Consider the following 57,671-nt stretch of genomic DNA (forward strand, 5'->3'; position numbering starts at 1 on the left):
AAGGTACCAGAAAGAGGGATGTCTAGTTCCACCGGATATGCTTTGCTTAAGTTGGCAAGGTTGATTGTACCATCAAAGTTAGCCTTAGCAGTAAAGTTCTCCATTAGGTTTTGCATATAAGCATTTGCTTTAAAGGTGTCTGTATCTATTTTAAACGAAAAGTTTTTTACGTCTACTATAATATCATTCATATTACCAGTAGTGTTGGTAATAGAGGCGTTGATATCAATATTTTCTACCGATTTAGGTAATGCAGGGTATTTAAATTTAGCATTGTTAGATACAATATTGATAGATAATGTAGGCATGTCATGCTCCTCGTCTATCACTCCAGATGCTTTACCGTTAATGCTAAAGGCACCTTCTGTTTCAACACCTTCGATATCTTTAGAATATGCTTCCGGAATTAAAGCCAATAAGTTTTTAAAGTCGGTAGATGGCGTTTTAAAAGTTAGATCAACCATTTGTCCTTCGTCTAGTAACTGTACATATCCGTCAAATACTAGGGGTAATTTGTTTACCAGTAATTTGTTGTCTAAGAACGAATATTTGTTGTTTGCAAGGTCAACACCAAAAATAGCATCTAATGAAATGCTGTTTTTGTTTAAGTACTTTGTACTGTCCATTACAAAACTAACATTTGCAGTTGTTTTAGTAGTTAGCTCAGAAGTTTCTAAAGAAAGATCTCCACTCCCAGAGTGATTAAGGTTGGCAACTAATACTTCCATTCCTAAGCTTTTGTCTATATAAACAACCTCTGCGTTGGTTAATTCATACCCTTTTACGTTTAATTGAAAGCCAGATGTAGATTCTTCGGTGGTTTCTTTATTGGTAGTTTCTTCTTCTTCAGTTTCTGTAGAAGCTTTGGCAATGTCGTAATTAGCTTCTCCTGTTTCGTTTACCAATACTTTTACTTTAGCACCATCTATGGCAAAATAATCCAATGATAAGGGTTCGTCTCCGCTAGCGATTAATTGCGAAAGCGACATTTTTAAATCAATAGAATTAACCTTTACTAAAGTGTCTCCTAAAAAAGGGGCGTAGTTTACCAAACTTAAATCGGTAATTTGCACAGAAGCATCAGGGAAATTACGAAGTAAGCTTATATCGGTGTCAGCAAACTCTAGTTTTGCATTTAGATTGTCGTTAATACTATCTTTAATTAATTGTTCAATTTTACCTTTAAAGATGATAGGAATAGTTACCAGAGCTACTATAAATATCAGAATAACAATACCGGTAACCTTTAAGAACTTTTTTAGTTTCATGGTTCTGTGTTAAATTTTTGAAATGGAAAATACAGTATTTAACTGTTAAATTGTGTTTAATCTATGTTAATTTCTTCCCCGGTTTTTAACTTAAACCTAACTTTAAATAAATAGGTAAACAAGTATAAAAACGGAGTGTCTATAAGCGCAATTAGTAGTTTAAATATGAAGCCGCTTATAACTAAACCTTTAAACATACTCCAAGGAAATACCTTAAAAACACATAGTAGCAAAATTACAGTAACAGTGTCAATAAATTGAGAAGCAATCGTAGAAAAATTATTACGTAACCATAAATGCTTGCCGCTGGTTTGTTTTTTCCAGAAATGATAGATTCTAATATCTATAAACTGAGCTATAAGATAAGCACTCATAGAAGCCAGCAAAGCAATGGGAGATAGTCCAAAAACAGCAGTGAAGGTTGCATCGTCTATACCTGAGTACGAAGTTGCTGGAACAAGATCGGCAATTAAAATAATTCCCATAGAAAATAGGGATGCTAATATACCAGTGGCAACTACCTGATTCGCTTTTTTCTTTCCGTAGATTTCAGAAATCAAATCGGTAATTAAAAAAGTAATAGGGTAGGGTAATAATCCTACTGATATTACGAATAGTGGCGTGCCAAATACAGTAACATCACCAAAAGGGTACCAGTAAAAGAACTTTTGGAATATGAGGTTAGACACAACGAGCGATGTTATAAACATGGCTCCTAAATATAAATAAATTTGAAATGCTAACTTCTTCTCCTTTTCTTTCATAGGCACTTACTGTATCTCTATTTCGAAAGGTAATCTTGCTTGTATACCTTTAGCTTGTTGTAAGGTATTCAATTTTTTTAATATTTCATAAGTTTCTGTACCAAGCTCTTTTTTAAGTTGTTCTTCAGTAGATAAGCTTAGACTAGCACTTTCGTTGGAAAAACGTCTAATTAAATCGTTGATATCGCCATCGTATTCAGGGTAGGTTACAATACTATAATCTGTAATATTCTTGTCTGTAGCTAATGCTTCAATAGTTTCTTTTAGCCCACCAATTTCATCTACTAATCCTTTTTTAAGAGCATCATTTCCGCTCCATACTCTACCTCTTGCTACTGCATCTACTTCATCAAATGTCATGTGTCTGCCTTCGGCAACTTTAGATACAAAGTTGTTGTAAAAAGTTTCAATACCTTCTTTTACTTCGGCTCTTTTGTTTTCAGTTAAACCATTGAAAAGGCTATATCCGTTAGACGCTTTATGGGTGCCTATCTGCTCAGAATGGATTCCCCATTTGTTAGCAAGTTCTTTAATGTTTGGTAAAATGCCAAAAACACCTATAGATCCTGTAATCGTATTAGGTTCAGCAAATATTTTTTCGGCACTACAAGAAATATAATAACCTCCTGAAGCAGCATAATTTCCCATAGAAACATAAACCGGTTTTACATTTTCTGTTAGTTCTACTTCTCTCCAAATAATGTCAGATGCCAGTGCACTACCTCCAGGAGAATTTACTCTTAAAATAACACCTTCAATATCGTCATCTTCTCTCGCTTCTTTTAAGGCCTTAATCATTATATCTTGTCCAATAATGGTATTAGAACCTTCACCGTACATGATTTCGCCTTGCGCAAAAATAATGGCTATTTTTCCCGGGTTGGGATTTAAAAATAATTTGGTAGCTACCTGATCTGCATAGTCATAAATGTTTACATATTCTAAATCATCATCTGTACTTGTTTCAGTAACCTTTTTAAGGAGGTCTATATATTGATCATGATAATATGCGTTGTCAATAATATGATTTTTTACAGCTAGAGTAGCAGTTCTGGCAGCTAAATTATCGGTAATAGTATTTAAGTTTTCTAAAGCAATATTTCTAGAATTTGCAATGTCTTCAGAAATAGTAGTCCATACAGAATTTAGTAGCTCCGTCATTTGTTCACGGTTAGCATCACTCATCGAGTTTTGTAAATATGGCTCTACAGCACTTTTATATTTTCCATGACGTATTACTTCTAGTTTAATACCAGTTTGATCCTGAAAATCTTTGTAAAATAAAATTTCAGCCCCTAGTCCTTTAAGTTCTAGATTTCCAACAGGATTTAAAAAAACAGAATCGGCAACAGAGCTTAGGTAATATTCTTTTTGCGTATAATTATCTCCATAGCTGTAAATAAATTTCCCGTTACTTTTAAAGTCGGCTAAGGCATCTCTTATGGCTTTGGTAGTAGCTATGCCCCCTTGTAAATCTTTAGAGTTTTTAATACTGATTCCTTTAATTTTATCATCAGTTTTGGCATATTCAATGGCATTAAGAATGTCATAAAGACCAGAGTGATCATCGTAATTAAAATATTCCATTCCCGGAAAATTATAGGTGCCACCATGATCGTTAATCGGTTTGGTAAGGTCTAATTCCAATATGCTATTGTCTTTTACAATAAGCGTCTCTTTTTCGCTGCTAGCGCTTGTAAAAGAGATGATTATAAGGAAAAATAAAAAAACAAAACCAGATGCTATAAAGAATCCTAATATAGATGCTAATAAATTTCTTAAAAATGCCATGTGAAATCTGTTATTAAAAATACGGGCAAAGATAAAATTTTGTCCTTAGTTTTTGTTTATTTTTGCCTTTGATTATGAAAAAGCGTTCAAAGGTTTACATTGCTATAGGTAGCAATATTGGGAATAAGTTACAGTATTTACAAAATTCTTTAAGTCGTATATCAGCCGAAATAGGTACTGTTGTATCGGTTTCTCCGGTTTTTGAAACACCGGCTTGGGGATTTGATGGTAATGATTTCTACAATGCTTGTATTTCTGTAGAAACTTTTGAGTTGCCCGAAACAGTTTTGGCAAAGCTTTTGGCTATTGAAAGTTGTTTAGGTCGCATGCGTAACGGTGCTGAAGGTTACCAAAGCAGAACAATAGATTTAGATATAATCTTTTATGAAGATGAGGTAATTACCACCGAAACACTTCAGGTGCCGCATCCGCAAATGCAGTTGCGTAAGTTTGTTTTGGCTCCCTTAGCAGCTATGGCTCCAGGTAAAATTCATCCTGTATTTAATAAAACCACACAAGAGCTTTTATATCAGTGTGAAGATAAAAGTGACTGCATAAATGTGGGGAACTTATTGCAATTGCCTAGCCGTAAAGAGCTTTTTTCTAAGTACAATTATATTGCTGTAGAAGGAAATATTGGGGCTGGTAAAACTACGTTGGCTACTAAAATATCGGACGATTTTAATGGTAAACTTATTTTAGAACGTTTTGCCGATAATCCGTTTTTACCTAAGTTTTATGAAGATAATGCACGCTATGCGTTTCCTCTTGAAATGTCTTTTTTGGCAGATAGGTATCAGCAAATTTCAGACGACTTGGCGCAGTACGATTTGTTTAAAGATTTTGTGGTGTCTGATTATGATGTGTTTAAATCGTTAATTTTTGCTAAGGTTACTTTACAAAAAGAGGAGTTTAGTCTGTATCGTAAGTTATTTACCATTATGCACAAGGAAATGATAAAGCCAGATTTATACATTTACTTGCATCAGAATACTCAAGGGCTTTTAGCGAATATTAAAAAGCGTGGCAGAATGTACGAACAGAAAATACCTGCCAGTTATCTTGAAAAGATAAATGAAGGGTATGCTGAGTTTATGCGTTCGCAAAACAACTTAAATGTTCTTGTGATAGATGTATCGGATAAGGACTTTGTGGAAAATCCTGAAGATTACGAGTTTATCCTAGATGAAATAGCTAAGTACTAAAGCAGTTTAACAGGAAGCTTAGTTTCTTCTTATGATTTTATTTTAGAAAATAAGTCCCAAAGTACAACACCAGCACTCACCGAAATATTTAAGGAATGCTTGGTTCCAAATTGAGGGATTTCTATAACGCTATCACAGGCAGATACTACTGGTTGTGCTACACCTTTAACTTCGTTCCCGAAAACTACCGCATATTTTTTATGAGCCTCTGGTGTAAACGTATCTAACATTGTAGCATTTTCTGCTTGCTCAATGGCGAGTGTAATAACGCCTTCTTGTTTCAAGGCTTCAATCAGTTCAAGGGTATCTTCTTTATGTTCCCATGCTACACTGTCTGTAGCGCCCAAAGCAGTTTTATGAATGTCTTTGTTAGGTGGCGTAGCGGTAATGCCACATAAGTAAATCTTTTCTATTAAAAAGGCATCTGAAGTTCTAAAAACAGAACCAATATTATTTAAACTTCTAATGTTGTCTAACACTACTATAAGAGGCGTCTTATTACTTTCTTTAAAAGTTTGAACATCAATACGGTTTAACTCACTGTTTTTTAATTTTCTCATAGAAATAGATATTGTTGTTATATGGTATTCATAAAAAAAACTTCCTCTTACTAGTAAGAGGAAGTTTTTTTAAAGTAGTGGTCTACTTTTAATTATCTTTTTTGTTCCGCAGTTGGAGCAGGAGCATTCGGATCTGGTTTAACAGTTCCTGTAATTCTAACTTTTTTAATGTTATTGTCTACTGCATTAGAAGTAACAGTAACAATTTTAGTAAAATGCCCTGGTCTGTTAGTAGCATACTTAACAGAAATTACACCAGACTCACCAGGAGCAAAAGGCTTGTTTAATGGAGCTGTAGGAACAGTACATCCACAAGAACCTTTAACTTTAGTAAGAACTAAAGGAGAATTACCTGTATTTGTAAACTTAAATTCTCTAACTCCGTCACCTTTGTACTCAACAGTTCCATAATCAATAGTTTCTTTGTCAAAAGTGATTTTTGGCCCGTCTTGAGGTACAGCTGCTTCTTTAGTGGCAGGTGTCTCTTTTGCTGTTTGAGCGTAAGTAGCTGTTAAGCTAAAAAATGCAACGCTACAAAGTAATATTAATTTTTTCATATCAATAGTATTGAGTTTGTTGGTCAAATATATAAAATACCGTGCCAAAGAATAAATTTTGCAAGTATTATTTTATTTTTTTTAACAGTTCTACCAGCAATTTTAATTCATTAACTTCGCATTTTTAGGTTAATTTATAAAAAAGAGAAGATTTGTCGGCAAAATCCAGTGCAAAAAAGGAGACCCCTTTAATGAAGCAATATAATCAGATTAAAACAAAATATCCTGATGCAATGTTGCTTTTTCGCGTAGGCGATTTCTATGAAACCTTTGGAGCAGATGCAGTAAAGGCATCTGCCATTCTAGGAATTGTATTAACTAGTAGGAATAACGGAAGTGAGCGTTCTGAGCTGGCAGGTTTTCCGCATCATTCCTTAAATACGTATTTGCCTAAACTGGTAAAGGCTGGGCAACGTGTTGCTATCTGCGATCAGTTAGAAGATCCTAAGCAAACTAAAACCATTGTAAAAAGAGGGGTGACCGAGTTGGTAACTCCCGGGGTAGCGCTAAACGATGATATTTTACATGCTAAAACCAATAACTTTTTAGGAGCTGTATCGTTTGGGAAAACATTTACCGGGGTTGCTTTTTTAGATGTGTCTACCGGGGAGTTTTTAACGGCTCAGGGAAACAATGAGTATATAGATAAGTTGTTACAAAACTTTTTGCCTAGCGAATTATTAGTTTCTAAGAAACATAAAAAGCAGTTTGCAGAAACCTTCGGAACCGATTTTCATACCTATTTTCAGGAAGATTGGATTTATCAGGAAGATTATGCGAAGGAAACGCTTACAGGGCATTTTAAAACCAATTCGCTTAAAGGGTTTGGAGTGGCACATTTAAATGAGGGTGTTTTAGCTTCTGGTGCCGTACTACATTATTTAGGCGAAACGCAGCATAATCAATTACAGCATATTACGGCATTAACACGTATTGCGGAAGATGAGTATGTGTGGATGGATCGCTTTACCATTCGTAACTTAGAGCTGTATAATGCCAATGCTTCTAATGCGGTTACCTTGTTAGATGTTATAGATAAAACAATCTCTGCTATGGGAGGGCGTATGCTAAAACGTTGGTTGGCGTTGCCGCTTAAAAATTCCGATAGAATAATCGAGCGTCATGAGGTGGTGAAGTTTCTGCTAGAAAATCCGCCACTACTGCAAAAAATACAACACCAAATAAAACAAATAGCCGATTTAGAACGCTTGATTTCTAAAGTGGCTACCGGAAGAATATCGCCACGCGAGGTGGTGCAGTTAAAAAATAGTTTAGAGGCAGTGATACCTGTTAAGTCTATTGCCTTACAAGCCAGTGATGAAGCGTTGAAGGTTATTGGGGATAAACTACACGACTGTGAGTTGCTTCGTGGCAAGATTAAGGAGATGATTAATGAGGAGGCTCCAGTGAATATTTTAAAAGGAAATACGATTGCTGAAGGTTTTTCTGAAGAGCTGGACGAATACAGAAGACTTGCCTTTTCAGGCAAAGATTATTTGGATCAGATGTTGCAACGCGAAACGGAACGTACGGGGATTCCATCTTTAAAAATTGCCAGTAACAATGTTTTTGGGTATTACATAGAGGTTAGAAATACGCATAAAGATAAAGTGCCGGAAGAATGGACGCGTAAGCAAACTTTAGTAAATGCCGAACGCTATATAACAGAAGAATTAAAGGAATACGAAGCTAAAATATTAGGGGCTGAAGAAAAAATTGGGGTGTTAGAGCAACAACTATTTCAGAAACTAGTAGAGTGGTTGCAAGGTTACATTTCGCAGGTACAAACCAATGCAGTACTTATTGCACAGTTAGATTGTTTGTGTGGTTTTGCGCAATTAGCAAAAGAAAACAAGTATACACAACCACTATTAGACGATTCCTTTACGCTAAATATTAAAAATGGACGTCACCCAGTGATTGAAAAACAATTGCCTATTGGTGAGCCCTATATTGCCAACGATGTGTATTTAGATCGTGAGCAGCAGCAAATAATTATGATTACGGGGCCCAACATGAGTGGTAAGTCGGCAATATTACGTCAGACTGCTTTAATTGTGTTGTTGGCACAGATAGGATCCTTTGTGCCCGCAGATGAGGTAGCTATGGGCTTGGTAGATAAAATATTTACCAGAGTAGGTGCTAGTGATAATATTTCTATGGGAGAGTCTACCTTTATGGTAGAGATGAACGAAACGGCTTCTATTTTAAATAATATGTCAGAACGTAGTTTGGTATTGTTAGATGAGATTGGTAGAGGTACCAGTACGTATGATGGTATTTCTATAGCCTGGGCTATCTCTGAGTATTTGCATGAGCACCCTGCTAAAGCAAAAACTTTGTTTGCTACGCACTATCATGAGTTAAATGAAATGACCAATACGTTTAACCGTATTCGTAATTTTAATGTAGCTGTAAAAGAAACTAAAGACAATGTATTGTTTTTACGTAAATTGGTAGCGGGAGGAAGTGAGCATAGTTTTGGTATTCATGTAGCTAAAATGGCCGGAATGCCACAACAGGTAATTAAACGTGCTAATAAAATATTAAAGCAGTTAGAGAAATCGCACGCAGGAGAACAAACCAAAGAAACCATTGCCAGATTGGAAGATGAAATGCAGTTGAGCATTTTTAATTTAGACGATCCGTTATTAATGGAGATAAAAGAAGAAATATTACATACCGATATAGATACGTTAACCCCTGTAGAAGCTTTAATGAAGCTGAATGAAATTAAGCGAATGTTGGTAAAGAAAACCAAGTGATTTATTGATTTTTAAGGGGTTGTGAAAAAATATATTTTTTTTGCTACAAAAAACTTTGACGTTGCTATAAATGTATTATATTTGCATCCGCAATCAAGAATTGCAAACGCTCTTAAAAATATGCGAAAATAGCTCAGCTGGTAGAGCGCAACCTTGCCAAGGTTGAGGTCGCGGGTTCGAACCCCGTTTTTCGCTCATGTAATGTATAACGCTCGAGTGGTGGAATTGGTAGACACGCTGGACTTAAAATCCAGTGATCAGTAATGGTCGTGCGGGTTCAAGTCCCGCCTCGAGTACAAAAAAGCCTTGTCGGTTTTGACGAGGCTTTTTTTCTATTTTAAAGCAGCTTTTTAAAAGAGGTTATACATTTATATATACAATATTCGCTCGAGTGGTGGAATTGGTAGACACGCTGGACTTAAAATCCAGTGATCAGTAATGGTCGTGCGGGTTCAAGTCCCGCCTCGAGTACAAAAGCCTTATCATTTTTTTGATAAGGTTTTTTTGTTTTCTTTCTCCTTACGTATTTATATGTTTAGAATACTGTTAAATAGGTATTTATGATTATACCCCGTATAGGGTATGTATTCGTTTTAATAAAATTGGAATTTTGAGAAGTACGTAATTCACAATCGATTTTGTAGCTACAGTGAATTGTTTACAAAGGTGTTTCCGAAAAGCCTTAAATAGAGTAGGACTCAATTTTCTAAAACTTTTTATTATGACAGATGTAATGGTATGAGCGTATACTCCTTATACTTCCGATATTTCAAGTGAGGCATCAGCGGCCTTTAAAACAGCATTAAAAGATTTTGTAGGGGTAACCTATACTCCGGTAGCGGTATCATCGCAAGTGGTTCATGGTGTTAATTACAAGTTTTTCTGTAATACGTCAACTCCTGAGTTTGTGATGGGAGAAGGGGCTGCCATTGTAAGCATTTTTGCTTTAAACGGTTCGGCGCATATTACTCATATTCAAACGCTTTAAACTGAATTATTATGCAAGGAATCCCGATTGCCGTTAAGAACGTTACGGTCTATGCGTATTTTAATCCGTTAGAGCCGTTAGAAGAAGTGATTCTTACAGGAGCCACAGGAACGTATACCGTTGGAACTTTAATGACCAGCGTATTTTACAATTTAGACTTGAATGCCGATGGGAAGTTTCAGAATCCTTTAAGTATTCACGGTGCCTATTATGCGGTATGTGAAACAGCTGATGGAAAAACCATAAAAACAGAATGGATGTATTGTATAGATAATTCTTTAGCAGCAAAATTCGGTCGTACCGTTACATTAGGAAAACCTGCTACTGAAGATGTGCTGCATACCAGTATAGGATTAGGTATGATAGACCCATCTGATTATATCAGATTAACTCCGTTAGCAGGTATCACCGTAAGTCAGAGATTTCCTGGGATAACTCCATTATCCAGAACTATTATTATGAATGGCGAGGGGTATGTTATCACTACTCGTTTTGGAACACCGCATTTAATGGGTATTGAGGTAGATAGTGGAGATCGTGTTTCCAGCTTAGTGCTAGGGGCGCAAAATATTTCTATAACGGCAAAAACACCTTCAGGAGATACTCATACGCAGTTTGGTTTAACAACCATTTCGGCAGGCGAACCGGCTATCTTTTTAAAATTACTTGAGGCTTGATTTAAAATGCATTTAATAATAACTTGTTAAAGTTAACCTCGGCATTGTTTGTGGCGGGGTTAATTTTTTTGAATTATTGTTGTCTATTATTTTTATTGTCTTCGTGATTACTCTCCTAAGTATTGCTCTAATAATATCTGTAACTTTTCAAAAATAACTGGCTTCGTAAGGAAGTCATCCAAACCTTCGGTAAAGGCAAGTTTTCGGTCTTCTTCAAAAGCAGAGGCAGTTACCGCTATAATAGGAATAGGGGTGTCTTTGTATTTTTGGGTAGCTTTAATTTGTTTAGTAGCTTCAATACCATTTAATAAGGGCATTTGAATATCCATAAGCATAAGCTCATAATCGTTACTTAGATATTCATCTAAAGCTTCTTTCCCATTATGGGTAATAGTATATGCTACCTGTAGCTTGGATAGCATACGTTGCAATACCATTTGATTTATTTTGTTATCCTCGGCTATTAAAATACGATTGCCTTTCAGTTTGTCTAATTTGGTATTGTTAGCTGTTGTATGTGTCAGGGAAGTAGGTATATGGGCCACCTCAAAGCTTAGTTCAAAGTAAAACTTGGTTCCTTGGTTAGGGGTGCTTTCTAAGTGTAATGTACCTCCCATAAGTTGTACTAGCTCATTACTAATGGTAAGTCCTAATCCGGTACCACCATATTTTCTAGTGGTAGAAATATCGTTTTGTACAAAGGCTTCAAAAAGGCGCTTTTGCTGATCTTTTTCTATTCCAATACCGGTGTCTTTTACTGTAAATCGTACTACCGTATGGGTGTCTGTTTTCGCTACCTTTTTAACTACAAGACTTACACTACCTATGTGGGTAAATTTAATGGCATTACTTACAATGTTTAGCAATACCTGTTGTAAACGCAACACATCTCCTTTAAGTTGTTTTGGGATGCTTTTATCTATTTTGGTTTTAAAAGCGATGTTTTTTTCCTTAACCTGATGTTTAAAAATACCTTCAATGTTTTTAAATACACTATTTAGTTGAAAGGTATTGTTTTCAATAGTCATTTTACCTTCTTCCAGTTTGGAGTAATCCAGAATCATGTTCACCAGTTCTAGCAGGTGGTTAGCAGAGTAATTGGCTAGTTGAATGTTTTTCTTTTGTTCATCGCTTAAAGGTTCCATTTCAATAATCTGCAACATACCAATAATACCATTAAGAGGGGTGCGTATTTCATGACTCATATTGGCTAAAAATCGAGCTTTGTAGTGAACGTTTCGATCTGCTTTTTCCTTTTCTTCATTAAGCCTTACAATGGTTTTATTTAAGGTTTCCTTCATAAGTTGAAAATTAGAGAACAGTCTCCGTATTTCAATTGCCGAAAGCTTAAATTTAGGTGCCGGAAGCGAGTTATTAGGATTGTTTAGAAAGTCATTTTGAATGTAATACCTAAATCGATCATTAATAAGTTTAATATCGTGGGTAAGTGTTTTTACTAAATAAGTGCTGGCAAAAATAGCGATGATTCCAATAAAAATGGTTTGAATTATCAGGTAGTTGGAGTTGGTTTTATTCAACTGCATCATTTTGTCGGCCGTGATGCTTTTAATGTTTACCAAGTTATTGTTAATCTGGTCGTGCAGTTTTTTTACATCATTAATAAGTCCTGTTTCATTGTAAAACCCTAACAGATTGCTTTTTTCTACGTACTCATTAAAGGTAGTGTGGTAGGTGTTTAACAGTTCTAGTGTTTGAGCGTCGTTTTTAAACTGTTTCTCAATTTCAGTAATAAGAAAGTTGAATCTTTCTTGATAAATATGTTCGCCACGAAGCATAAAATCTTTTTCATGTCTTCTTAGCTGTAGTATAACATCTTTTGGTATTACGTCAAGGCGCTCTATTTTATGAGCAGCTTCTCGCATGCTCCCTTCAGTACCATAATCTTTAAAGCCTCTTAGTTGTATTGCTTTTCTGGTGTCCCAGGCTAAGGTAATTAACTTCTGGTAGTTATTGTTTGCTGTTTTAATAGAATCTTGAATAGCAATACTCAGATTTTTAGAATCTCCTTTTAAATAGGACAATGCTTTTTGATTTATCTGGAGATTATTAAGGTAGGTATCTATGTTAGGTTGTGTATTACGAGTGTAAAAAGAAGGATCTTTATACCCTGCTAAAATAAAGTTCTGATAGTTGATGAAATTTTCTGAAAATCGGTTTTGTGTCTTAGATAGCTTAATAGAAAATACAGAAACCTTATTAGTTTCTTTATCGGTACGTAAATACAAAAATAACCATAAGGCAAGAATTAATGCCAAATAAATAAAAGACTGCCAGATCTGAAAGGCTAAGTTTTTAGTATGTATTTTCAAAATATTGGGGGCTATCAGAAATTGAAATTACGGCTATAGGCTTAAATGTACGTTAGTTCATTATAAAAAAAAGGTTAAGATATTAAACGCTCTAAATTTATCTCGAAATAGACATATAATTCTTAATAAAGGCATCGTGAACTTACTCTATTACTTTACTAAAAATTTTGTTTTCACATAATAAGAGGATACAAAATAGTACCCTATACAGGTTATTAGTACAAAGGTTAGTAACGAGAGCTCTAACCAAAATTCCATTGGATGTATCCAAATTTCTTTAAATACATTCCATCGTCCTAAAATTTCTACAAAGTTCCAGAATATGATTACTGTAGGAACTGCATATCTAATAGCATAATCAAACTTTTTAATCTTTACCAAGGTTCTTATTAAATAGGCAGACCAAAGTAAAGAGCCAAATGCGGTGATATACGTTACAGGGTGTTTGTCTCCTGCAATATCAGAATCGTACACTGTTAATAGCACCAGATAAAAAGTCCATAATATCATAATGGTTTCTATAAAGGTAACCAAAGCAATCGGTTTGCTTTTCTCTTTTGATTTTAAGCTTTTTTTAATGCCAATTTGTTTTTGTATCCAATTAAAAAATTGGCATTTGTTATATGAAAATACGTAGAACAAGAAAAATGTACCCAGCAATCCCAAACTTGAAGGCATTATAAGATATTCGGGTTTAGTAACTACGGTTCCGTTTTCTGTTAGCGGAAGTGTACCAATTTTTTCTGCAATCCATACAAATGAAAATTCAATCCACCCGGTCCAAACTAAAATGCCTGCTAGTAACCCTAGTAAAGTAGCGGTCGACTTTTTTTTATCTACCGAAAAACCTGATCTAAGAGCAATGACTCCTAAAAGCCCAATACAAAAGGCTCCTGTGTATTTATAGTCTAGAAGTAATTGTTGGTTTAACACCATAAGGGCGTGACCTATAGGCATAAACAATAACACAATTATAAAAGAAAATATGCCTGTTTTGTATTGTTGAAGTCTCATATTATTATTTAGATTTATTCTAAACAAAAATATACAGAAATAGCTTAGTTTTCAATAAACACTATCGAGTGTTTAACTACCAATGATATTTGTCAGGTGTATAAAAAAACTATACCGAAAACTAATGATGTATAGCTTCTTACGAATTTCTTTTGTCTTGCATTAGTTTAGTAACCGCTTCTTCCAAAGATCCGGCAGGTTCTACCTGTTTGTTGTTAATAAAGAAAATCTCATCGGCACTTTCAATGGTGTTTAAACGATGTGCAATAATAATGAGGGTGGTCTCTTTAGGAAGTTTTTTTAAGATTTTATCTAATAGCTGTTCTGTTACCGTATCAATATTTGCGGTGGCTTCGTCTAGTATTAGTAAATTGGGGTTGCGCAATACAGCACGCATAAAGGCAATTACTTGCTTTTGCCCTAAGCTGATACTGCTATCATCTTCAACTTCGGTTTGTAAGCCCTTGTTGAATAAGCTTAACAGTTCCTCTAATCCTGAGTTATGCAATAGTTTAATAAGCTCTTCATCAGAAGTATTTTCATAAGATGAATTTCCATAAAGAATATTATCTTTTACTGTACCACTAAACAGAAAAGGTTCTTGTAAAATAAATCCGATTTTATGAGTGCGTTCTTTTGTGGTGTAGCTTTTTAAATTTTTTCCATTTAGATAAATAGTACCCGATGTTGGGTCAAACAATCGGGCAATTAATGACGCTGTAGTTGTTTTACCTCCACCGGTAGGCCCCACCAGCGCATAGGTTTTTCCTTTTTCAAGATTAAAGTTAATATCGTGTAACACCTCTTTACCTTCAGGGTATGAAAAATGTACTTTCTCAAAACTCAATACAGCGTTTTTATGTTGAGGTGTATTGGTGATTTCTACTATGGCAAGGTCACTCTCCAGATTTAAAATTTGAGAAATACGATCCCAGCCAGCCATAGCCAGTTGAAAGTTGGTCCATAAGGCAGCTATTTGCTGTAAAGGATTATAGAAGCTTTGTGCGTAGGCTATGTAGCTCACTAAGAGTCCAACCGTGAAATTGCCTGCTATTATTAAACTAATACCATACACCAACACAATAAGCTGTGCAAAATTGGCACCTAATCCGTATACCGGAACAAACAGATTGTTAGCAAGTCCGGCCTTGATAGAGGCATCATAATTTTCGTTATTTACTTTCGAAAAACGTGATCTGAAATAATCTCTTCTATTGAAAGCAATAACTACTTTAAAGTTGCTAAGACTTTCTTGTACTTCAGCACTTAAATTTCCGGTAGTTTTTAAACTAATGGCGTTTCGTTTTTTAATCCATGGCGAAACAATTAGCGTAAAAGCAAATATACACACCCCAGGAATAAGGGTAGCAGCCCCCAACTGAATATGAATTACCAGTAAACATACTCCGGCACCAATCATAATAGCCATATTGCCTATAAACTGCATTAATGATTGCGAGAAGAACTGGTTAATTTTATCGGTATCGTTATTTACACGAGAGATAATATCTCCTGTTTTATTCTGATTAAAGAACCCAATAGGAAGTTCTTGTAGTTTGTTAAATAAAGCGTTACGTAAGGTGTATAGCATGCGTTGCCCAATAGAACCCATTACTTTAGTTTGGAAGTACTGCGTACCACTGGCTACCAAATACGTGGCTAAAACCGCAGCAGCATAATACAATAAACTTTTATAATCTCCGGTAGTAACGGCATTATCTACTGCATATCCTACTAATAAAGGAGCTATTAATTTAGAAGCAGCGTTGATAATAATGATAAAGAATGCCCACCACAAATTTTTCTTTTCATGCGGAATAAGCTTGAATAATTTATTTAAAGCACGGACATTAGAAGTCTTTTTCTGTTGCTCAAAAAGCTGATCTAAATTATAGTTCATACGTACTGGTGCTTTGTTGTGAATTAAATATTTGTACATATTCCGGACTGCTATGTAGTAGCTCTTCGTGTGTTCCGGTGGCTAATAATTCGCCTTCCATTAGCAGAATGATACGGTCATAATCTAACACCGCATTAATTTTCTGGGTAACCGATACTAAGGTAATCTCAGGATAATTAACCCTTAGGTTGTGCCAAATTCGTTGTTCGGTTTGTGTATCTACACGTGCTGTAAAATCATCTAAAAATAAAATCTTAGGATTCTGAGCCAAGGCTCTAGCTAGCATAATTCGTTGCTTTTGTCCGCCTGATAACGTTGTACCGCGTTCGGCAATATTGGTGTCTAATCCGTCTGGTAGTTCTTTAATAAAGTCGGCCAGTTCTGCAGTGTCTATCGCCTTTTGTAAATCGGTATCCTTTACTGTATTGCTAAATGCAATGTTTTCTCTAATGGTCATATTAAACAATACACTGTCCTGAAATACCAATCCAATTTGCATGTAGAATTTAGTAGACTTGTAGGTTTCTATAGTATCACCATCATATAAAACAGTTCCCGAATTTTGTGAAAGCAAGCCGGTAAGTATATTTAGTAATTGCGTTTTTCCGGCAGCAGTAGGCCCAATAATAGCGACTCTTTCTGCTGGTTGTATGGTAAAACCAACATTTTTTAATATGGGTTTTTGGTCATACGTTAGGTTAAGATTACTCACGGTAATACGTCCGGTTAAAGGACTCGTTTTACTGCCTTTATATTCGGTGTCTTCGGCATCTAATACCTCTTTGATGCGAATATATGAAGCTGTTGCCTGTGCAATAATATTACTTGTAAACCCAATCACCAAAATAGGGAATATTAACAGGGCTAAATAACTTCTAAAAGCAGCAAAATCTCCTAGAGTCATATCACCTTCAATAACATAATGTCCACCCAAAACCAAGATAACCAAATTTGCCATATTGGCTACAAAGATGATAATTGGGATAAGGGCTGCAAACAATCGTAAAATAGAAAGACCCAAATCACGTGCGCGTGCATTCACCTCCATAAATTTATGATACTCCTGCTGTTGCGAGTTTACCACGCGTATTAATGCCGCGCCAATAATACTCTCGTTAATAGTTTTATTTAGACGATCTATTACCGATCGACTCTCGGTATACAATACTTTTACTTTTTTAAGTACCAGAAAAAAGGCAACTCCAATCACCGGGATAATAGCGATAACGGTTAGCGCCAGTTTCCAATCGATACTTAACAATAAAATGCTCCCTCCAATAATTACAAAAACCGAAGAAAACATAGATACCACGGCTTGAGAAACAAATAGTTTAATGGCATCGATATCTGAAGTAAAGTTGGTTAATAGTTTAGACGGGTTCGCCTTTTGTACAAATGCATGACTCTGCCTAGATATTTTATCGGATAACTGATTGCGTAAATCACGGGCTACTTTTTCAGACGTAAAGGTTTGTAAAACACTTTGTAAATAAGTGAACACAAAAATAACCCCTGCAACCCAACCAAAGGTTTTTATAATGGTATTGGCAGAAAAGGTGTTGTTGCTAAAAGAATCGATACCGTCTCCAATAATCTTCGGGATCCATAAATTTAATCCGTTACTTAATAAGGCAAACAGAATGAGCAGTATAACCAAACCTCTATACGGTTTTAATATTTTAAAAATATTAGGCTTTTTGGTTTTTGGCGTTGTTGGTTTCACTTTACTAATTTAAAAAGGGAGGTATATTAAATAAACTGCTAAGATATAAATCTGTAAGGTTACTTTAAATATAATTAGCATCTTTATAACATAAGTAGAAAGAATACTTAGTAGTAAGTATTTTAATCGCATAAAAATTTGGTAAATTTATAGGCTATAACCACTATAATTACTCTACCATGAAATCCTTTAGACCCAATGATTTATTTGAAGTAAAGCTAGGAGAGTCTACAAGGGGGTATGATGTTATTTTTGTACCTATAGACGGAAAAGGATCATTGGGGCAGTTGAATAGATTCGTGTTGAAATCTAAAGGATTGAATGAATCTATAACTGGCCAACTTAATTTATTAAAAGGATTTGATGTTTATTCAGGGAAAGGTTTCTTAATTGTTTTTATTGTAACAATAGATTATTCAAGGAACAACTTACCAATAGAATTATTAAAAATTAATTTACTTAATGCCTTAAAAGAATTAAGCGGTTTTATTATCAAAAAAAATATTTGGATTCCATTAATGGGTACAGGTGTAGCTGGATTATCTTATTCTGAGAGTTATAAAATTCAATATGAGATTATAACGGATTATCAGTTGGATGTGCCTTTTAATGTAGTGTTTTCTATTCCAGATGATAGTGAAGGAGTAAAGCTATTTGAAGAGATGAATATGGCTACTAGTTTGGAATATTTGAAGGAAGATGATTTCATGAAGTTAGAAGCTTATATTTTAAAAAATAGTATTAAGTTCTATATAGTTGGGACTATCTGGGATCGTGGTGAAATGGCTGATGCTTTTTATAAAGAAGGGTATTGGGAAAATGGTTATGGAAGTAGTAATGAAAAGTTTGCTACGATAGTAGACAATGTAAAGCCGGGTGATTTTTTGGTGCATAAGTCGACCTATGCCAAAAAGGGAGATAGTATTTTAAGGATAAAAGGGTTTGGTGTGGTAACCCAAAATCCTAAAAATGGAACTAAATTAGAGGTAGATTGGTTAGTTAAAGACATTCAATTTGATGTATCAGGATTAGGGCATTATCGAGAAACGATTCAGGAAGCTAGTCTAGATCATGTAAACAAAATTATAAGTGGTATTACCGCTACTAGTGTTAGGGAGAATATAATTCATCAGATACAATCGTATCAACTTAAACCTACTACAGAAATTAGTACATGGCAAGAACAATTAGCCAATATTTCTTCAGATTCAGATAGAGGAGCTGATAGTTTAAATATAATGGAGGACGTAAAGGCTTTTGCTAGAGTTATTGCCGCAGATAGTTTTACGCCACCATTAGCAATAGCCCTTTTTGGAGAGTGGGGAAGCGGAAAGAGTTTTTTTATGAAACAATTGAAAGGGACCATTGAAGGGGTTTCTAATAATCCGAAAAAGGTGTACTGCACGGGCATTGCCCATATAGAGTTTAATGCTTGGTCGTATATGGATGCCAATTTATGGGCTAGTTTAACCTCTAAAATATTTCAAGGACTCAATGCGTATATTAAAGATCATAGTGTAGATGATGAAGCAAAGAGGAAGATAGAAAAAAAGCTAACTAAAGATCTGAACATTACCAAGGTAGAGCTATTGCAACTAGAAGAGAAAGAGCAAGTTTTAAAGAGTGAACTAAAGGTATTAGATGATAAAAAAGTAAAGCTTGCCAGTGAATTGAAAGGGAAAATTAAGCAATTAAGAAGGAGTTCTGTGGTAGATGTTCTTGAGGGAGTAAAAAAACAATATAAGTACAAAGAAAAATTAGCGGAGCTTCAAAAACTTTCATCTAAGGATTTTGCGAATTTTGTCCCTGAAGATTATCAGGATGATCCTGAGAAAGTGTATGAACATTTAAACACAATAACAACCTATATGCGAATGCTTTTTTCAATAAAGGATTGGTGGAAACATATTTTACTGATCTTATTTATTGGGGGGGCTATCTATTTAGGACCTATGTTAGGAGAGCAATTGGATAAGATGAAAGTTCATCTATCGGATATCTTCATACAGATAGTGCCTGTTGCATCTATGGTATTAGCAAGATTGTATAAATTAAAAGAAAAATTTGATAGTTATATAGCTCCTTTTTGGAAACTTAAAAAAGAGTATAATGATAAAAAAGAAGCAGCTTTATATAAACTTGAACAATGGGAAAAGGCGCTAAAGTTTGAGATAGAGAAGAAAGAAAAGGAAATTCTATTAGTTGAAGGTAATGTTATTGGGCATAAGAAGATACAATCTGAAATACAGTATAAAATAGAGCATGCATTATCAACTGAGGCGTTAATGAATTTTATAGATAAGCGTGCGGGAGGTTCTGATTATAAACAACATTTAGGTATTATTTCAACGGTACGTCAGGATTTGGAAACGTTAAATACTTTATTGGCAGGACATCGGGAAGAACAATCGGTTGCAGATAAAGAATTTAAAAAACTATTTAAAAATCAAAAAAGTTTACAGCGAATTATATTGTATGTGGATGATTTAGATAGGTGTCCTGAGCAAAAAGTAGTAGAGGTTTTGGAGGCTGTAAATCTTTTAATGGCCTACCCTTTATTTGTAGTAGTGGTTGGTGTAGACCCAAGGTGGGTAAAGAATGCATTGTATAAACAGCATTTTGCTCAGTTTTCTCATGTAGAAGCAGATATAGGAATTATAGAGCCTTTGGAAGTTTCTAATTATTTAGAGAAAATATTTCAGGTACCATATAATCTTAAAAAACCAGAGGAGAAGGATATTAATACAATGATTTCAAATATCGCTAATGTTCAAGCTCTTCCTTTGCGTGAAGAAATAAATAAGGAAGATGGTATGCTAATAGGATATCAAGGGGAAAATGAACCTGAACGAGGTACACCTGAACCAAGTAAACCCGAGATCATTGTAGATACTAAGTCGGAAGAAGATTTAGTGAAAGAACTCATTCTTACAAAGAAAGAAGTAGAGAGTTTGCAATATTTCAGTGTCTTAATAGGAGGTAGTCCTAGGTTAGTAAAGAGGTATTTAAATGTTTATCGTATTTTAAAAACGCATAAAGATTTGATTTATAAGGAAGAGGAGGGTGCTATTGATGACGCTTTATTGGTGTTGATTTTTATGTTGGCACTTTCTATAGGTCCCTATAAAAATAATCTGTCTTTGTTCAAAGAGGCGTTTGATAATGGAGATTTAAAAGATACAACCCTTCAAGAATTTCTTAAGACAGCCGAAGCCGAAGTTCTTCCTAAGGATATTAAAATACTTTTGGAAGGTAATGACCAAATAAAAGTCATTACCTTATCTGGTTTCAGCATAAATTATGAATTATTGAAGCGTTTTACCATAAACGGTTTTTAAATCTTCACCTTATAAATGGTAAATTCCATATCGTTTATAGTGCCTTTTACCTCATTAATTCGGGAGTTGGTGTAATACAAATAGCCGTTAAATATACTAAAGCTATCGGCCCATTTTACCTGTGCTCCGCTTAGTAAGGTTTTTAATTCACCTTTTGGAGTAAGATAATCTATCGCATCTTTTTCTAAATTGGCTAAGTATAAGTTTCCTTGTTGGTCGAAAATCATTCCGTCTGGTGCTCCGGTTGTAGCTACTTTGGTAACACTTTTTTCTATACCTGTTTCCGAACCATTTATCAACGAGTCAACAGGTACCGAGAAAAGACTATACCCTGTAAGGGCGTGATAATAAAGCCTGTCGTTTTTTAAGGCAATACCGTCTGAATGTACTGTGCGTTTTTGTTTCTCTCCGTGGAAGGTAAGAAAATCGACTTCTGATGAGGTGGAAAAATGACCATCTAACACACGTTTACTTTCCTTGGTCTTTAAATTGTAAACCACCAAACCCGGTTGCGCACTATCGGTAAAATAGATCATGTTATTTTTAGTGTCTATTCGCAAATCGTTGATATATGATTTGGGTTTATAGCTACCCTCGGTAAGGATAAGGATATCACGAAGTGAATTGTTATGCAGGTTAAAAACAAAAACTCGCGGGGCGTCTATAACACTTTTAAACAGCGGGTTTCTAGTGTCTAAAACATACAGCATACTGTCTTTAGCCACCACCGATTGAACCGCTACAAAGGTAGAATCTGATACGGGGTTTCCTATTTCCCAAGTATTCCATTCAGCGGATGGGTAGGGCTTTGGGATATCGTTTTCAAATACCTCTATAACTGAATTATTCACTCCTGTACGCCACCTTGGGAAGTTTGCGAAAATTCTACCGGCATCGGTAACCGTTACTCCGGTTACTTGTTGTCCTTTAAAATGCGCTATTTCAATGGCTGTAGTTACTGAATCAGCTATAGGTTTACTAGTGGCTTTTTTCTCAGGTTTATCGCCACATGAGATAAGGCTAAAAATTCCTACAATAGCAAGAGTTATAAATTTTAGTTGGTACATAGTGCTTTTTAATTTAAAGTAAAGAAAGTTGGATGATTTATCCAACTTCTTTAACGTTTTTACAGAATAAATGAGTTTAACGTGATTGGGTTTTATGAATGTATGAACAAAAATACGTTTGCAAATGATTTACGTATTCATCTTTTAATTGATTGATACGTTCAGTTCCTCCGTTTTTTTCAATATCATAAAAATGCATACTTGGAATGTTCTGTAAAGAAATAAATTCGTTCATTCTATGAAAACCAAATAAAATACCGTCATCTACACTAGTTTCTTTAAAGAACTCTTCAGGTAAAGTAAAGGCAGTTTCAGGAGCGTTCCAACTGGTAGTAACCATATATTTTCCTATAAGCAAACCTCCTTTACCATAGTTAATGTCGGGGTTTTCCATTTTACGGCCATCACTGTAATACATTCCTTTTCTATGTCCGGCGGTAAACACCAAATCTATATATTCTTTGAGGGCATATGGCATGGCAAACCACCAGATAGGAAAATGGTAGATGATTGCATCTGCCCACAGAAAGTTCGCTACTTCCTCTTCTGGGTTATAGGGTTCGTTAATATCTGTGGTTCGCAGTTCAAAACCGTTTTCAGGGGTAAAATAGTGTTTGTCTAATTCTAGTAAAGTATGGTTAAATTGACCAGGGGAATGGGCAAATTTATATCCGCCGTTAATAGCAAAAACTTTTGTCATATCAATATTCTTTTATAATTACATGACAAACTTAAAGCGGTTTTATTACTAATAAAAATAATGTAAATTTGACCTTTGTATAAGTAAAGTTATAGATGTATGCGGTCAAATTTAGAATGGTTTAGAACTTTTAAGGAGATATATGAAACAGGTACCATGAGTGGAGCAGCAAAGCAATTGTATATTTCACAGCCTGGAGTAGGGTTACATTTAAATGCTTTAGAGTTATATACAGGGTTTCCTTTGTTTGACAGAACTCCTAGAAAAATGATCCCAACCGAGAAAGGACATTTATTATATCAGCAAATTAATGTGTCTTTACAAAATTTAGAAGACATTGAAATGCGTTTTAAAAAGAAGTCGGGTGAAGAGCGTGCAACGGTTAGCGTAGGGATGTGTGTTGAAACATTTCAGCAGGCCTTAGAAAAGTATATTCCTAATCTGGGTTTTAACCTGATTATGCAATTCGATTCTAATGTAAAGCTTACTCAGGCGTTAGAAAACGGAGCAATAGATTTAATTTTAACCTCGGAAGTAAGTACTAATAAGTCATTGGTTTTTACTCCGTATACCAATGAACGTTTAATTTTGATAGCGGGTAGGAAGATGGATTTGTCGGGTTTAAAAACCATAGATAAAGCAGATAAAGAGCAATTTAAAGATTGGTTGCGAAAGCAAATTTGGTACAATACTGCATCTGATATGAAGATGTTGAATACATTTTGGGAAAACAATTTTAACGAGTTACCCGACTTTTTACCAAATTATATTGTACCCAATAAGTATTCTATAATTCGATGTTTATCGGAAGGGGAAGGACTGGCTATTTTACCAGATTTTTTATCTAAAAAAGCGGTTACAGATGGTTGTGTTTATACTATATGGGAAGGGTATACACCGGTGGAAACTACCTTATTTTTCGGGAGAAGAAAACAGTCTTTAGTAATGAATGAAATAGCACAAATAGAACAGATGCTGAGAGAAGAATTCGGTTGTTATTTTATAGCGTAAACTATACATAAATGCTCTCACCTTTTCCCTAATTAAACCTAGAGTTTTTGGGTAAATAAACAGTTTAATTAGGGCCAGCTTACACAATGTTATAAACATTACCATAACGGTAACACATGTTTTTCTTGTGCATTAATTTTTTGGTGGTTAACGTTTTTACTCAATAATTGAGATTAAATGCTCAGAGACTTGCCCCGAAGTAGTTTGCTACTTTTTTGTACCACTCTTTACTAGTGAGATAATAAATAACACTAAGAATACAAAGAATGAAATTTTAGCAATAAATGCAGCAGTACCTGCAATGGCTCCAAAACCTAATACAGCGGCTATTAGAGCGATAACGATAAATGTGATTGACCATCTTAACATAATTTACTTTCTTTTTAATTATTGTACTGTAAATTTAAAGCCGATAGGATGGGGAGATCTAATTTTAAAAGTATTTAACATCTTTCTTAAAATAAATGTTAAACCATTATCAATGTGCTAATTATTTGTTGAAAATTTGGATTTAAGTTTTAAAATGTTATAATAGGTATTGAATTAAAAATTGAAATATACCATGGGACTGATAGGCGTTCAAAGAAGAACGAAACAGGAAAAAAGGTTTTCAGATGAAATGGGTATGTTTAATGCAAAAGTGACCTACATACAAAAAACTTTTGCAAGCATACCATACAAAACTTTACATAAGTATAGAGAAACATACTATGGTAAGGTTAAAGATTGTAGTGATTGCGTTATAAGTCATTAAAATAAAAAATGCCCTTCATTCATAATGAAGGGCATTTTTTATATGATTTAAAAAGTTGTTATTCTGCTGGTATTTCAGCTGAAGCAACTACTGATTGTTTGTTTATTTTCTTCACAAGACCTTGAAGTACTTTTCCTGGTCCTACTTCTGTAAATAAGGTAGCACCATCTGCAATCATTTGCTCAACACTTTGTGTCCATTTTACTGGGGCTGTTAATTGAGCGATTAAGTTTTTCTTAATCTCTGTAGGGTCGGTAACAGCAGTTGTAGTTACATTTTGGTATATTGGGCATGTTGGCGTAACAAATTTAGTAGCCTCAATAGCAGCAGCTAACTCTTCTCGTGCAGGTTCCATTAATGGAGAATGGAAAGCACCACCAACAGGTAGCACTAATGCTCTTCTTGCTCCAGCTTCTTTCATTTTTTCACAAGCAGTGTTAATAGCTTCAACCTCACCAGAGATAACTAATTGTCCTGGGCAGTTATAGTTTGCAGCAACTACAATACCTTCAGTTTCTTCACAAAGTCTTTCTACATCAGCATCGGCTAAGCCCAATACAGCAGCCATGGTGCTTGGTGTAACCTCACATGCTTTTTGCATGGCTAAAGCTCTTTTAGAAACTAGGGTTAAAGCATCTTCAAATGGTAATGCTCCGTTAGCAACTAAAGCAGAAAATTCACCTAAAGAATGACCTGCAACCATATTTGGTTTAAAACTATCCCCTAAAACTTTGCTTAAGATTACGGAATGTAAAAATATAGCCGGTTGGGTAACTTTGGTTTGCTTTAAATCTTCAGGAGTTCCTTCAAACATAATGTCTGTTATATGAAATCCTAAAATGTTGTTCGCTTTTTCAAAAAGTTCTTGCGCTATAGGAGACTTTTCATAAAGGTCTAATCCCATACCTACAAATTGCGCTCCCTGACCGGGAAATACATATGCATTCATAATTTCTTATTTAGTGACGGCAAATTTAACAAATTCTTATTTATTAAGCTTCTAGCCTTTAACATGATTAACTATATTGTCTTATAATAGTAGCAACTGAACCTAAATAACTGCTACCAAAAAGGTTTAGGTGTACCAGTAAATAATACAATTGCCAAAGGCTAAGCCTTTTTTTCCAGTCTTTTTGTAGCGGATAAACAGTATTGTAATATTGAAATAATTCTTCTGAAAAACCACCAAACAAATGCATCATGGCAATATCCATTTCCCTTGGGGCATACGCTACTGCCGGATCTATCACACAAGGATGCCCATCTTCACCAACCAAGAAATTGCCGCTCCACAAATCTCCATGAATAAGGGCTGGTGGTTCATTTGGTATCAGTTCTTTTATATAATTGTAGAATCGCTCTAAACGCTGAAACGTATATCCGTTTTTAGCAGCCATTTGAAACTGAGGCTTCAGTCGATTTTCTATATAAAAGTCGGCCGAATTGTCAATAGTTACTTTGTTATATTGAGGTAGACTGCCTATATAGTTGTCTTTATCTAACCCAAATGTAGCATTACTTTGTTGGTGTAGTTTAGCTAATTGTTCCCCAAAAAGTTGCCAGAAATTAGCCGTTTTTTTTCCTGCACTCACGTACTCCATAATTAAATACGAAGTCTCTTCTATAGCCCCTGTAGCATATATTTGCGGAATTCTTATGGTTTTAGTATTTCGCAACAGTTGTAGCCCATATGCTTCTGCATCAAACATAGTAGGGAACGCATTGGCGCTATTCAGTTTTAGAGCTCTTGTACCTAAATTGGTTTCAAGAAGAAAGGTTTCATTAATATCGCCACCCACTAAAGGTTTGTATGATAGTAACTGAAAACCGTCTTGTTCGGAAATACGATGTAATATATGAGTGCTGATTCCGATTATTTTTTTCTTTTATAGGTTTGGTACGTGAATGAGTATGCGTGTTTTACATCTTTGTCATGAAACACAGAATCTACTATTTTCCAGTTTTTAGATGAAATTTCAGGAAAAAAAGTATCAGCTTCAAATTCGCCATGTACTCTAGTTAGTTCTATACAATCGGCAACCTCAATCGCCATTTTATATATTTCGCCACCACCTATAATGTAAGGTGTATCATCATTAGTAACCGTAGCTATGGCTTCTTCTAGAGAGTGCACTACAATACAACCTTCCGGTTTATAGTCGGTTTTGCGAGTTATTACAATATGTGTTCTGTTAGGTAATGGCTTAGGGAAGCTTTCAAACGTTTTTCTGCCCATAATTATATGATGCCCCGTTGTAAGTTCTTTAAAACGTTTAAAGTCGTCAGGTAAATGCCATACCAAATCATTGTCTTTACCTAAAGCGTTATTTTCTGCCGCAGCGGCAATGATTGTAATCATCTTCTATTTATTGGTTTTTTGAAATTAAAGGGTATTCTTTCTCTACCTCTTGCTGTAGTTTGGCAATTCGTTTCTTTTGTATAGTAACCAGTTTTTCTTTTTGTGCACGTTGCCATTCTTGGCCTAAAAACCGATTGATAATAAATACGTTTATAGTGTGTATACACACTAAAAAAGCCCAAGCCGTCATTACCCAAACCGACCAGTTAGTGTTTGGATAGTAGCCCAGTACTTTATTAAAAATGAGCAAAAATATACTTCCTATTAAAAATAAAATACAATGAATGTATACTATTCTTTTTTGTTTCATTCGTTTTTTGGCAGTCTCTATAAGGTCATGTTGAGAGGCTTCCAAGGTATCTTCAGATTTACTTTTTTGACTCATAACAGTGTTTTTTATAAAGATACAATTTTATTCAGGGTGTTAAATATAGGTTTTAATAAATGTCAGTTAAAATAAAAGCCGAGTTTTTAAAAAATGTTAATCTCTGTAGTACCTTTGTGGTATGCCTAAAATTGTTTTAGAAACAAATATAACCTCAGATATTGTAACTGTTTTTAATTTGAGTAGGAGTGTAGCACTGCATGAGTTGTCTACTTCTAAAACAAATGAAAAGGCAGTTGATGGTGTTACTAACGGACTATTAGGTCTAGGAGATGTGGTAACCTGGCGGGCAAGACATTTAGGGGTGTATCAGTATCTAACTGTAGAAATATCAAAATTTAAAGCGCCTTATTTTTTTGAAGATAGGATGGTGAAAGGTGTTTTTAAATCTATGAATCATCAGCACTATTTTTATATGAAAGAGAACAGGGTGTGTATGAATGATATTTTTGAATACAAAGCACCCTTAGGGATTTTAGGGAAATTGGCGGACGTGTTATTTTTAGAGCGATATATGCACAGATTTTTAGAAAAACGAAATAAGGTAATTAAAGAGATTGCAGAAGACCCTAAAAAGGTGACTCAATTTTTAAAACCAAATTAATGATATGAAACAAGTACAGAAGGATTTTCCTGTAGCACAAAATTATACCTATGTAAATACGGCAGCCAGTGGGTTGCTTTCTGAAGATATGTTAGATTACCGCCAAGAGCAAGATTTGGATTTTCTAATAGGTGGAAGTATATACCGTGAAAAGCAGGTGTCTTTTTTTAATAATGTTAGAAAATCTGTAGCCAACTTTTTTGATGGCAAGGCTACTAATGTTTCGTTAGTGCCTAATTTTAGTTGGGGGATGAATGCTTTAATAGAAGGTTTAAAACCAACTGAGAAAGTATTGTTGTTAGATGTAGATTATCCATCTATTAACTGGTCTGTAGAGAGCAGAGGGCTTAAGGTAGTTACTTTGCCTATTACAGCTAATTTAGAAGAGGTTATTTTAGAAAAAGTAAAAGAAGAAAAACCAACCGTATTTGCGTTTAGTATAGTGCAGTTTATTAACGGGGTTAAGATAGACCTTGCTTTTATAAAGAAATTGAAAGCTGAGTTTCCGGAGTTGTTGTTAATAGCAGATGGTACACAGTACTTTGGAACAGAACCATTTAGTTTTAAAGATTCAGGAATTGATGTAATTGGTGCGAGTGCTTACAAATGGATGTTAGGTGGTTATGGTTGTGGCTTTTTTATGTTTACAGATGCAGTAATGTCTCGTTTTGATGTGAAGACTACCGGAATGGCATCGGCAGATGGTAATATGGAGGCTACTGATATTTCATTAGTTAGGAAATTAGACCCCGGACATTTAGATATGTTCAACTTTGGCAGTATGCAGTTTGGGCTGGAGTATTTAACAGATCTTAATTTAACTGATATTTCAGATTATTTAACGGGGTTATCTGTAAAAGCTTATAAAGGGTTTAAAGAATTAGGGTTGTTAGATGACGCAGTAGAAAATAGACCTAATCAGTTATCTACTATTTTTAGTTTAAAGCTAGAGGAAAAGTACCTTGGGGTTTTAAGAGAACAATCTATTATTGCATCGTACAGAGCAAACCGATTACGCGTGAGTTTTCATATTTACAATACAGAGAAAGATGTAAATAAGTTGTTGTTGGCGCTACGTAAAATTTTAAATAACTAAAATAGTAAACTACTTTACAGTAGTTTACTTAAGGCGTAAATGGCTTCGTTATAAAAGCTGTTTACGCTTTTTATGGTAATGTTATCGGTAAAGTTGGCGGGTAATATAATACCTTTAAAGTCTTCGGTTAACTGCCATGTGCCAACGGTTAGTGTTACTTTAGTAGTGTAATTAACAGTACGTTTGTTATCTACTACATAGCCAAAAAAGTACGGTACTTCACAAATGTCATTAGACGGGCTATAGCCGCAACAAATGTATTTAGAAAAACTGTTGTCTAATGATTTGTCTATGGTTACTTTACTATGTAAGGTTTTTGGGCATACTATAATAGTACTGGCTTTTTGAGAGGTGTTTAGCGCTAATTCTTCCAAACATTTTTGTGCAATATTTCGATGTTCAATGGCGGTGTATATAGCCATTTCTTCCTCGTTATCTACCGATGTAAAACCATCAAATGGGGTTTCTAAGTTGTAAGTAGTAGAAGTATTGTATAGCTCAGGAGAAAGATTAAAATCTTCTAGATTTTCTACAATCCAGTTTTTTATAATAGCTTCATTAACACCAAGTAAGTCTAATTCGTAGATAGTATCATTTTGCACTATTCGTAGCATAATGTCTTTATAGCTCAGTTCTAATTGAGTATTGTTTGTTTTTTGACTTAGTAAGGCACTTTTTGCGATATCCCAATGGAGTACTAGGTGGCTGTTGTTTTCCTCTTTTGGAAGAAAGCTATTTCCAAAAGCACTTAAAAATTGTGCTAAGTGCAAGAATTTGTGCTGAACAGCATTAAGAATAACCATAATTATGAGCTATTTAGAGTTATAGTGTTACAACATAAAAAAAAGGATAATTCATTGCACATGAATTATCCTTGAAGATACAGTTATTTATTTTAAAATTTATGATAACAAAGGTTAAATGCTCGTTAACCAATAAATTTATATAGCAACAGCCGCTTTAATATGTGGGTGCGGATTGTAATTGTCTAATACGAAGTCTTCAAATTTAAAATCGAATATACTTTTAACCTCAGGATTTAGTGTCATTGTGGGTAATGCTCTTGGTTCGCGACTTAATTGAAGTTGTACTTGTTCAAGGTGATTGTTATATATATGTACATCACCAAAGGTATGTACAAAGTCTCCGGCTTCGTAACCACATACTTGTGCTACCATCATAGTTAACAGTGCATAGGAAGCAATGTTAAATGGAACACCTAAAAATACATCGGCACTACGTTGGTATAATTGGCAAGAAAGTTTTCCATTAGACACATAGAACTGAAAAAAAGCATGACAAGGAGGTAAGGCTGCTTTACCGTTAGCTACATTTTCTGCAAAAGTAACCGAGGTGTTAGGCATAACACTAGGGTTCCAGGCAGACACTAACATTCGTCTGCTATCCGGGTTTTTCTTAATGGTCTCTATAATATCCTTAATCTGGTCAATTTCTTCTCCATTCCAATTACGCCACTGATGACCGTATATAGGACCGAGATCACCATCTTCATTAGCCCACTCATTCCAGATACGAACTCCGTTATCAGTAAGGTATTTAATATTGGTGTCTCCGTTTAAAAACCATAAAAGCTCATAAATAATAGATTTCAGGTGTAACTTTTTAGTAGTTACCATAGGAAACCCTTCACTTAGGTTAAAGCGCATCTGATACCCAAAAATACTTTTTGTTCCAGTTCCGGTTCGGTCTTCTTTTGTGTGGCCAAACTCTAAAATGTGATTTAGAAGGTCATGATATTGTTTCATTTGAGACTAAATTTTCTAATAATAATCAAAGTACAAAAAATTAATTTATTTCAAAAATCTACACATGTAAATGTAAAATTCTTACTAATTGACGTTTAAAAAGTAAATATTCATAAATCAGTAAAAAATTTCTGTCCTAAATAATGATAATAATCATGTATTAGGCATAAAGTTCGAGGTAGTTTTGAACTGTAAAATTAAAACAAATAAAAATGAAAAGATTGGTTTTAACTCTTGTAATTACAGTTTTAGGGATAAGTTTAGGAGCCTCTCAAAACTATATAGCAAAATCATCAACTTCTGAGTTGTCTGTAAGTGGTACTTCAAGCCTTCACGATTGGGAGTGTTCAGTAAAAGATTTTACCGGAGAGATTGATGCTGTTATAACAGACGGAGCGGTAAGTGCAATTAACAATTATAACTTCACTTTTAAAGTAAAGTCTTTAGAAAGTGGTAAAGGAGGTATGAACAAAAAAATGTATGAAGCTTTAAAAGAAGAAGATTACCCCGTAATTACCTATAAAGGTTCAGAAGTTGTTTTTATAAATGGACAGGCTAAGTTTAAAGGAAAAATGACAATGGCGGGAGTAACCAAGTATTTTGAAACTATGATAGATGTTACCTACGAAGGAGGAAATATAAAATTAGAAGGAAGTAAGGCATTCAAATTGGCCGACTTTAGTATAAAACCACCAACAGCAATGTTTGGAACCATTAAAACAGGAGAAGAAGTAAGTATTCATTACAACATTCTTTTGTTAACTAAGTAAATTTTTTTTAACTCAACAATTATTAAATCATGAAACAGCAATTAAATTGGTTATTAGTACTATTGGTAGTGGTATTTGTAACAGGAACTGGGTTAGCACAGGAAACACAAATAGGTTATTATAATAAACCAGGAAAAGAAAGTCTTAATAAGTTTGAAACATCGAAAGTAGATAGCGCAGCTTTTAAAGATGTTAAGGTACGAGTAGGTGGAGCATTTGCGTTACAATTTCAAGGCATAGAGCATTCAAATGATTCTGGTGTAGCTTTGGCTGATATAGGAAATGAATTTAACTTGGCTACTGCGAATTTGAATTTTGATGTTCAGTTAGCAGAAGGTGTGCGTATGAACTTAGTTACATACCTTTCTTCAAGACACCACGAAGATACTTGGGTAAAAGGTGGATATATTCAATTTGATAAATTACCTTTTTTAAATAGCGAAGTATTGAATAAATTAATGGAAGATGTGACTATTAAAATAGGGCATATGGAAATTAACTATGGGGATGCTCACTTTAGACGTACTGACAACGGTAATGCAATTTACAACCCATTTGTAGGTAACTTGTTAATGGATGCTTTTGCAACAGAGATAGGTGGTGAGGTATATTATCAAAAGAATGGATTCTTAGCAATGGTTGGTGCTTCTAATGGAGAAATAAAGGGAGATGTTACCAATCACGGATCAACTGATCCTTCTATCTACTTTAAAGTAGGATATGATAAGCAAGTAAACGATGCTTTAAGAACAAGATTAACAGCTTCTTATTATTCAACTAATAAATCTGCTAACAATACGCTATATGCAGGAGACAGAGGTGGATCTAGATATTATTATGTAATGGAACCAGAAGAAGCTGCAGGAGATTTTTCTTCTTACTTCCGTTCAGGTAGATTTAATCCTGGGTTTAACTATGAAGTGCATGCTCTTATGATTAACCCTTTTGTTAAGTATAATGGTTTAGAATTCTTTGGGACTGCCGAGTTTACTAGTGGTAGAAAAGCTTCTGAGATAGATAATAGAAATGCAACTCAACTTGCTGGAGAATTGTTATATAGATTTGGAGCAAATGAGAACTTTTATGTAGGAGGTAGATATGCTACAGTTACTTCAGAAATGAATGGATATGAAGACGATGTAACTGTTAATAGAGTGCAAGCTGGTGCAGGTTGGTTTTTAACTAACAATGTTTTAGCAAAATTAGAGTATGTTAATCAACAGTATAAAGATTATCCTGCCGGAAGTATTTATGAAGGAGGAGAGTTTAAAGGATTTATGTTTGAAGCTGTAATTTCCTTCTAATTGTAAATTCAGTTAATTGATTAACACAAAAATAGAAGTTTAAGAGTAGTTGGAAAGCAGTACACATTTTTTACTAAATTGTACTGCTTTCTTTATTTAACCACTAATGTAAAGCACTAATGCGTAATATAATAACCATACTAGTAAGTGTTTTTTTAGGAATATTTTGTTGTGCTGTTAAAGCACAGGGTAAGATTAGTGTAAAGATAACTACTAATGTTAATAGCTTTAGTTGCGATTGTAAAGAGAATGATTTTATTTATGCCAATAAAACAATATCTACGGCTAAAGATAATACTACGATTCTGTTTCCGTTAGTTTCTTTTAATTGTCCTAAAAAGTTAATGGAAAGAGATCTTCAGGAGTTATTTAAATCAGAAGTATATCCTTATGCAAAATTATCTATATTAGAAAAGGATATAAATAAAAACACAGGCGATACCACTATTAAATTTAGCTTAACCCTTAAGGATGTTACTAAAACATACGAGGTCTTATTAGCAAATGTAAAACGTGGGGATAAGAATTATTTAAGTGGTGATCAAATGATTCAGTTAACCAATTTTAACGTAGAGCCGCCTACCAAAATGCTTGGCGTTATACGCGTTAGAAATGAGGTGAATATAGCTTTTTTAATACCTCAGGATCAAATATTAGCCTATTAAAATTCCGGCAAGCGTAGCGGAAAGTAAAGAAGCAAGCATACCACCAATCATAGCTTTTAAGCCATACTTAGAAAGTAATGCCCTTTTACCTGGTGCTAAAGAACCAATACCGCCAATTTGAATACCGATTGAAGCAATATTTGCAAAACCAGATAACATAAAGGTAGAGATAACAATAGATTTCATTTCTACAAAGGCACCAGCATTTTTAAGGTTGTTTAAGCTATTGTAGGCAATAAATTCAGAAGCGATTAACTTTTCTCCTAATAGACGACCTACTAAGCTCGCATCTTCCCAGTTAACACCAACCCCGTAAGCTAAAGGTGAAAATATAGTACCCAAGATATATTGAAGAGATAAAGAATCGTATTTATGATTGGTATAAGAAGCTATAGCTGTGTTTAGGGAAGTGAGATCTCCTACCCAGCCTAACAAACCATTTACCATAGCAATAAAGGCAACAAATACCAATAACATAGCTCCTACATTAGCTGCTAATTTTAAACCTTCTGTAGTACCTACAGCAATAGCATCTAAAAAGTTAGACCCAATTTTATCTGAAGAGACTTTAACCGAAGTATCTATAGGTTCTGTTTGTGGTACTAACATTTTAGCAATAACAATGGCTCCCGGAGCAGCCATAATAGAAGCCATTAATAATTGTTTGGCAAATAATAATCGCATGAGTTCGTCTCCACTTCCTAGTAAGTCAATATAGGCAGCTAAAACACCGCCGGCTAGGGTAGCCATACCACCTACCATTACCAAGAATATTTCTGACTTATTCATTCGCTCTAAATAGGCCTTAATCATTAAAGGAGCTTCTGTTTGTCCTAAGAAAATATTACCGGCTACAGCTAAACTTTCTGCGCCCGATATTTTTAATGCTTTGGTCATAACCCAAGCCAATCCTTTTACTATAATTTGTAATACTCCTAAATAAAAGAATAGAGAAGTAAGAGCAGAGAAAAAGATAACTGTAGGTAGTATTTGGAAAATAAATACAAAACCAAACGATTGTGTATCCATTAATTTATCTCCTAATAGGAAGGTACTTCCAGCACGTGTAAAGTCTAGTATTGTTACAAATGCACTACTTACCTGGTCAAAAATCCATTGAATTGCCGGTACGTAGATAATACCAATAGCCATAACTATTTGTGCTGTGATACCGAACCCGACAAGTTTCCAAGGGATGTTTTTTTTATCAGAGCTAAATAAATAAGCAATGGCTAAAATTAATAGGATACCTATAGCGCCTCTCCATAAATTATCGAAGGAAAATCCTTTACTTTCAAGTTTAGCAATTTCCGTTATTTTAGCAACCTTTGTGATAGGGGTAGCTTTAGTGGTAAAAGTATAAGTTGTTGCTTTATTATTAAAAACTAAAGTAGAATCAGTAAGTTCATTTATTCTGTAAGTAGCAGTAGAATCAGATTTCGAATAATAAAGTAATAAAAGATTATTCTGATTTATATAATCTCCTTCTAATGTATATTGACTAAATTTTTGTTTAAAAGCTCCAGCACTAAATTCGATATAATTTTGGTTGGCATCCACCCATTTTTTTTCAAGTTTTTTCTGGGCATTTACAGTTATTACGGTACAAAAAAGGACAATAATAAAGCACAAAAATTTATTCATACAAGGGGCGTTTATTGGTTATTTTGTTTCTCTTTTTGAGATTTCGTCACGGATACGCGCTGCTTTTTCGTAGTCTTCATTATTTACAGCAGTTTCCAACATTTTGTGAAGTTCACTTAAAGAGTAGGTTTTATACGATTCTTTTGAAGTAGTAGGAGCATCGGCTTCTGGTTCAATGATATCGTTTACAAGAATTTCTTCCTTGTCTTCAGCGTCTTCATTACCATCGAAGTTAAGGTGTATGCCTGCCTTGTCAAGAATGCTTTTATATGTAAAAATTGGAGCGTTAAATCGCAGTGCTAAAGCAATAGCATCACTGGTTCTGGCATCAATAATTTCTTCTATCCGATCTCTTTCGCAGATAATACTTGAATAGAAAACCCCATCTACAAGTTTGTGTATAATTACTTGTTTTACAATAATTTCAAACCTGTCGGCAAAGTTCTTGAACAAGTCATGTGTAAGGGGTCTTGGCGGTTTTATTTCTTTCTCAAGCGCAATTGCTATAGATTGCGCTTCAAAAGCACCTATAACTATTGGTAATTTTCTATCGCCATCTACTTCGTTAAGGATTAAAGCATAAGCGCCATTTTGAGTTTGGCTGTAAGATATTCCTTTAATATTAAGTTTCACTAGACTCATAAACACATAGCTTCATAAAAAAAATAGGCTGTCTAAATAGGCTTTGTATTTAGACAGCCTTTTTGAGTGGCACAAGTTAAAAAAATTATGTATTATTCGCCTTATATTCTTTTAATTTTTCTATGAGTTGTGGTACAACCTCAAAAGCATCTCCTACAACACCGTAATCAGCGGCTTTAAAAAACGGTGCTTCAGGGTCGTTATTAATAACTACTTTTACTTTTGATGCATTCACCCCTGCTAAATGTTGTATGGCTCCTGAGATACCAATAGCTATGTAAAGGTTAGAAGCAACCGGCTTACCAGTTTGCCCTACATGTTCACCATGTGGTCTCCAACCAAGATCTGATACTGGTTTAGAACAAGCAGTAGCCGCACCAAGTACGTCAGCTAATTCTTCTATCATACCCCAATTTTCTGGTCCTTTTAAACCACGTCCACCAGAAACTACAATTTCGGCATCGGCAATGGTTACTTTACCGGTAGCTTTATCTGTACTTAGTACTTTACTAGAGCTTTCTACAATGGTTGGAGCAAAATCTTCGGTTGTACAAGTGGTTTGCTCTTCTTTTAATCCAAAAGAATTTTTTGCTAATCCAATAACAGCTTTCTCTGTATCTACTTGAGTTAAAGCAAAAGCTTTATTGGTAAAAGTGGTACGTTTCACTTTTAAAGGATTAGTGCTTTCTGGTAATGAAACTACATTAGGAGCATATCCTGCGTTTAATTTAACGGCTACCATAGGGGCTAAGAACTTGTCGTTTGCAGAAGATCCTAAAACTACTAAAGTAGCAGTTTCTTTTTCTGCAGCCTGTAAAATGGTGTCGGCATATAAAGTGGCGTTAAATTCGCTTAGGTTCTCATTTTTCACATTTAATACTTTAGATACACCATAGGTCCCTAAAGTATCAGTGTCATCTGTGTTAAATGAAACAGCTGTTACACTTAATCCGTTTTGCGCTGCTATGGCAGCAGCATATGAAGCTACTTCAAAAGCAGCTTTTTTTAATTTTCCGTTTTCGGATTCTGTATATATTAAAATTGACATTCTCTCTTGTTTTAATGGGTTTGTATTAAATTACCTTAGCTTCGTTATGTAACAAACTAATTAATTCATCCAGATTATCAGGACTTACTAATTTTACATCTCCTTTAGCAGCAGGCTTTTCGAAAGAAGTTATTTGTGTTTGTGCTTCTACAGCTTCTGGTTCTAAAACCGCAAGTTGTTTTTTACGAGCCATCATAATTCCACGCATGTTCGGAATTCTAAGGTCTTTTTCTTCAACTAATCCTTTTTGTGCACCAATAACTAATGGTAAGGTAGTTTCAATCTCTTCTTTACCACCATCTATTTCACGTGTAGCTTTTGCGGTTGTTCCTTCAACTTCAAGACCAATACACATGTTTACAAAGTTTGCTCCGGTAAGTGTAGCTAACATTCCCGGAACCATTCCTCCGTTATAGTCTATAGATTCTCTGCCGGCAATAACCAAGTCGTACTGACCATCGGCTACCACTTTTGCTAATTGTTTTGCTACAAAAAAGCCATCGGTAGGGGTTGCATTAATTCTAATTGCTTCATCTGCTCCAATGGCAAGTGCTTTACGTAGTGTAGGTTCGGTATCTGCAGTGCCAACATTAACTACGGTTATAGAAGCGCCTTGCTTCTCTTTAAACCACATGGCTCTGGTTAAGCCAAATTCATCATTTGGGTTAATTACAAATTGCACACCGTTCTTGTCAAACTCTGTATCATTGTTAGCAAAGTTTATTTTAGACGTAGTATCGGGTACATGACTAATGCAAACTAATATCTTCATTTTAGTATAATTTTTTTAAGAAATCAATAATTTAAACACGAAGTTAATGATAATTTTTAAAATATACTATGCACGCATAGTATATTTTTTACTCAAAATCAGTAAATAATCGGAAGTATTGATTTTATTGATATTTGTATCCTAACAAATTTACTTTAGAAATAGGTTTTAAAGAAATTACGACGTTCTTTTTAAGAAACCTTAGGAGATTTAGGTTAGGGTTTGTTATATTTTTATTTAAAATAGAGAAAAGCGTTAAGTAAACTCTCTTTTATCGGTTTTTAATTGAAAACTTATTAAAATAGTTTTTAAAGAATTACTATTTTTGTGAAGCCGATTTTTTAATCTGCATAAATAAGTTATATAGAAAGTAAAAAAATATTCAAAAAAGTTTCAATGAGAACAATTCAATTTAGAGAAGCAGTTTGCGAGGCCATGAGCGAGGAAATGCGCACAGATGAGTCTATTTATCTTTTGGGTGAGGAAGTTGCAGAATACAACGGTGCTTACAAAGCTTCTAAAGGTATGTTAGACGAATTTGGTCCTAAACGTGTTATTGATACTCCTATTGCAGAACTTGGTTTTGCTGGTATAGCAGTAGGTTCTGCTATGAATGGAAATCGCCCTATAGTAGAGTTCATGACTTTCAACTTCTCATTGGTAGGTATAGATCAGATTATTAATAATGCAGCTAAAATACGTCAGATGTCTGGCGGTCAGTTTAATTGTTCTATCGTATTTAGAGGGCCAACAGCATCTGCTGGTCAGTTGGCAGCTACCCACTCACAAGCATTTGAGAACTGGTTTGCAAACTGTCCTGGTTTAAAAGTTGTTGTTCCATCAAATCCTTACGATGCAAAAGGATTATTGAAATCGGCTATCAGAGACAATGACCCTGTAATCTTTATGGAGTCTGAACAAATGTATGGAGATAAAGGAGAAGTGCCAGAAGGAGAATATACTATTCCATTAGGAGTTGCAGATATTAAAAGAGAAGGTACAGATGTAACCGTTGTTTCTTTTGGTAAAATTATTAAAGAGGCTTATGTTGCTGCTGATGAGTTGGCAAAAGAAGGAATTAGCTGTGAGGTTATTGATATTCGTACAGTACGTCCTTTAGATTATGATACGATTTTAAAATCTGTTAAGAAAACAAATCGTTTAGTAATTTTAGAAGAAGCATGGCCATTTGGTAACGTTGCTACTGAGATTACGTTTCAGGTACAATCTCAAGCATTCGATTTCTTAGATGCACCTATACAAAAAATTAATACTGCCGATACACCAGCGCCTTATTCTCCAGTTTTATTAAAAGAGTGGTTGCCAAATAGCGAAGATGTTATTAAAGCGGTAAAAAAAGTGATGTACAAATAAAAATAAAACTTTAGCGTTATAGAACTTCACCGTATGGTGAAGTTTTTTTATTTTGTACCCATACTAAATTCTATATGACTCAAAAATTATTAGTTTACTGCTGCTTATTTTTCTACTGCTCGCTTTTTGCCCAAACTAAAGTAGGAGGGAGGGTTATAGATGAAAGCGGAGAGCCCATTGCGTTTGCTAACGTAATGTTTAAAGAAAACCCAACGGTTGGTGTAATTACCAATGATGACGGAACCTTTTACCTTGAGACAGATGAAACCTATAAAGTATTAACGGTTTCGTTATTGGGCTTTGCTGCTCAAGATATAGATCTTACCAAGAAGGTAACTTATAATTTAGAAGTGGTACTTACTGAGGGAGAGCAATTAGATGAGGTTGTGGTGTATTTTGGTAAAACCTCAAAAAAAAATAACCCTGCCATAGATATACTTAAGAAGATATGGGCAAAGAAAAGAGATAATGGGTTAAATAGGTTTAAACAATATGAGTTTGATAAGTATGAAAAAGTTGAATTTGATTTAAATACCATAGATAGTACACTTGTAAATAGTAAACTCTTTAAAGGAATGGAGTTTATTTTTAAAGAAGTAGACACGTCTAGCATTACTGGTAAAACGTATTTGCCTATGTTTATTAATGAGGCTGTTTACGAAGTGTATGGTGATAATAAATTGGGTAAGCAAGTAGAAAGACTTACAGGAAATAGAAACTCAGGGTTTAGTTCTAATCAAAATATAATATCGTTTGTTCAGGATTTGTATTCTGAGTATAATATCTACAATAATTATATGGTGTTTTTTGATAAGAGCTTTACCAGTCCTTTATCAAAAACAGGGGTAGACGTTTATAACTATGTTTTAAACGATAGTACTTTTATTGATAATAAATGGTGTTATAATATTGTATACTATCCGAGAAGAAAGAATGAACTCACCTTTAAGGGAGATTTTTGGGTAAACGATACTACTTTTGCTGTTAAGAATATTAATCTACAGGTAACTCGTAGTGCTAATATTAACTGGGTAAAAGATATATACATAGAACAAGATTTTGAAGTAGTGAATGACTCTACCTTTCTACTAAAACGCGATTACATGATGAGTGATTTTAGTTTAAATAAGAAAGAGAAATCAAGAGGTATTTATGGTAAACGAACTACGGTATATGATAATTATGTTTTTGATAAGGAAAAGCCAAGAAGCTTTTATGAGGCTAAAGTAGATCCGTATAATGAGAAAGCATATAATAGGGATGATACTTTTTGGGAAAACAGTAGGCTAGAAGAGCTTAATAAAGATGAGCGTAAGGTGTATAATATGCTTGATACTCTTAAGACTGTGCCTAAGTTTAAAAGACTATATAGTTTAGCCAGTATTTTAGGATCTGGTTACATAGAGTTTGATAAGATGAATTTTGATTTTGGTCCCATATTTTCAACCTTTGGATATAACGAACGAGAAGGTGTTAGAGTAAGAGCTGGGGGTAGAACATATTTTGGTCAGAATGATAAGTGGCGTATCGAAGGATACACGGCTTACGGTTTTAAAGATAATCAATTTAAGTACGGTATTTCTGGAAAAATATTACTAGACCGTAAAAATCGTTTAATTATATCGGCTGGTAATAGAAGAGATATTGAACAAATAGGGGTGAGTTTAACATCTACGAATGATGTTTTAGGAAGAAGTTTTGCTTCGTCATCTGTGTTTACTTCAGGGTCTAATAATACCTTAACAAATATCAATCTTTCTACCGTTGCTGTTGAATTTGAACCGGCTAAAAATTTAATATTAAAAACACAGGGTTCTTACAGGATGCTACGTTCTGCATTACCCGATATTTTTAGCTTGAGTTATGTTGATTCTGAATCTCTAACTGGAGTTGAAAATGAAACCAATCAATTAGATATTATTACTTCTTTAGAGTATACTCCAAAGCGTAAGACTATTGGTTACGGAGTAGAACGAAGAAATGTGAATGATGATTATGCTAGATACATGGTGCTTTATACTGGTGGTTTGAAAGGGATGGTAGATAGCGATTTTGATTATCAGAAGATTCAATTGTATTATAGGCAGCCTATAAATATTGGAGGTTTTGGTAGGTTAACGTCTACTATAGAAGCAGGAAAAACATTTGGTGAAGTACCATTGAGTTTATTAAGTGTAATACCAGGTAATCAAACCTATTTTTCTATATTTAATACGTTTCCAAATTTAGATTTTTATGAATTCGTGACAGATTCATACGTGTCATTACACTTAGAGCATAATTTTAATGGACGATTATTTTCTAGAATTCCGTTTTTACGAAAATTAAATTGGAGAGAGATAGTAGGTGTACGAGGAGCGTATGGAACGTTGTCTGATGAAAATATAGCGCTTAGCGCACCTGCATCAATAGTATTACAGGCACCGGATTCTAAGCCTTACTGGGAGTATTCTTTTGGGATAGGGAATATTTTTAAAGTATTTAGAATCGACTTTAATTTTAGAGGTAATTATTTAGACACGCCCGGTGCAAGACCTTTTAGTGTAACAGGAGCATTTGGGTTTTATTTTTAACATAGCTCATAGCGTTATTTCAATATATAGTAAGTAAGTATAATATATTTTGGTTTTTTATAGACGTTAGTCTATTTTTGAAAAACTATCATTAAGTAATAAAATCATGAGTGAAATTCCGACTTTTGACGTCCTAGTGGAGATACCAAAAGGAAGTAGAAACAAATTTGAATACGATTTCGAGAAAAAAAGAATCCGTTTTGACAGGGTTTTATATTCTGCAATGTTTTATCCTGCAGACTATGGGTTTATTCCTGAAACATTAGCAGAGGACGGAGATCCTCTTGATGCAATGGTTTTCTTTACAGAACCAACTATACCAGGTTGTCTTGTAGAGGTAAAGCCAATAGCTGTTTTTAAAATGGCTGATGATAAAGGACCTGATGAAAAAATTATCTGTGTTCCTGTATCCGATCCGATTATGAACAAATTGAGTGATCTTAGCGACTTAAATATACATACCTTAAAAGAGTTTGAACACTTTTTTCAAGTATATAAAGACCTTGAACAGAAGTTTGTACAAGTTGATGGTTGGGGAGATTTAAGTGAAGCGTTAAATTACATTAAGAGTGCTAGAGACCGTTTTGAAGGGCTTTCTGAAGAAGAAAAAGCAAAATATTCAATAGATATTTAATTTATTGTAAAAAAATAACTATTAGCCTCGTTTGTTGTTAAATAGACGAGGTTTTTTTTTATTTTTTAATAAAACGTTTTTTTGAGTTTGGTGGTTTAAAAAAAAAAGTTGAAATTAGGGCTGCCTAACTTAAACCAACACTATGAATTTAATAAAGCTGTTTTCAAAAACCACAGGTTTTTTTGAAACTACATCTCATATGGCTTTTGCTATCAGTGAAGACTCCTCAGGGTCATCAAAAGCTTGGCAGATATCTTGGGGGAAGGGAGTTTCAGTAAACCTTAAAGTAAAAAAATTACTTAAGAAAAAAGGATTTGGTAATATAAAGTATCAGTCTCCGCATGAAGAGCATGGACACTTTGTCGTCCGTGGTTTTTGGGTTGTTGTAAAGTGTAGTAGAAATCAGGCTAATCAGGAATATGTTTCTTATGGAATGGGAGCAGATCAGGGTAGCTATCAACATGCCGAAGAAAAAGCATTGCTTAATCTAAGGCACTATGATACTGATTGGAATGATAGTTATGGGTATTCTATTTCCAGAAAAGGAATTTTTTAGAATAACCCATTTAGCTCGGCATCTATTCTATTGATGATGTCTCCTAAATCTTCCGGGTTTTCTACAAAATCTATGTTATCAACGTCCACAATAAGAAGTTTTCCTCGGTTGTAACCGTGAATCCATGCCTCGTAGCGTTCATTTAAGCGACTTAGATAGTCAATTGAAATTGTATTTTCATAATCTCGGCCTCTTTTATGAATTTGTTTTACGAGGTTTGGTATTGAACTTCTTAAATAGATAAGTAAATCTGGAGCCTGTACTAAACTTTCCATTAGTTCAAATAGAGAGGTATAGTTTTCAAAGTCTCTGTTAGTCATAAGTCCCATAGCATGTAAGTTAGGGGCAAATATGTGAGCGTCTTCGTAGATAGTTCTATCTTGAATAATGGTTTTACCACTTTGCCTTATTTTTAAAATTTGGCGGAATCTACTATTTAAGAAGTAGATTTGAAGGTTAAAACTCCATCGCTCCATTTGGTTGTAAAAATCATCTAAGTAGGGATTGTCTACAACATCTTCTAAATGTGGTTCCCAGCTAAAATGCTTTGCCAGTAACTTTGTTAATGTTGTTTTACCAGCGCCAATGTTTCCTGCTATTGCAATGTGCATCTATTTGTTGTTTTGTTTAGAGTAAACTCTCAATTGTTTTTTTTCTTGATAAATATACAAGTTATCTCTGTTTAGAGAAACATATTCCGAAAAATTGTCGGTATCTATATTTATAGGGGTTAGTTCACTGTTATTTAATTGTAAAATTTGGTTGTTTACAACTACCATGATATCCTTTTTATCTGATATTAATAGTTTGCCATTTGTGCAAGGTATTTTTGTTAATAGACTTCCGTAGGTGTTGTATTGATAGATAAATTTATCGCTTAAAACCCAGCAAAAATTGTAGTTGCTTTTCATGTCTAAAACTTTTTCATGTATAGGAAAACCAATTTTGGTAGATTGCTCGGTTTGGTAGTTGTAAAGTTCAAGTTGTTGAGTGTTAGTGTCAAAAACCCAAATGTTTTGAGAGGAGCCTGTTGTTGCAAACTGAATATTTTTAAAAGATCCGTTTAGCGAAAAATTGATTTTGTAAAACTCGTTAAGCGCATTGTCTAGTATTACTACCGTATTAAATTTTTTGTATAATACTGTTATTCGTAATGGATTTAAAATGTCGACAGAAGAAATACTATCTAGCAGTATATTATTATAAGATGTAATCGTTTGTTTTTGTTGTTTAATAAGAGTGTTTCCTTGGCTGTAATAGAAGTTTTCAAAATCATCGACCCCATAAAAGGCAGAGGCTTTAAAATTCAAAGAATCCTTTTTTAAATAGCTTACGGTAGATTGTCCGTAATTGGCTATTGAGAAGAGAAATAGTATAAAGAAAAAACGCATTTAGTATTTTTTTATAAAAATACTAAATGCGTAAAACAATCAATTATACTCTTAAAAAAGTTTAACTAGTTTTTAGTTAATTTTATTTTTAACAAACCACATGTTTTCTAATGATAGGTTAATACTAACCATGTGATAGTTTTCTTTTACAAGTGATGATGATACAACACCTCTTTTACCATAAGAATAAGATATATTAATAAAAGAGTTGTTACGTAGGCTTAATGGTAATCCTAAACCTAAGGTGAGTGCTTTGTTGTCTATAGTCTCATCGTTAATGGTTAAATATCCATTGTCATAACAGAAACCGCCTCTGTAGCGTACACGATCCCAATATTTAAAAGATCTGTCACTTTTTAGGTATTCAAAACCAACACCAATAAAGTCTTTGTCTTTAAAAGTTCCTAAGTTGTCTGTTTGGTCAGTAGTGCCCCATAACGATCTTTTATAATCTGCATTTATGGTAAATTTATCGGCAAAAGTTTTTCTAAAACCAACAGCAAATTCAAATGGTAAATCAAAGTTGTCTATTTCTAGTTCTTCATCATCAGAAACTGTTATGCTGGCAAGATCAATAATTTTGCTAACCTCTATGTTTTGCGAAGCATGTAAACTGGTTGGAAATTTTACTGTAGCACCAAAGCCAAATTTTTCGTTTACATCTATTTGTGCCCCAACGGCGGCTCTTAGGTTTTTATAATATGTGTTTCTATCTATGTATAAGTAGCTATTATTATAAGTAATAACTTCATTTTCATCAATAGCACCAAATATATATTCAAGACTACCACCCAAACGTATTGCTTTGTTAAGAGCTATGCCGTAACTAGCTTTAAAGCTATTTAATCCTCCACTACCATTTACATATGTGGTGTAAGTTTCTGTGCTTCCTTCTACGTTAGTTTGTAGTCCTATTAATTCGTATCCTACATTGGAGTAAGGGGTAAGTACAATGCTTACAGCAGATTTAGGAGTTACTGGAAACGCTACGGCCAAATTAGCAAAGTTGGTTCTTACTTTACTATCGTCAGACTTATTGTTTTGGTATGTATCCATTTCTCCATTTATACCTATGTCAAACATAAATGACTTTTTAAATATACTACCAAGAGATGCTGGGTTTAAATTATTTAGCTCATAAGTAGAGCCAAAAGCAACACCACTTTTACCCAAGGCATTTGTTTTACCTAAATTAGCCTCGTTAAATACTCCTAATCCGTATAACGAATAAGGAGAGCCTGTAAGATTATTTGTGGTTTGCGCGTTTGCTATATACATGCATGCAATAGCAAGTATTACCGTTATATAAAGTCTATTCATCATTGTAAAGGGCATAAGTTATTACCAATTCAGCATTAAATTCATTTGTGTCACTATCATTAAAAATTGCTCTGTCTACACAGGTTTCATAATCTATAGGAAGTAGGCATAGAGATAAATCATCATCAATAGTACTTGCTAATATGTTGTCTGCAAAAGTAACAATGTTAATGGTGTAATACGTTTCACTAAATTCTGTTTTAGACGTTAATAGCGCGTTAACTTCTTCGCCTGCATAATCATACAAATGTTGTGATAATTCCTGATGCCTGTTAATGATGTAAACACTCAAAGAATCGCTTAAATTTCTGTTATCTGAATAGTTCTCTTGATTAACATAAACTTTTAGATAGGCATTCAGAACAGTTCCTGAGTCTCCTAGTTCAAAGAGTGATTTCATATGAGGTATTCTAATGGTATTACCAATACCAATACCGCCCTGCATATAGAAATGGTTTTCTGTTGTGTTTGATAGGTAGGTTTCTTCTTCGTCTTCAAAGTTCTCAAAGTTGGTTCCTGTTTTATCAGATTCTATATGATTGAAATAGGTTTCAGGAGTGTCTGTGGTATTCAGAATTAAATCAATACTCTGAACATCGTTAGATACATCTTCAGGTACAGAATAGTAAAGACGAACGTATGTATTGTCTGAATCTGATGAGAAACCTAAAATGGATCCGTCATCATTAAATACAGGTTGAATAGTAATGCCATTAAAGAAGTCTCTGAATAAATTGATGTCTGTGATATTGCCATCTTGAATTTCGGAAAATAATTCTTGACCAAAGGTAGCGTCTAATGTAATTCTAATAGAGTCGCTACTCATAGGTTTTGGTGTAAATGTATGACTTCCAAAAATAGTGGTGTCGTCATAGTTTAAGGTACTCGTGTTGTAGAAATAATCTTCATTGTTTTTAGGTTTGATACGCTCAGTAACCTCATGAACATTATACGTCATTTGTGTAAGCGTATCGTTATAGAAATAATTGTCGTATCCCATAACTAAAACAATACTGTCAAAAACCCCTTCATCATCAACATCATATGTTTCTGGGGTAAATTCCAGATATGAAGAACTGTAAGTTTTCCCAAAAACCGGATCTGAATACGATCCTAATAATAATCGATCTCCAATAGGAAATGGAATACTATCAAATTTAAAACTTGAAAATTCCACCGTCATGGTGTCAATACTGAATACTTTTGTGTTTGTATTTGTAAAAGATTCCCCGGCCTCAAGAGTAATATCGTCTGCTGTGTTACAGGCAATTATAGTGATTGCGAATGTGCACAACCAAAAAAGTTTTTTCATCATCTCACTTTATTTTCTTCAAAAGTATTTTTATCTATATATATATAAAATCATATTATACGTATTTGCCGATTTTTAAGACTAAACAGGGGTTTTTAAAGATGTACAGTGTAGCGTCTGTTGGTAGATTTTTTATATCGGTTTGTATGTTAAAAAACCTATTTCGTCTATTTGATTTTACTTAAAGAAAGAGGCTGAATAGATTTGTTTCGAAATGTTTTTTTAAGCACAGTCATTCAATTGTGGAATAACTAATTTTTAGTATTGTTTGAGGTGTAGGTTTTTGACAAATATAAAAACTTTGATAGCGTAATTTTTAAGAATATTATATAACTCTAAAATGAACATGAAAAAGTTTAATGGTTTTAAAAGAATTAGTGCAATACTTCCTTTAATGGTGCTTTTAGTAGCCTGTGGAAGTGATGACGATGATGACTCTATAGGAAACTGGGTAGAACGTTCTTCGCTTAATGGTAAAGCAAGAAGTAGTGCAGTTTCTTTTGTAATAGATAATAAAGGATATATTTCTACAGGTTATGATGGGGATGATTACCGTGTAGATACATGGCAATATGATATAAGTGGAGATTATTGGGTACAGGTGGCTGATTTTACGGGTACTGCCCGTAGCTCTGCAGCTTCATTTGTTGTAGGTGGAAAAGGGTATGTAGGTACAGGTTATGACGGGACTAATGAATTGGGAGATTTTTTTAAATATGATCCGGATGCAAATTCTTGGTCTCAAGTAGCTGATTTTCCTGATGATCCTCGTAGAGGTGGTGTAGGTTTTGCTGGAACTTCATACGGATTTTTTGGTAGTGGAACCGATGGAGATAATGATAGAAAAGATTTTTGGAAATATGATCCTTCACTTGATAACTGGACTGAAGTTGTTGGTTTTGGTGGGGGTAAAAGACACGATGCTACCACATTTACAATAGATAACATGGTGTATTTTGGTACTGGTGTTTCTAATAGTACCTATTTAACAGATTTTTGGTCGTTTAATACCGATACTGAAGTATGGACAAGATTAGAAGAGCTTGATGATGATGATGATTATGATGTTGTAAGAAGTAATGCTGCAGGTTTTGCAATTAATGGTTATGGTTATGTTGCTTGTGGTGTTTACAGTTCTCAAATTAACAGTGTTTGGGAATACGACCCTTCTAACGATACTTGGGAGGAAAAAACAGATTTCGAGTTAACTACTAGAAGAGATCCTGTTGCTTTTTCTAACGGAACACAAGGTTATGTGTTATTGGGTAGAAACGGTACAAGTTATTTAGATGATATGATGGAGTTTTATCCATTTGATGAATATGATGATGAGGACTAATTTTTAGAGTTTTATTTAGTTCTTAAACAGAGGTTCGGTAGTTTATTCCCCCTCCGAGCCTCTTCTTTATCTTTTAGTTAGAAAAACGTAGTTACGATATAATTTAAGATGAAGAAAAATAAAAAATCTTTTATAGCAACAATAGTTGTTGTTATAGTAGTTTGTAGTGTGATGCTGTTTGTTTATGCAAAATTTACTACAGTTAGTAATAGTTCACCAGAGATAGAATGTTATGAGATTGAAGGTGAGTATGGTTATAAAATATATATTAATGGTGAGGTTTTTATAAACCAGCCGTTTATTCCTTCTGTTAGTGGTAACCCCCCTTTTTGTAGTAAAGCCGATGCTAGTTCTGTAGCAACGCTTGTTAGGAATAGGTTAATGTTAAAAAGAAGCTATACTGTAACAAAAAAGGATATTGAAAAACTTCAAATTTCTTTATATTGTCTGTAATTATTGTATTAACTAGCTATGGGAGTTGCATCTGAAAAAAAAATAATACTGATACATGTGCTTATTTGGACATGCTTCATCTCATTAAGTTGGGTTCAGTTTTATACCGATTTTAAAGAGGTAACTGCTCAGTTCTACTATAGTAAGTTAATTAATATTGGAGTTTTTTACTTTAACTACCTCTACTTAGTTCCTAAGTTTTTACTGAAGAGAAATCTTAAACAGTATCTATTTTTTATAATTGTCTTATTATTGACAATAGTTGTCTTAAACAATTTTTTTCAACCTGAATTTATTAGGATGGAAAGAGTTGGTGAGGTAGCGCAACGAGTTGGGCACATAGAACCTGCTATGCCTAAAGGTGGTTTTAATCCGAATCCTGATTTTAAACCAGATATGCCTAATAGATGGGTTTTTAAATATATAATGCCATCGGTAGTGCCTTTATTGCTTATTGTTATTGGTACGGTAATAAAAATGTATGCTGAATGGAGGGCTACAGAAGAAACTAAAAAAGAAATTGCTGCAAAAAAATTGTCTTCTGAATTGCAGCTTTTAAAGGCGCAATTAAATCCACATTTTTTATTTAATTCGTTAAATACAATTTATTCGTTATCTGTAAAACAATCTACAGAAACATCGGATGCGGTAATAAATCTTTCGGAGATGATGCGTTACATGTTGTATGAGGCTGATAAAGAATTAGTGCCATTAGAGAAAGAGCTTGATTATTTACATAACTATATTTATTTACAAAGGTTACGTTTGGCAAATGATCAGGAAGTTACTTCAAATATTCATGGGGATTATTATCACAAAAAAATTCAGCCCTTATTGTTTGTTTCGTTTGTAGAGAATGCTTTTAAATACGGAACCGATTTTACCGGTAAAACAAAAATTAAGATTGTTATTGGTATAAAAGACGATAGTCTTACGTTTTTCTGCGAGAATGTTATTGGTAGGGTTGATAAAGATAAAAGAAGCTCGGGGATAGGGCTTGAAAATACCAAAAGTAGGTTAAAGTTATTGTATCCAGGTACCCATGATTTAACTATAACAAATGAAAATGGTAAGTTTACAGTAAACTTATTCGTAAAATTTAATAAATCATGAAGTGTGTAATAATTGATGACGAACCCTTGGCAATAGATGTAATAAAAAGTTATTGTGAACGTATTGATTTTATTGAGATAGTAGGGGTTTTTACCAATGCTATAGATGCTCATTTAGTACTTAATAGCAAGCAAGTAGACCTTATTTTTTTAGATATAGAGATGCCACAAATAAACGGCATTGAATTTATTAACTCAATATCAAACAAACCTTTATTTATTTTTACCACGGCATATTCTGAATATGCTTTAGAAGGATTTGAGTTAAATGCGGTAGATTATTTAATGAAACCTATTCCTTATCATCGCTTTGTTAAGTCGGTGTTAAGGGCTAAGGAGATAATGAATTTTAAGAACAATCAAATTACTTCACTTATGAATACTTTTCCAGCATATGGTTCTGTTACGGAAGAACCTAAGTTAATATTTCTAAGATCTGATTACGAGAACGTAAAAGTGGAAGTTAATGATATAAAATATGTACAAGGATTAAAAGATTATCTAAAAGTAAATTTAGAAAGCACTAATAAATCAATTATAACGCTATCTAATTTTAAAGATATTTCCGAAAAACTACCGAAACATAATTTTATACGTATCCATAAATCGTACTTGGTTAACATACATCATATCAAATCTGTACAAAAGAGTCGTGTGGTTATTGGTGATGAAAAAGTACCTATTGGCGATAGTTATAAAGCAGATTTTTTCAACCGATTGGGTATTTAACACTCATTAGCACTAGTTAACTAATAATGTAAGTGTTAATTGTTTATTTTATTTCCTGAAAGACTAAACCTTTTATAAAAAAAGAAGTCTAAAGTTTATAATAAAAAAATCCTATCCAACGAGGGTTTTTGAAAATCATTTTTTTAAATATGAAAAGATATTTTGTTTACGTTATCGGATTACTAAGTTTTGTATCCGGCTATGCTCAGGAATTTCAGGGAGTAGCACAATACGAGTCTAAGACCTCATTCGATTTTGATATGGGTGATCGTAAGATTCCAGACGATATGAAAAAGCGTATGGAAGAACGCATGAAGTCTATGTTTGAGAAAACCTTTATTCTAACATTTAATAAAACGGAAGCCACTTATTTAGAACTAGAAAAGCTTGAAACGCCCGGTCAAAATGGAGGACGTCCGCGTATGCCTGGTTTTGGTGGTTCAGGGAAATATTATAAGAATATAAAAGATAATCGTTATACCAATCAAGTGGAGGTATTTGGAAAAATGTTTCTAGTAAAAGATACCTTAAATCATTTACAATGGAAACTTGAAAATGAGAGTAAAAAAATTGGTAACTACACTTGTTTTAAGGCTACAGCTGTAAAGCCTGTAGATCAGTTCGATTTTAAAAATATGCGTCCTCGAGGAAGAAGAGGTGGAGATAATAAGGAAGGTGAAGAAAATCCTGAAAAGGAAAAGGATACTACTAAAACTTCACTTTTAGATCAGATAGAAGTACCTAAAGAAATTACCATTACAGCATGGTATACCCCTGAGATACCTGTAAGCATGGGGCCTGATGAATATAACGGATTACCAGGGTTAATTTTAGAAATAAATGCTAATCGTACTACGATACTTTGTTCTAAAATAACGTTAAATCCTTCTGGAACAGAAGATATAAAAGAGCCTAGTAAAGGGAAGGAAGTATCTCAAGAAGAATTTAATGATATTATGAAGAAGAAGATGGAGGAAATGCGTGAACGTTTTAGATCTGGTGGCGGAAGACGTGGAGGTAGTCCAGGTAGAATGTTTTAATGTTTAGGTGCAGGATATTATGAGAATTTTATTAGTTATTGTTTGTAGTCTCTTTTTGGGAAGTTATAGTTATGCCCAAAATATTACGGTAAAAGGAACTGTTAAAGATGCGCAAGGAAATGTTCTTGAAATGGCAAATGTTATTGCTATTAACCAAGAAACACAAAATTTAGATGCCTTTGGTATTTCTAATACTCAAGGGTTATACAAATTGAATTTAAAGGCGGGTGCTACTTATACACTTAAAGTAACCTTTTTAGGGTATAAGGCTATTGAGGAGAGTTATACAGCCCCAACAGAAAATGTAACCAGAGATTTTATAATGGAAGAAGCAGCTAATGAGTTAGATGCTGTAGAGGTTACATATGAAATGCCTGTTACTGTAAAAGGAGATACTATAGTGTACGACTCCGATTCTTTTAGCAATGGTACCGAGAAAAAGTTAGAAGATATTCTTAAAAAGTTACCAGGAGTAGAGGTTAATGATGAAGGACAAATTGAGGTAGAAGGAAAAACGGTTACTAAGGTAATGGTGGAAGGAAAAGATTTTTTTGATGGCGACTCTAAGTTAGCTGCTCAAAATATACCTTCAAATGCCGTTGATAAAATTGAGGTGTTAAGAAACCATAATGAGGTTTCTCAGTTAAAAGGTCTTACCAATGACCAAGATAATGTGGCCTTAAATATTAAACTTAAAGAGGGGAAGAAAAATTTTTGGTTTGGAGATATTTCTGTGGCTGTCGGATTAGATGAACGCTATTTAGTGCATCCTAAACTATTCTATTACAGTCCTAAGTATAGTATTAATATTATTACGGATTTAAATAATATAGGAGAGTTACCGTTTACAATGCGAGATTACTTCAATTTTACTGGTGGCTTTAGAGACATTAATAGTAGAGGGGGTACAAGCTTTAGTGTATCGTCTAATGGGTTAGGGCTTTCTACACTACAGAATAACAGAGCTAAAGAAATTGACACTAAGTTTGGAGCAGCTAATTTTAGTTATTCTCCTACTAAAACTTGGGGTTTAAGCGGGTTCTTAATCTATTCTTATTCTAAAACAGCTTTAGAAGAACAGCGTTTTAGACGATTTGCTGATCCTAATAATACCAACAATCAATTCGGAGAAGAGGAAGATGCATATACTAATACGAATCAGAAAACGAGCTTAGGTTTGGCAAAATTCAGTTCTACGTATAAGCCTAATACCAATCTTCAATTTGATTATGATGCTTTATTAAAATTATCAGATCAGGAAGAAAGTAGAAATGTACTTTCTATTTCTAGTGTAACAGATGAGATTTATGAGAACAAAACGCAAAAACCATTGTCGTTAAATCAGAATGCAAATCTGTATTATACAATCAACGATAAAAATATTTTAGCGGTAGAGGCACAACATTTATATCAGGATGAAGATCCTTTTTATAATGCTATAAGAGAAGAACAGCCGTTTGTTGGTATTGTTCCTACAGATGATACCCAAAGCATGTACGATATTAATCAGGATAAGAGGGTTAAAACGAGCAAGCTAGATGCCAAAGTTGATTACTACTTTGTGCCCGGACCAAAAAGTAACTTAAACTTTACGCTAGGTACAACACAAAGTACTCAAAACTTTAGCTCGCATATATTCCAGATATTAGATGATGGTAGCGAGCTTGGTTTTACTGATGAAGAATTAAATAATGATGTAGATTTTACATTCTCTGATATCTATGCAGGTTTTCATTACAAAGTAATTTCAGGTAAGTTTACTTTTAACCCTGGTTTTACAGCACATGCTTACAAAGCTACTAACGAACAATTAGGTACTTCAGTATCAGATGAGTTAGTAAATGTGGTTCCTGATGTATATGTTAATTTCCAAATGAAAAAATCGCAGAGTTTACGTTTCAATTATGCTATTAATAGACAGTTTACAGATGTTAATAGTTTTGCGCAAGGTTATGTGTTTAGCAATTATAATAGTATGTATAGTGGAAACCGAGATTTAGAGAGTGCATTATATCATACGGTATCGCTTAATTTCTTTAGTTTTAATATGTTTAATTTTACCAACATATTTGCTAATGTAAGCTATAGCAAACAATTAGATGCGTTTAAAAACAGTAGTGCTATTACAGGAATTAATCAGGTGAGCTCTACCATTAATTCTAATTTTGCCGATGATAATCTTAGTTTTAATGGTCGTTACCAAAGAACCTTTTGGAAATTAAAAGTAGGTACGGGAGCTAGTGTTTCGTATTCTAAAAGAAACAATATTGTAAACCTTGAAAGAAGTATATCCGAGTCATTAACGCAAAATTACAAAGGTAGTATAGCTACTAATTTTAGAGAGGCTCCAAATTTAGAGGTAGGGTACAGTTATAGTGTTAATAACTATGATAATGCGGGTTCTAAAACCATTAACTATACAGATAAACCGTATGTGAAGTTTGATGCAGCGTTTTTGAAAGGGTTTATTTTTACAGCGGATTATGATTATTACCATTTTAAGTCCAAAGATAATACGGTTGATAATGAATATGATTTTCTTGATACTGCATTGTCCTATCAAAAATCTGGTAGTAAATGGGAATATAGTGTAGAAATAACGAACCTATTAAATACAAAAAGTTTAAATCAGGATAGTTTTAGTGACTTGTATAATACAACATCACAATACTTCATACAGCCACGTTATGTAATGTTTAAAGTGAAGTATAATTTATAGGTAAGGGTTGTATTAATAAGAGGGTTTCCTAAACACTGAGAATCAGTCGCATATTTAAAAATTATTTGACAGATTAATCTCAGTGTTTTTGATGTTATTTTTGTAGAAACAGAATAATTTTGTTAAGAAGCAAAGCCAATTCTGTTATTTTTTCTTAAAAAAAGATTAAAATATAACGTGTAAAAATACATTAGTGTGTATTTTTAATATAAAGTGTTATATTAGCGCAATAACAACCTCCCAAACTGTTGTTAATGTATTTTTTGTATTAACCCAAACCCTTAAAGGATGATTAGAAATTTTTGGAATGAAACGTGGAAACCCCTACAATTTGATGACAAGGTTTGTGAAACAGAGACCTTTAAAATCTCCAACTATGGTAGAATAATTGATTGTAGAGGAGAAGAGGAAGTGCTTGTCAAGTCTAAGTATGTAAATGGATATGAGAAATTGACGGTACGTCTTTCTCCCGATTACGTTAAGGAAAAGCAAGCAGCTACTAAAAAGAAAATTAACAAGTTTACTACACGTTATGTGCACAAATTAGTGGCAGAACATTTTCTTGAAAAAGAAGAAGGCAAGCAGTATGTAATTCATGTTAACTACATTAAGAAGGAAAACAAGGTAGAGAACCTTAAATGGGCAACTAAAAGAGAAAAAGAGTTGCATCAGTTTTCCAATCCAGAGTTTAAGAATATAGATAGAGGAGATCGTATCAAATATTCTAAACTTACCGAAGGAAGAGTTAAAATCTTAAAGAAAAAGTTATTAGACCCAAACAGAAGAACGCGTTTGAAAATTTTAGCAAAGCAATTTGGAGTGTCTGAAATGCAATTGCATAGAATTAAAACCGGTGAAAACTGGGGGCATGTAACTATTGATTAGATTGAGGTCTTATGGAAAATAGACTATAAAAAAGGTGCTTTAAATTTTTATTAAAAGCACCTTTTTTAGGTTTATTATATGTTTAATATCTTATAGCTATATGTCTTCTTTTCCAATCCATTGGGTTACATTTGGCGCCTCATAGTTACGCATCTTTTCTAAAAGATCATCTATAGTATTACTAATGACCACCATTTGTCTGTAATTAGGTTTTAAAAGCCCTTTGTTAACCATGGTATCAAAAAAAGCGATGAGTTCATCATAATACCCAGCTATGTTTAAAATACCTATTGGCTTTTTATGTAATCCTAGTTGCGCCCATGTAAGCATTTCAAATAATTCATCTAAGGTACCATAACCACCCGGTAATGTAATAACACCATCACATAGCTCGTTCATCTTTTCTTTACGTTCAAGCATGGTCTCTACTAAAATCAGTCGGTCTATACCTAAATGAGCAACTTCTTTTTGTTGTAAAAAATAAGGGAGTACTCCAGTAACATTGCCATTGTTTTCCAAAACTCCATCGGCTAATTTTCCCATCAAACCCAGTTTAGAACCACCATAGATAAGCGTTATTTTTTGTTCCGCTAAAGCAGTTCCCAGTAAGTAGGCTTGTTCTTCAAATAGAGGGTCGGTACCCGAACTAGATCCACAGAATACAACAATATTTTTCATATCAAAAAGTTTAAAGATGCTATGACATAAAGATACTTAAGAAATACGAAAAACCTCTTTTACTTTGTCAACATAATCTAATTTTTCCCAAGTAAATAACTCTACTTCTTTAGTAGTAGTATCACCGTTAGGAGCTGTAAAAACTTTAGTAATTTGCTGAGGCTTTCTTCCCATGTGTCCGTAAGCTGCAGTTTCACTGTAAATAGGATTACGTAATTTTAACCGTTGCTCAATAAAGTACGGCCTCATATCAAAAATAGAAGCAATCTTTTGAGCAATTTCTGCGTTGGTTAAATTGGTTTTATTGGTTCCGTAGGTATCAACAAAAATTCCCATAGGTTCTGCTACACCAATGGCATAACTTACCTGCACTAAAATTTCGTTGGCCACACCGGCAGCTACTAAATTTTTTGCAATATGACGGGTAGCATAAGCCGCACTTCTATCTACTTTACTAGGGTCTTTACCAGAAAAAGCACCACCACCATGCGCACCTTTACCACCGTAGGTATCTACAATAATTTTACGCCCTGTTAATCCGGTATCACCATGAGGTCCCCCAATAACAAATTTACCTGTAGGGTTTATATGGTATTTAATATCTGCGTTAAACAAATGTGCATATTGGGGATGTTTTTCAATGATGCGCGGAATTAAAATGTTGGTAATATCTTCTTTAATTTTAGCCAACATAGCCAGCTCTTCATCAAAATCATCATGTTGGGTCGAAAGAACAATAGTATCAATACGCTCTGGTTTGTTATCATCGCTGTACTGCAACGTAACCTGACTCTTAGCATCTGGGCGTAAATAAGTAATTTCTTTGTTTTCTCTTCTAAGTTCGGCAAGTTCTTGTAGTAATTTATGAGACAAATCTAATGCTAATGGCATATAATCCTCAGTCTCATTAGAAGCGTATCCAAACATAATTCCTTGGTCACCTGCCCCCTGATCTTCTTTATTAACTTTATCTACTCCTTGATTAATTTCTGTAGATTGTTCATGTATAGCCGATAATACACCACACGAATTAGCCTCAAACATGTATTCGCTTTTGGTGTAGCCAATTTTTTTAATTACTTGCCTGGCAATATCCTGTACATCCAGATAAGTAGTAGATTTTACTTCACCTGCTAAAATTACTTGTCCGGTTGTAACTAAGGTTTCACAAGCTACTTTTGATTCTGAATCAAAAGCTAAAAAATTATCTATAAGAGCATCACTAATCTGATCTGCAATTTTATCAGGATGTCCTTCGCTAACGGATTCTGATGTGAAAAAATACGACATAATCTTTCTCTATTTTAATGTTACTCACTCCGTGAGATTTTATGTTTCGGGTTGTGCCGAAAAAAATAATATTCTAGTTATAATGAAACTTTGCAAACTACATTTGGTAGTTCACTTCTTAGAGAAATAAAAAATGACCGAAAGGTTATCTAAAGAGTAGACGTGTACTGCTTTAGCATTTTTTATGGAGGTCGCAATCAGTCAAATTTATCCTCTAATGGGGCAAAGGTATGAAAACAAATATTAATAAAAACCTAATTGCGCGGAATATTTTTAGCTAAAAAAATGTAAAAATATTTGGTTTATATATTTAATATGACGTTACTTTGCATTGTTAAAAGTTCAAATACTTATTGAAGTGTTATCAAGAAAGGCGGAGGGAATAGACCCTGAGAAGCCTTGGCAACCCTTTATTCTTTTATAAAGAAGGTGCTAAATTCTACCTCGAATATACGAGAGGATAGATAACAACGAGTAATACTTTCTGTATTATTTTAGTTTTTCTTAATAACATTTTTCTGTAAGCAGCCTTTGATAAAAGGCCTTGTTTGGCTTTTGGTTTAATATTTTTTATTTAACTAAATGTAAAGAAAAATGAGCGCATTAAAATTTTCAACCAACGCCCTACATGCAGGGCATCAGGTAACCGACCATGCAGGTGCTAGAGCAGTACCTATTTACCAAACCACTTCGTATGTATTTAATGATACCGAGCATGCGGCTAATGTATTTGGTTTGGCTGAACCAGGATTCATCTATACCCGATTAAACAATCCTACAAATGATGTTTTAGAGCAAC

At 34.0% G+C, this 57,671-nt stretch carries 50 protein-coding genes, 3 tRNA genes and 1 riboswitch (2 of these 54 running past the window's edge); of the genes, 25 read left to right on the forward strand and 28 right to left on the reverse strand.

Going from position 1 to position 57,671, the window contains the following annotated elements; all coding sequences use genetic code 11:
* The 3 genes in view from NBRC110019_RS00470 to sppA are tightly spaced (at most 56 nt apart) and all read right to left on the reverse strand, a layout consistent with a single transcriptional unit that may run on beyond the window.
* Positions 1 to 1,268 carry the start of an AsmA-like C-terminal region-containing protein gene (locus tag NBRC110019_RS00470; protein WP_281751213.1) on the reverse strand. Its footprint begins 1,384 nt before the window's first position, so only the first 1,268 of its 2,652 coding nucleotides appear in the window; its start codon is at positions 1,266 to 1,268; its stop codon lies beyond the left edge, outside the window.
* Between the two features lie 56 nt (positions 1,269 to 1,324).
* On the reverse strand, positions 1,325 to 2,032 hold the full coding sequence (locus NBRC110019_RS00475; protein WP_281751215.1) for a queuosine precursor transporter: 708 nt from the start codon (positions 2,030 to 2,032) through the stop codon (positions 1,325 to 1,327).
* A 6-nt stretch (positions 2,033 to 2,038) separates the two neighbouring features.
* Entirely contained in the window at positions 2,039 to 3,823 is a 1,785-nt protein-coding gene (gene sppA, locus NBRC110019_RS00480; RefSeq protein ID WP_281751217.1) for a signal peptide peptidase SppA, read from the reverse strand.
* A 74-nt stretch (positions 3,824 to 3,897) separates the two neighbouring features.
* Between sppA and folK the strand changes: the two genes are divergently transcribed.
* Positions 3,898 to 5,028, forward strand: coding sequence for a 2-amino-4-hydroxy-6-hydroxymethyldihydropteridine diphosphokinase (folK, locus tag NBRC110019_RS00485; RefSeq protein WP_281751219.1), 1,131 nt, complete (start codon positions 3,898 to 3,900; stop codon positions 5,026 to 5,028).
* Between the two features lie 29 nt (positions 5,029 to 5,057).
* Here the strand turns inward: folK and NBRC110019_RS00490 are convergent, their stop codons facing one another.
* Together NBRC110019_RS00490 and NBRC110019_RS00495 are read right to left on the reverse strand one after the other, a co-directional pair.
* Complete coding sequence (locus tag NBRC110019_RS00490; protein ID WP_281751221.1) at positions 5,058 to 5,588, reverse strand: RNA methyltransferase; 531 nt, start codon at positions 5,586 to 5,588, stop codon at positions 5,058 to 5,060.
* 92 nt (positions 5,589 to 5,680) lie between these two features.
* On the reverse strand, positions 5,681 to 6,145 hold the full coding sequence (locus tag NBRC110019_RS00495) for a DUF1573 domain-containing protein (RefSeq protein ID WP_281751223.1): 465 nt from the start codon (positions 6,143 to 6,145) through the stop codon (positions 5,681 to 5,683).
* Between the two features lie 191 nt (positions 6,146 to 6,336).
* Here NBRC110019_RS00495 and mutS point away from each other — a divergent pair, with 191 nt between their 5' ends.
* The 5 genes from mutS (at position 6,337) to NBRC110019_RS00520 (ending at position 10,575) form a co-directional block, all read left to right on the forward strand.
* Positions 6,337 to 8,910, forward strand: coding sequence for a DNA mismatch repair protein MutS (gene mutS / locus NBRC110019_RS00500; protein ID WP_281751225.1), 2,574 nt, complete (start codon positions 6,337 to 6,339; stop codon positions 8,908 to 8,910).
* 122 nt (positions 8,911 to 9,032) lie between these two features.
* Positions 9,033 to 9,105: transfer RNA gene (locus NBRC110019_RS00505), tRNA-Gly, on the forward strand.
* Positions 9,106 to 9,120: 15 nt separating this feature from the next.
* Positions 9,121 to 9,206, forward strand: a tRNA-Leu gene (locus NBRC110019_RS00510).
* Positions 9,207 to 9,295: 89 nt separating this feature from the next.
* A tRNA-Leu gene (locus NBRC110019_RS00515) sits at positions 9,296 to 9,381 on the forward strand.
* Between the two features lie 528 nt (positions 9,382 to 9,909).
* Positions 9,910 to 10,575, forward strand: coding sequence for a hypothetical protein (locus NBRC110019_RS00520; RefSeq protein ID WP_281751227.1), 666 nt, complete (start codon positions 9,910 to 9,912; stop codon positions 10,573 to 10,575).
* Positions 10,576 to 10,682: 107 nt separating this feature from the next.
* Here NBRC110019_RS00520 and NBRC110019_RS00525 read toward each other — a convergent pair whose 3' ends face one another.
* From NBRC110019_RS00525 to NBRC110019_RS00540, 4 genes are all read right to left on the reverse strand, one after another.
* Positions 10,683 to 12,905 carry an ATP-binding protein gene (locus NBRC110019_RS00525; RefSeq protein ID WP_281751230.1) on the reverse strand — a complete coding sequence of 741 codons (2,223 nt, stop codon included), beginning with the start codon at positions 12,903 to 12,905 and terminating at the stop codon, positions 10,683 to 10,685.
* A gap of 150 nt (positions 12,906 to 13,055) precedes the next feature.
* Complete coding sequence (locus NBRC110019_RS00530; protein WP_281751232.1) at positions 13,056 to 13,919, reverse strand: hypothetical protein; 864 nt, start codon at positions 13,917 to 13,919, stop codon at positions 13,056 to 13,058.
* Positions 13,920 to 14,058: 139 nt separating this feature from the next.
* Positions 14,059 to 15,819: an ABC transporter ATP-binding protein gene (locus tag NBRC110019_RS00535; protein ID WP_281751234.1), complete on the reverse strand. Its 1,761-nt coding sequence runs from the start codon at positions 15,817 to 15,819 to the stop codon at positions 14,059 to 14,061.
* Complete coding sequence (locus tag NBRC110019_RS00540; protein WP_281751236.1) at positions 15,809 to 17,542, reverse strand: ABC transporter ATP-binding protein; 1,734 nt, start codon at positions 17,540 to 17,542, stop codon at positions 15,809 to 15,811. The genes NBRC110019_RS00535 and NBRC110019_RS00540 overlap by 11 nt, the downstream gene beginning before the upstream one ends.
* Before the next feature lie 179 nt (positions 17,543 to 17,721).
* Here NBRC110019_RS00540 and NBRC110019_RS00545 point away from each other — a divergent pair, with 179 nt between their 5' ends.
* Positions 17,722 to 20,880: a P-loop NTPase fold protein gene (locus NBRC110019_RS00545; RefSeq protein ID WP_281751238.1), complete on the forward strand. Its 3,159-nt coding sequence runs from the start codon at positions 17,722 to 17,724 to the stop codon at positions 20,878 to 20,880.
* Here NBRC110019_RS00545 and NBRC110019_RS00550 read toward each other — a convergent pair.
* Positions 20,877 to 21,947: an L-dopachrome tautomerase-related protein gene (locus NBRC110019_RS00550; protein WP_281751240.1), complete on the reverse strand. Its 1,071-nt coding sequence runs from the start codon at positions 21,945 to 21,947 to the stop codon at positions 20,877 to 20,879. The two genes, NBRC110019_RS00545 and NBRC110019_RS00550, sit on opposite strands and share 4 nt — an antisense overlap.
* Before the next feature lie 76 nt (positions 21,948 to 22,023).
* Positions 22,024 to 22,647 (reverse strand): NAD(P)H-dependent oxidoreductase, encoded by a 624-nt coding sequence (locus NBRC110019_RS00555; RefSeq protein WP_281751242.1) that lies wholly within the window; start codon positions 22,645 to 22,647, stop codon positions 22,024 to 22,026.
* A gap of 99 nt (positions 22,648 to 22,746) precedes the next feature.
* On the opposite strand from NBRC110019_RS00555, the gene NBRC110019_RS00560 reads away from it, so the two are divergent.
* On the forward strand, positions 22,747 to 23,658 hold the full coding sequence (locus tag NBRC110019_RS00560) for a LysR family transcriptional regulator (protein ID WP_281751244.1): 912 nt from the start codon (positions 22,747 to 22,749) through the stop codon (positions 23,656 to 23,658).
* Positions 23,659 to 23,865: 207 nt separating this feature from the next.
* Here NBRC110019_RS00560 and NBRC110019_RS00565 read toward each other — a convergent pair whose 3' ends face one another.
* The 5 genes from NBRC110019_RS00565 to NBRC110019_RS00590 form a co-directional block, all read right to left on the reverse strand.
* Positions 23,866 to 24,027 (reverse strand): DUF1328 domain-containing protein, encoded by a 162-nt coding sequence (locus tag NBRC110019_RS00565; RefSeq protein WP_281751246.1) that lies wholly within the window; start codon positions 24,025 to 24,027, stop codon positions 23,866 to 23,868.
* A gap of 443 nt (positions 24,028 to 24,470) precedes the next feature.
* Entirely contained in the window at positions 24,471 to 25,361 is an 891-nt protein-coding gene (gene fabD, locus NBRC110019_RS00575; protein ID WP_281751251.1) for an ACP S-malonyltransferase, read from the reverse strand.
* 67 nt (positions 25,362 to 25,428) lie between these two features.
* On the reverse strand, positions 25,429 to 26,289 hold the full coding sequence (locus NBRC110019_RS00580; protein WP_309297632.1) for a fructosamine kinase family protein: 861 nt from the start codon (positions 26,287 to 26,289) through the stop codon (positions 25,429 to 25,431).
* Positions 26,286 to 26,771 carry a dihydrofolate reductase gene (locus tag NBRC110019_RS00585; protein WP_281751253.1) on the reverse strand — a complete coding sequence of 162 codons (486 nt, stop codon included), beginning with the start codon at positions 26,769 to 26,771 and terminating at the stop codon, positions 26,286 to 26,288. The genes NBRC110019_RS00580 and NBRC110019_RS00585 overlap by 4 nt, the downstream gene beginning before the upstream one ends.
* Positions 26,772 to 26,778: 7 nt before the next feature.
* Positions 26,779 to 27,156 carry a 2TM domain-containing protein gene (locus NBRC110019_RS00590; RefSeq protein ID WP_281751256.1) on the reverse strand — a complete coding sequence of 126 codons (378 nt, stop codon included), beginning with the start codon at positions 27,154 to 27,156 and terminating at the stop codon, positions 26,779 to 26,781.
* A gap of 121 nt (positions 27,157 to 27,277) precedes the next feature.
* Between NBRC110019_RS00590 and NBRC110019_RS00595 the strand changes: the two genes are divergently transcribed.
* Both NBRC110019_RS00595 and NBRC110019_RS00600 read left to right on the forward strand, forming a co-directional pair.
* Entirely contained in the window at positions 27,278 to 27,760 is a 483-nt protein-coding gene (locus NBRC110019_RS00595; RefSeq protein WP_281751258.1) for an SRPBCC family protein, read from the forward strand.
* A gap of 4 nt (positions 27,761 to 27,764) precedes the next feature.
* Complete coding sequence (locus tag NBRC110019_RS00600) at positions 27,765 to 28,856, forward strand: aminotransferase class V-fold PLP-dependent enzyme (protein WP_281751260.1); 1,092 nt, start codon at positions 27,765 to 27,767, stop codon at positions 28,854 to 28,856.
* A gap of 14 nt (positions 28,857 to 28,870) precedes the next feature.
* Here the strand turns inward: NBRC110019_RS00600 and NBRC110019_RS00605 are convergent, their stop codons facing one another.
* Together NBRC110019_RS00605 and NBRC110019_RS00610 are read right to left on the reverse strand one after the other, a co-directional pair.
* On the reverse strand, positions 28,871 to 29,659 hold the full coding sequence (locus NBRC110019_RS00605; RefSeq protein ID WP_281751262.1) for a hypothetical protein: 789 nt from the start codon (positions 29,657 to 29,659) through the stop codon (positions 28,871 to 28,873).
* A 138-nt stretch (positions 29,660 to 29,797) separates the two neighbouring features.
* Entirely contained in the window at positions 29,798 to 30,622 is an 825-nt protein-coding gene (locus tag NBRC110019_RS00610; RefSeq protein ID WP_281751264.1) for a thymidylate synthase, read from the reverse strand.
* A gap of 212 nt (positions 30,623 to 30,834) precedes the next feature.
* On the opposite strand from NBRC110019_RS00610, the gene NBRC110019_RS00615 reads away from it, so the two are divergent.
* From NBRC110019_RS00615 to NBRC110019_RS00625, 3 genes are all read left to right on the forward strand, one after another.
* A complete protein-coding gene (locus NBRC110019_RS00615) occupies positions 30,835 to 31,392 on the forward strand; it encodes a YceI family protein (protein ID WP_281751266.1) in 558 nt (185 codons plus the stop codon).
* A 29-nt stretch (positions 31,393 to 31,421) separates the two neighbouring features.
* The gene (locus tag NBRC110019_RS00620) at positions 31,422 to 32,696 is read left to right on the forward strand and encodes a hypothetical protein (RefSeq protein WP_281751268.1); all 1,275 of its coding nucleotides are present in this window, start codon (positions 31,422 to 31,424) and stop codon (positions 32,694 to 32,696) included.
* A 119-nt stretch (positions 32,697 to 32,815) separates the two neighbouring features.
* On the forward strand, positions 32,816 to 33,361 hold the full coding sequence (locus tag NBRC110019_RS00625) for a YceI family protein (protein ID WP_281751270.1): 546 nt from the start codon (positions 32,816 to 32,818) through the stop codon (positions 33,359 to 33,361).
* Here NBRC110019_RS00625 and NBRC110019_RS00630 read toward each other — a convergent pair.
* From NBRC110019_RS00630 to NBRC110019_RS00645, 4 genes are all read right to left on the reverse strand, one after another.
* The gene (locus NBRC110019_RS00630; protein ID WP_281751272.1) at positions 33,350 to 35,005 is read right to left on the reverse strand and encodes a NupC/NupG family nucleoside CNT transporter; all 1,656 of its coding nucleotides are present in this window, start codon (positions 35,003 to 35,005) and stop codon (positions 33,350 to 33,352) included. The genes NBRC110019_RS00625 and NBRC110019_RS00630 overlap by 12 nt on opposite strands.
* A gap of 18 nt (positions 35,006 to 35,023) precedes the next feature.
* Entirely contained in the window at positions 35,024 to 35,647 is a 624-nt protein-coding gene (locus NBRC110019_RS00635) for a bifunctional nuclease family protein (RefSeq protein ID WP_281751274.1), read from the reverse strand.
* Between the two features lie 85 nt (positions 35,648 to 35,732).
* On the reverse strand, positions 35,733 to 36,695 hold the full coding sequence (locus NBRC110019_RS00640) for an electron transfer flavoprotein subunit alpha/FixB family protein (RefSeq protein WP_281751276.1): 963 nt from the start codon (positions 36,693 to 36,695) through the stop codon (positions 35,733 to 35,735).
* Positions 36,696 to 36,720: 25 nt separating this feature from the next.
* On the reverse strand, positions 36,721 to 37,467 hold the full coding sequence (locus NBRC110019_RS00645; protein WP_281751278.1) for an electron transfer flavoprotein subunit beta/FixA family protein: 747 nt from the start codon (positions 37,465 to 37,467) through the stop codon (positions 36,721 to 36,723).
* 378 nt (positions 37,468 to 37,845) lie between these two features.
* Here NBRC110019_RS00645 and NBRC110019_RS00650 point away from each other — a divergent pair, with 378 nt between their 5' ends.
* The 4 genes from NBRC110019_RS00650 (at position 37,846) to NBRC110019_RS00665 (ending at position 42,604) form a co-directional block, all read left to right on the forward strand.
* Positions 37,846 to 38,841, forward strand: a complete 996-nt coding sequence (locus tag NBRC110019_RS00650; protein WP_281751444.1) for a pyruvate dehydrogenase complex E1 component subunit beta — start codon at positions 37,846 to 37,848, stop codon at positions 38,839 to 38,841.
* A 74-nt stretch (positions 38,842 to 38,915) separates the two neighbouring features.
* On the forward strand, positions 38,916 to 41,414 hold the full coding sequence (locus tag NBRC110019_RS00655) for a DUF5686 family protein (protein WP_281751280.1): 2,499 nt from the start codon (positions 38,916 to 38,918) through the stop codon (positions 41,412 to 41,414).
* 106 nt (positions 41,415 to 41,520) lie between these two features.
* Positions 41,521 to 42,048: an inorganic diphosphatase gene (locus tag NBRC110019_RS00660; RefSeq protein ID WP_281751282.1), complete on the forward strand. Its 528-nt coding sequence runs from the start codon at positions 41,521 to 41,523 to the stop codon at positions 42,046 to 42,048.
* Positions 42,049 to 42,190: 142 nt separating this feature from the next.
* A complete protein-coding gene (locus NBRC110019_RS00665) occupies positions 42,191 to 42,604 on the forward strand; it encodes a hypothetical protein (protein WP_281751284.1) in 414 nt (137 codons plus the stop codon).
* Here NBRC110019_RS00665 and NBRC110019_RS00670 read toward each other — a convergent pair.
* The 4 genes from NBRC110019_RS00670 to NBRC110019_RS00685 form a co-directional block, all read right to left on the reverse strand.
* A complete protein-coding gene (locus NBRC110019_RS00670; protein ID WP_281751286.1) occupies positions 42,601 to 43,215 on the reverse strand; it encodes a deoxynucleoside kinase in 615 nt (204 codons plus the stop codon). The genes NBRC110019_RS00665 and NBRC110019_RS00670 overlap by 4 nt on opposite strands.
* Positions 43,216 to 43,995, reverse strand: coding sequence for a hypothetical protein (locus NBRC110019_RS00675; protein ID WP_281751288.1), 780 nt, complete (start codon positions 43,993 to 43,995; stop codon positions 43,216 to 43,218).
* 72 nt (positions 43,996 to 44,067) lie between these two features.
* Positions 44,068 to 45,318: a BamG family beta-barrel-assembly machinery protein gene (bamG, locus tag NBRC110019_RS00680; protein ID WP_281751290.1), complete on the reverse strand. Its 1,251-nt coding sequence runs from the start codon at positions 45,316 to 45,318 to the stop codon at positions 44,068 to 44,070.
* Positions 45,308 to 46,630 (reverse strand): DUF4270 family protein, encoded by a 1,323-nt coding sequence (locus NBRC110019_RS00685; protein ID WP_281751292.1) that lies wholly within the window; start codon positions 46,628 to 46,630, stop codon positions 45,308 to 45,310. The genes bamG and NBRC110019_RS00685 overlap by 11 nt, the downstream gene beginning before the upstream one ends.
* A gap of 343 nt (positions 46,631 to 46,973) precedes the next feature.
* On the opposite strand from NBRC110019_RS00685, the gene NBRC110019_RS00690 reads away from it, so the two are divergent.
* The 7 genes from NBRC110019_RS00690 (at position 46,974) to NBRC110019_RS00720 (ending at position 54,904) form a co-directional block, all read left to right on the forward strand.
* Positions 46,974 to 47,966 carry a Kelch repeat-containing protein gene (locus NBRC110019_RS00690; RefSeq protein ID WP_281751294.1) on the forward strand — a complete coding sequence of 331 codons (993 nt, stop codon included), beginning with the start codon at positions 46,974 to 46,976 and terminating at the stop codon, positions 47,964 to 47,966.
* A gap of 108 nt (positions 47,967 to 48,074) precedes the next feature.
* Entirely contained in the window at positions 48,075 to 48,419 is a 345-nt protein-coding gene (locus NBRC110019_RS00695; RefSeq protein WP_281751296.1) for a DUF4907 domain-containing protein, read from the forward strand.
* 300 nt (positions 48,420 to 48,719) lie between these two features.
* Positions 48,720 to 49,532 carry a sensor histidine kinase gene (locus NBRC110019_RS00700; protein WP_281751298.1) on the forward strand — a complete coding sequence of 271 codons (813 nt, stop codon included), beginning with the start codon at positions 48,720 to 48,722 and terminating at the stop codon, positions 49,530 to 49,532.
* Positions 49,529 to 50,260 carry a LytR/AlgR family response regulator transcription factor gene (locus NBRC110019_RS00705; protein WP_281751299.1) on the forward strand — a complete coding sequence of 244 codons (732 nt, stop codon included), beginning with the start codon at positions 49,529 to 49,531 and terminating at the stop codon, positions 50,258 to 50,260. Before NBRC110019_RS00700 ends, NBRC110019_RS00705 begins: the two co-directional genes overlap by 4 nt.
* A 149-nt stretch (positions 50,261 to 50,409) precedes the next feature.
* The gene (locus NBRC110019_RS00710; RefSeq protein WP_281751302.1) at positions 50,410 to 51,300 is read left to right on the forward strand and encodes a GLPGLI family protein; all 891 of its coding nucleotides are present in this window, start codon (positions 50,410 to 50,412) and stop codon (positions 51,298 to 51,300) included.
* 19 nt (positions 51,301 to 51,319) lie between these two features.
* Entirely contained in the window at positions 51,320 to 54,019 is a 2,700-nt protein-coding gene (locus NBRC110019_RS00715; protein ID WP_281751304.1) for a TonB-dependent receptor, read from the forward strand.
* A 288-nt stretch (positions 54,020 to 54,307) separates the two neighbouring features.
* Positions 54,308 to 54,904 (forward strand): HNH endonuclease family protein, encoded by a 597-nt coding sequence (locus tag NBRC110019_RS00720; RefSeq protein ID WP_281751306.1) that lies wholly within the window; start codon positions 54,308 to 54,310, stop codon positions 54,902 to 54,904.
* Between the two features lie 96 nt (positions 54,905 to 55,000).
* Here NBRC110019_RS00720 and NBRC110019_RS00725 read toward each other — a convergent pair whose 3' ends face one another.
* Positions 55,001 to 55,582 carry an LOG family protein gene (locus NBRC110019_RS00725; protein ID WP_281751308.1) on the reverse strand — a complete coding sequence of 194 codons (582 nt, stop codon included), beginning with the start codon at positions 55,580 to 55,582 and terminating at the stop codon, positions 55,001 to 55,003.
* Between the two features lie 36 nt (positions 55,583 to 55,618).
* On the reverse strand, positions 55,619 to 56,872 hold the full coding sequence (metK, locus tag NBRC110019_RS00730; protein ID WP_281751311.1) for a methionine adenosyltransferase: 1,254 nt from the start codon (positions 56,870 to 56,872) through the stop codon (positions 55,619 to 55,621).
* Positions 56,873 to 57,230: 358 nt separating this feature from the next.
* A riboswitch (SAM riboswitch) is annotated at positions 57,231 to 57,343 on the forward strand.
* A 123-nt stretch (positions 57,344 to 57,466) separates the two neighbouring features.
* On the opposite strand from metK, the gene NBRC110019_RS00735 reads away from it, so the two are divergent.
* Positions 57,467 to 57,671, forward strand: partial view of an O-acetylhomoserine aminocarboxypropyltransferase/cysteine synthase family protein gene (locus NBRC110019_RS00735; RefSeq protein ID WP_281751313.1) — the beginning only. The gene runs 1,070 nt beyond the window's last position; only the first 205 of its 1,275 coding nucleotides appear in the window; it begins with the start codon at positions 57,467 to 57,469; its stop codon lies off the right edge, out of view.

The sequence above is a fragment of the Neptunitalea chrysea genome (assembly GCF_027924145.1).
GTDB lineage: Bacteria > Bacteroidota > Bacteroidia > Flavobacteriales > Flavobacteriaceae > Neptunitalea > Neptunitalea chrysea.

Coding starts and splice junctions, on each gene's coding strand:
- NBRC110019_RS00520 (WP_281751227.1), top strand. CDS start 9,910: ATGCAAGGAATCCCGATTGCCGTTAAGAACGTTACGGTCTATGCGTAT.
- NBRC110019_RS00610 (WP_281751264.1), bottom strand. CDS start 30,622: ATGAAACAATATCATGACCTTCTAAATCACATTTTAGAGTTTGGCCAC.
- NBRC110019_RS00585 (WP_281751253.1), bottom strand. CDS start 26,771: ATGATTACAATCATTGCCGCTGCGGCAGAAAATAACGCTTTAGGTAAA.
- NBRC110019_RS00530 (WP_281751232.1), bottom strand. CDS start 13,919: ATGAGACTTCAACAATACAAAACAGGCATATTTTCTTTTATAATTGTG.
- NBRC110019_RS00695 (WP_281751296.1), top strand. CDS start 48,075: ATGAAGAAAAATAAAAAATCTTTTATAGCAACAATAGTTGTTGTTATA.
- NBRC110019_RS00600 (WP_281751260.1), top strand. CDS start 27,765: ATGAAACAAGTACAGAAGGATTTTCCTGTAGCACAAAATTATACCTAT.
- NBRC110019_RS00595 (WP_281751258.1), top strand. CDS start 27,278: ATGCCTAAAATTGTTTTAGAAACAAATATAACCTCAGATATTGTAACT.
- metK (WP_281751311.1), bottom strand. CDS start 56,872: ATGTCGTATTTTTTCACATCAGAATCCGTTAGCGAAGGACATCCTGAT.
- NBRC110019_RS00670 (WP_281751286.1), bottom strand. CDS start 43,215: ATGCACATTGCAATAGCAGGAAACATTGGCGCTGGTAAAACAACATTA.
- fabD (WP_281751251.1), bottom strand. CDS start 25,361: ATGAATGCATATGTATTTCCCGGTCAGGGAGCGCAATTTGTAGGTATG.
- NBRC110019_RS00715 (WP_281751304.1), top strand. CDS start 51,320: ATGAGAATTTTATTAGTTATTGTTTGTAGTCTCTTTTTGGGAAGTTAT.
- NBRC110019_RS00690 (WP_281751294.1), top strand. CDS start 46,974: ATGAAAAAGTTTAATGGTTTTAAAAGAATTAGTGCAATACTTCCTTTA.
- NBRC110019_RS00495 (WP_281751223.1), bottom strand. CDS start 6,145: ATGAAAAAATTAATATTACTTTGTAGCGTTGCATTTTTTAGCTTAACA.
- NBRC110019_RS00685 (WP_281751292.1), bottom strand. CDS start 46,630: ATGATGAAAAAACTTTTTTGGTTGTGCACATTCGCAATCACTATAATT.
- NBRC110019_RS00545 (WP_281751238.1), top strand. CDS start 17,722: ATGAAATCCTTTAGACCCAATGATTTATTTGAAGTAAAGCTAGGAGAG.
- NBRC110019_RS00565 (WP_281751246.1), bottom strand. CDS start 24,027: ATGTTAAGATGGTCAATCACATTTATCGTTATCGCTCTAATAGCCGCT.
- NBRC110019_RS00535 (WP_281751234.1), bottom strand. CDS start 15,819: ATGAACTATAATTTAGATCAGCTTTTTGAGCAACAGAAAAAGACTTCT.
- NBRC110019_RS00705 (WP_281751299.1), top strand. CDS start 49,529: ATGAAGTGTGTAATAATTGATGACGAACCCTTGGCAATAGATGTAATA.
- NBRC110019_RS00710 (WP_281751302.1), top strand. CDS start 50,410: ATGAAAAGATATTTTGTTTACGTTATCGGATTACTAAGTTTTGTATCC.
- NBRC110019_RS00725 (WP_281751308.1), bottom strand. CDS start 55,582: ATGAAAAATATTGTTGTATTCTGTGGATCTAGTTCGGGTACCGACCCT.
- bamG (WP_281751290.1), bottom strand. CDS start 45,318: ATGATGAATAGACTTTATATAACGGTAATACTTGCTATTGCATGCATG.
- NBRC110019_RS00665 (WP_281751284.1), top strand. CDS start 42,191: ATGAATTTAATAAAGCTGTTTTCAAAAACCACAGGTTTTTTTGAAACT.
- NBRC110019_RS00490 (WP_281751221.1), bottom strand. CDS start 5,588: ATGAGAAAATTAAAAAACAGTGAGTTAAACCGTATTGATGTTCAAACT.
- mutS (WP_281751225.1), top strand. CDS start 6,337: ATGAAGCAATATAATCAGATTAAAACAAAATATCCTGATGCAATGTTG.
- NBRC110019_RS00555 (WP_281751242.1), bottom strand. CDS start 22,647: ATGACAAAAGTTTTTGCTATTAACGGCGGATATAAATTTGCCCATTCC.
- NBRC110019_RS00615 (WP_281751266.1), top strand. CDS start 30,835: ATGAAAAGATTGGTTTTAACTCTTGTAATTACAGTTTTAGGGATAAGT.
- NBRC110019_RS00560 (WP_281751244.1), top strand. CDS start 22,747: ATGCGGTCAAATTTAGAATGGTTTAGAACTTTTAAGGAGATATATGAA.
- NBRC110019_RS00700 (WP_281751298.1), top strand. CDS start 48,720: ATGGAAAGAGTTGGTGAGGTAGCGCAACGAGTTGGGCACATAGAACCT.
- NBRC110019_RS00675 (WP_281751288.1), bottom strand. CDS start 43,995: ATGCGTTTTTTCTTTATACTATTTCTCTTCTCAATAGCCAATTACGGA.
- NBRC110019_RS00620 (WP_281751268.1), top strand. CDS start 31,422: ATGAAACAGCAATTAAATTGGTTATTAGTACTATTGGTAGTGGTATTT.
- NBRC110019_RS00550 (WP_281751240.1), bottom strand. CDS start 21,947: ATGTACCAACTAAAATTTATAACTCTTGCTATTGTAGGAATTTTTAGC.
- NBRC110019_RS00720 (WP_281751306.1), top strand. CDS start 54,308: ATGATTAGAAATTTTTGGAATGAAACGTGGAAACCCCTACAATTTGAT.
- NBRC110019_RS00640 (WP_281751276.1), bottom strand. CDS start 36,695: ATGTCAATTTTAATATATACAGAATCCGAAAACGGAAAATTAAAAAAA.
- sppA (WP_281751217.1), bottom strand. CDS start 3,823: ATGGCATTTTTAAGAAATTTATTAGCATCTATATTAGGATTCTTTATA.
- NBRC110019_RS00635 (WP_281751274.1), bottom strand. CDS start 35,647: ATGAGTCTAGTGAAACTTAATATTAAAGGAATATCTTACAGCCAAACT.
- NBRC110019_RS00605 (WP_281751262.1), bottom strand. CDS start 29,659: ATGGTTATTCTTAATGCTGTTCAGCACAAATTCTTGCACTTAGCACAA.
- NBRC110019_RS00475 (WP_281751215.1), bottom strand. CDS start 2,032: ATGAAAGAAAAGGAGAAGAAGTTAGCATTTCAAATTTATTTATATTTA.
- folK (WP_281751219.1), top strand. CDS start 3,898: ATGAAAAAGCGTTCAAAGGTTTACATTGCTATAGGTAGCAATATTGGG.
- NBRC110019_RS00590 (WP_281751256.1), bottom strand. CDS start 27,156: ATGAGTCAAAAAAGTAAATCTGAAGATACCTTGGAAGCCTCTCAACAT.
- NBRC110019_RS00645 (WP_281751278.1), bottom strand. CDS start 37,467: ATGAAGATATTAGTTTGCATTAGTCATGTACCCGATACTACGTCTAAA.
- NBRC110019_RS00625 (WP_281751270.1), top strand. CDS start 32,816: ATGCGTAATATAATAACCATACTAGTAAGTGTTTTTTTAGGAATATTT.
- NBRC110019_RS00660 (WP_281751282.1), top strand. CDS start 41,521: ATGAGTGAAATTCCGACTTTTGACGTCCTAGTGGAGATACCAAAAGGA.
- NBRC110019_RS00630 (WP_281751272.1), bottom strand. CDS start 35,005: ATGAATAAATTTTTGTGCTTTATTATTGTCCTTTTTTGTACCGTAATA.
- NBRC110019_RS00655 (WP_281751280.1), top strand. CDS start 38,916: ATGACTCAAAAATTATTAGTTTACTGCTGCTTATTTTTCTACTGCTCG.